This is a genomic window from Salipaludibacillus daqingensis (assembly GCF_029891575.1).
Classification (GTDB): Bacteria; Bacillota; Bacilli; order Bacillales; family Salisediminibacteriaceae; genus Salipaludibacillus; species Salipaludibacillus daqingensis.
Window position 1 is genome coordinate 1 of record NZ_JARZHF010000001.1, and the last position, 57,671, is coordinate 57,671.

At 37.3% G+C, this 57,671-nt stretch carries 64 protein-coding genes (1 of these 64 running past the window's edge); 17 read left to right on the forward strand and 47 right to left on the reverse strand.

The genetic code is table 11. The features are described 5' to 3' along the window. The 3 genes from QDN89_RS00005 to QDN89_RS00015 form a co-directional block, all read right to left on the reverse strand. Nucleotides 1–133, reverse strand: a 133-nt coding sequence (locus QDN89_RS00005) for a helix-turn-helix domain-containing protein (RefSeq protein WP_280768787.1), incomplete at its 3' end; no start/stop codon positions are given. A gap of 496 nt (nt 134–629) precedes the next feature. Beyond that, nucleotides 630–1,499: an alpha/beta fold hydrolase gene (locus QDN89_RS00010; protein WP_280768023.1), complete on the reverse strand. Its 870-nt coding sequence runs from the start codon at nt 1,497–1,499 to the stop codon at nt 630–632. 743 nt (nt 1,500–2,242) lie between these two features. Continuing rightward, nucleotides 2,243–3,421, reverse strand: coding sequence for a YheC/YheD family endospore coat-associated protein (locus QDN89_RS00015; RefSeq protein WP_280768024.1), 1,179 nt, complete (start codon nt 3,419–3,421; stop codon nt 2,243–2,245). Nucleotides 3,422–3,637: 216 nt separating this feature from the next. Between QDN89_RS00015 and panD the strand changes: the two genes are divergently transcribed. After that, nucleotides 3,638–3,997, forward strand: coding sequence for an aspartate 1-decarboxylase (gene panD, locus QDN89_RS00020; RefSeq protein ID WP_280768025.1), 360 nt, complete (start codon nt 3,638–3,640; stop codon nt 3,995–3,997). A 344-nt stretch (nt 3,998–4,341) separates the two neighbouring features. Here the strand turns inward: panD and QDN89_RS00025 are convergent, their stop codons facing one another. From QDN89_RS00025 to QDN89_RS00065, 9 genes are all read right to left on the reverse strand, one after another. Next, nucleotides 4,342–4,605: a hypothetical protein gene (locus QDN89_RS00025; protein ID WP_280768026.1), complete on the reverse strand. Its 264-nt coding sequence runs from the start codon at nt 4,603–4,605 to the stop codon at nt 4,342–4,344. Beyond that, nucleotides 4,535–5,551, reverse strand: coding sequence for an MFS transporter (locus tag QDN89_RS00030; RefSeq protein ID WP_280768027.1), 1,017 nt, complete (start codon nt 5,549–5,551; stop codon nt 4,535–4,537). The genes QDN89_RS00025 and QDN89_RS00030 overlap by 71 nt, the downstream gene beginning before the upstream one ends. A gap of 330 nt (nt 5,552–5,881) precedes the next feature. Then, nucleotides 5,882–6,841: a formimidoylglutamase gene (gene hutG / locus QDN89_RS00035; RefSeq protein ID WP_280768028.1), complete on the reverse strand. Its 960-nt coding sequence runs from the start codon at nt 6,839–6,841 to the stop codon at nt 5,882–5,884. Further along, nucleotides 6,813–8,099 (reverse strand): imidazolonepropionase, encoded by a 1,287-nt coding sequence (gene hutI / locus QDN89_RS00040; RefSeq protein WP_280768029.1) that lies wholly within the window; start codon nt 8,097–8,099, stop codon nt 6,813–6,815. The genes hutG and hutI overlap by 29 nt, the downstream gene beginning before the upstream one ends. Before the next feature lie 19 nt (nt 8,100–8,118). Next, nucleotides 8,119–9,783 carry a urocanate hydratase gene (gene hutU, locus QDN89_RS00045; protein WP_280768030.1) on the reverse strand — a complete coding sequence of 555 codons (1,665 nt, stop codon included), beginning with the start codon at nt 9,781–9,783 and terminating at the stop codon, nt 8,119–8,121. Beyond that, on the reverse strand, nt 9,784–11,319 hold the full coding sequence (gene hutH / locus QDN89_RS00050) for a histidine ammonia-lyase (protein WP_280768031.1): 1,536 nt from the start codon (nt 11,317–11,319) through the stop codon (nt 9,784–9,786). Between the two features lie 119 nt (nt 11,320–11,438). After that, nucleotides 11,439–11,882 (reverse strand): histidine utilization transcription antiterminator HutP, encoded by a 444-nt coding sequence (gene hutP, locus QDN89_RS00055; RefSeq protein WP_280768032.1) that lies wholly within the window; start codon nt 11,880–11,882, stop codon nt 11,439–11,441. Nucleotides 11,883–12,169: 287 nt separating this feature from the next. Further along, nucleotides 12,170–13,027 (reverse strand): DegV family protein, encoded by an 858-nt coding sequence (locus QDN89_RS00060; RefSeq protein WP_280768033.1) that lies wholly within the window; start codon nt 13,025–13,027, stop codon nt 12,170–12,172. Nucleotides 13,028–13,151: 124 nt separating this feature from the next. Further along, the gene (locus QDN89_RS00065; RefSeq protein WP_280768034.1) at nt 13,152–13,766 is read right to left on the reverse strand and encodes a hypothetical protein; all 615 of its coding nucleotides are present in this window, start codon (nt 13,764–13,766) and stop codon (nt 13,152–13,154) included. A 179-nt stretch (nt 13,767–13,945) separates the two neighbouring features. On the opposite strand from QDN89_RS00065, the gene QDN89_RS00070 reads away from it, so the two are divergent. Beyond that, nucleotides 13,946–14,212, forward strand: a complete 267-nt coding sequence (locus tag QDN89_RS00070; protein ID WP_280768035.1) for a hypothetical protein — start codon at nt 13,946–13,948, stop codon at nt 14,210–14,212. Nucleotides 14,213–14,434: 222 nt separating this feature from the next. Here QDN89_RS00070 and QDN89_RS00075 read toward each other — a convergent pair whose 3' ends face one another. From QDN89_RS00075 to QDN89_RS00085, 3 genes are all read right to left on the reverse strand, one after another. Continuing rightward, a complete protein-coding gene (locus QDN89_RS00075) occupies nt 14,435–15,703 on the reverse strand; it encodes an MFS transporter (RefSeq protein ID WP_280768036.1) in 1,269 nt (422 codons plus the stop codon). A gap of 174 nt (nt 15,704–15,877) precedes the next feature. After that, complete coding sequence (locus QDN89_RS00080; RefSeq protein ID WP_280768037.1) at nt 15,878–16,642, reverse strand: hypothetical protein; 765 nt, start codon at nt 16,640–16,642, stop codon at nt 15,878–15,880. Between the two features lie 323 nt (nt 16,643–16,965). Then, nucleotides 16,966–17,166, reverse strand: coding sequence for a hypothetical protein (locus QDN89_RS00085; protein WP_280768038.1), 201 nt, complete (start codon nt 17,164–17,166; stop codon nt 16,966–16,968). A gap of 681 nt (nt 17,167–17,847) precedes the next feature. Between QDN89_RS00085 and QDN89_RS00090 the strand changes: the two genes are divergently transcribed. Then, the gene (locus tag QDN89_RS00090; RefSeq protein ID WP_280768039.1) at nt 17,848–19,683 is read left to right on the forward strand and encodes a M4 family metallopeptidase; all 1,836 of its coding nucleotides are present in this window, start codon (nt 17,848–17,850) and stop codon (nt 19,681–19,683) included. A gap of 72 nt (nt 19,684–19,755) precedes the next feature. Here the strand turns inward: QDN89_RS00090 and QDN89_RS00095 are convergent, their stop codons facing one another. Beyond that, nucleotides 19,756–20,271 (reverse strand): tubby C-terminal domain-like protein, encoded by a 516-nt coding sequence (locus QDN89_RS00095; RefSeq protein ID WP_280768040.1) that lies wholly within the window; start codon nt 20,269–20,271, stop codon nt 19,756–19,758. A 690-nt stretch (nt 20,272–20,961) separates the two neighbouring features. Further along, nucleotides 20,962–21,552 carry a guanylate kinase gene (locus tag QDN89_RS00100; RefSeq protein WP_280768041.1) on the reverse strand — a complete coding sequence of 197 codons (591 nt, stop codon included), beginning with the start codon at nt 21,550–21,552 and terminating at the stop codon, nt 20,962–20,964. 221 nt (nt 21,553–21,773) lie between these two features. Here QDN89_RS00100 and QDN89_RS00105 point away from each other — a divergent pair, with 221 nt between their 5' ends. The 3 genes from QDN89_RS00105 (at nt 21,774) to QDN89_RS00115 (ending at nt 23,332) form a co-directional block, all read left to right on the forward strand. Next, a complete protein-coding gene (locus QDN89_RS00105) occupies nt 21,774–22,178 on the forward strand; it encodes a GNAT family N-acetyltransferase (RefSeq protein ID WP_280768042.1) in 405 nt (134 codons plus the stop codon). 37 nt (nt 22,179–22,215) lie between these two features. Continuing rightward, nucleotides 22,216–22,779 (forward strand): GNAT family N-acetyltransferase, encoded by a 564-nt coding sequence (locus QDN89_RS00110; protein WP_280768044.1) that lies wholly within the window; start codon nt 22,216–22,218, stop codon nt 22,777–22,779. A gap of 325 nt (nt 22,780–23,104) precedes the next feature. Continuing rightward, nucleotides 23,105–23,332: a hypothetical protein gene (locus tag QDN89_RS00115; protein WP_280768045.1), complete on the forward strand. Its 228-nt coding sequence runs from the start codon at nt 23,105–23,107 to the stop codon at nt 23,330–23,332. A 175-nt stretch (nt 23,333–23,507) separates the two neighbouring features. Here the strand turns inward: QDN89_RS00115 and QDN89_RS00120 are convergent, their stop codons facing one another. The 3 genes from QDN89_RS00120 to QDN89_RS00130 form a co-directional block, all read right to left on the reverse strand. Further along, nucleotides 23,508–23,945: a bactofilin family protein gene (locus tag QDN89_RS00120; protein ID WP_280768046.1), complete on the reverse strand. Its 438-nt coding sequence runs from the start codon at nt 23,943–23,945 to the stop codon at nt 23,508–23,510. Between the two features lie 73 nt (nt 23,946–24,018). After that, a complete protein-coding gene (locus QDN89_RS00125) occupies nt 24,019–24,957 on the reverse strand; it encodes a peptidoglycan DD-metalloendopeptidase family protein (RefSeq protein ID WP_280768047.1) in 939 nt (312 codons plus the stop codon). Nucleotides 24,958–25,366: 409 nt separating this feature from the next. Next, a complete protein-coding gene (locus QDN89_RS00130; RefSeq protein ID WP_280768048.1) occupies nt 25,367–26,497 on the reverse strand; it encodes an MGDG synthase family glycosyltransferase in 1,131 nt (376 codons plus the stop codon). Between the two features lie 345 nt (nt 26,498–26,842). Between QDN89_RS00130 and QDN89_RS00135 the strand changes: the two genes are divergently transcribed. Beyond that, a complete protein-coding gene (locus QDN89_RS00135; protein ID WP_280768049.1) occupies nt 26,843–28,342 on the forward strand; it encodes an alkaline phosphatase family protein in 1,500 nt (499 codons plus the stop codon). Nucleotides 28,343–28,410: 68 nt separating this feature from the next. Here the strand turns inward: QDN89_RS00135 and QDN89_RS00140 are convergent, their stop codons facing one another. After that, entirely contained in the window at nt 28,411–29,295 is an 885-nt protein-coding gene (locus QDN89_RS00140; RefSeq protein ID WP_280768050.1) for a diacylglycerol/lipid kinase family protein, read from the reverse strand. A gap of 137 nt (nt 29,296–29,432) precedes the next feature. Between QDN89_RS00140 and QDN89_RS00145 the strand changes: the two genes are divergently transcribed. The 3 genes from QDN89_RS00145 (at nt 29,433) to QDN89_RS00155 (ending at nt 33,562) form a co-directional block, all read left to right on the forward strand. Continuing rightward, the gene (locus QDN89_RS00145) at nt 29,433–30,524 is read left to right on the forward strand and encodes a class II aldolase/adducin family protein (protein ID WP_280768051.1); all 1,092 of its coding nucleotides are present in this window, start codon (nt 29,433–29,435) and stop codon (nt 30,522–30,524) included. Nucleotides 30,525–30,558: 34 nt separating this feature from the next. Then, the gene (locus QDN89_RS00150; protein WP_280768052.1) at nt 30,559–31,788 is read left to right on the forward strand and encodes a zinc-dependent alcohol dehydrogenase; all 1,230 of its coding nucleotides are present in this window, start codon (nt 30,559–30,561) and stop codon (nt 31,786–31,788) included. 304 nt (nt 31,789–32,092) lie between these two features. Then, complete coding sequence (locus tag QDN89_RS00155; RefSeq protein WP_280768053.1) at nt 32,093–33,562, forward strand: methyl-accepting chemotaxis protein; 1,470 nt, start codon at nt 32,093–32,095, stop codon at nt 33,560–33,562. 48 nt (nt 33,563–33,610) lie between these two features. Here QDN89_RS00155 and QDN89_RS00160 read toward each other — a convergent pair whose 3' ends face one another. Further along, nucleotides 33,611–34,471 (reverse strand): STAS domain-containing protein, encoded by an 861-nt coding sequence (locus QDN89_RS00160; RefSeq protein WP_280768054.1) that lies wholly within the window; start codon nt 34,469–34,471, stop codon nt 33,611–33,613. A gap of 885 nt (nt 34,472–35,356) precedes the next feature. On the opposite strand from QDN89_RS00160, the gene QDN89_RS00165 reads away from it, so the two are divergent. After that, nucleotides 35,357–36,289: an NAD(P)H-dependent flavin oxidoreductase gene (locus QDN89_RS00165; protein WP_280768788.1), complete on the forward strand. Its 933-nt coding sequence runs from the start codon at nt 35,357–35,359 to the stop codon at nt 36,287–36,289. A 231-nt stretch (nt 36,290–36,520) separates the two neighbouring features. After that, a complete protein-coding gene (locus QDN89_RS00170; protein ID WP_280768055.1) occupies nt 36,521–36,718 on the forward strand; it encodes a cold-shock protein in 198 nt (65 codons plus the stop codon). 111 nt (nt 36,719–36,829) lie between these two features. Here QDN89_RS00170 and QDN89_RS00175 read toward each other — a convergent pair whose 3' ends face one another. Further along, complete coding sequence (locus QDN89_RS00175; RefSeq protein WP_280768056.1) at nt 36,830–37,771, reverse strand: SDR family NAD(P)-dependent oxidoreductase; 942 nt, start codon at nt 37,769–37,771, stop codon at nt 36,830–36,832. 81 nt (nt 37,772–37,852) lie between these two features. Continuing rightward, on the reverse strand, nt 37,853–38,431 hold the full coding sequence (locus QDN89_RS00180; protein ID WP_280768057.1) for a TetR/AcrR family transcriptional regulator: 579 nt from the start codon (nt 38,429–38,431) through the stop codon (nt 37,853–37,855). 301 nt (nt 38,432–38,732) lie between these two features. Here QDN89_RS00180 and QDN89_RS00185 point away from each other — a divergent pair, with 301 nt between their 5' ends. From QDN89_RS00185 to QDN89_RS00205, 5 genes are all read left to right on the forward strand, one after another. Further along, a complete protein-coding gene (locus QDN89_RS00185) occupies nt 38,733–38,921 on the forward strand; it encodes a hypothetical protein (RefSeq protein WP_280768058.1) in 189 nt (62 codons plus the stop codon). Nucleotides 38,922–39,163: 242 nt separating this feature from the next. Then, a complete protein-coding gene (locus QDN89_RS00190) occupies nt 39,164–40,630 on the forward strand; it encodes an amidase family protein (RefSeq protein WP_280768059.1) in 1,467 nt (488 codons plus the stop codon). Between the two features lie 125 nt (nt 40,631–40,755). Continuing rightward, on the forward strand, nt 40,756–41,676 hold the full coding sequence (locus tag QDN89_RS00195) for a YncE family protein (RefSeq protein WP_280768060.1): 921 nt from the start codon (nt 40,756–40,758) through the stop codon (nt 41,674–41,676). A gap of 205 nt (nt 41,677–41,881) precedes the next feature. Then, entirely contained in the window at nt 41,882–43,072 is a 1,191-nt protein-coding gene (locus QDN89_RS00200) for a M14 family metallopeptidase (protein ID WP_280768061.1), read from the forward strand. Between the two features lie 322 nt (nt 43,073–43,394). Continuing rightward, the gene (locus QDN89_RS00205; protein ID WP_280768062.1) at nt 43,395–44,411 is read left to right on the forward strand and encodes an aldo/keto reductase; all 1,017 of its coding nucleotides are present in this window, start codon (nt 43,395–43,397) and stop codon (nt 44,409–44,411) included. Between the two features lie 109 nt (nt 44,412–44,520). On the opposite strand, the gene QDN89_RS00210 is transcribed toward QDN89_RS00205, so the two are convergent. The 23 genes from QDN89_RS00210 to gvpU all read right to left on the reverse strand — a co-directional run. Beyond that, nucleotides 44,521–44,673, reverse strand: coding sequence for a BH0509 family protein (locus QDN89_RS00210; RefSeq protein ID WP_280768063.1), 153 nt, complete (start codon nt 44,671–44,673; stop codon nt 44,521–44,523). 202 nt (nt 44,674–44,875) lie between these two features. Next, complete coding sequence (locus tag QDN89_RS00215; protein WP_280768064.1) at nt 44,876–45,178, reverse strand: hypothetical protein; 303 nt, start codon at nt 45,176–45,178, stop codon at nt 44,876–44,878. A gap of 74 nt (nt 45,179–45,252) precedes the next feature. Next, a complete protein-coding gene (locus QDN89_RS00220; RefSeq protein WP_280768065.1) occupies nt 45,253–45,693 on the reverse strand; it encodes a hypothetical protein in 441 nt (146 codons plus the stop codon). Between the two features lie 191 nt (nt 45,694–45,884). Beyond that, a complete protein-coding gene (locus tag QDN89_RS00225; protein WP_280768066.1) occupies nt 45,885–46,304 on the reverse strand; it encodes a DUF1801 domain-containing protein in 420 nt (139 codons plus the stop codon). Nucleotides 46,305–46,364: 60 nt separating this feature from the next. Beyond that, nucleotides 46,365–46,763, reverse strand: coding sequence for a VOC family protein (locus QDN89_RS00230; RefSeq protein ID WP_280768067.1), 399 nt, complete (start codon nt 46,761–46,763; stop codon nt 46,365–46,367). 76 nt (nt 46,764–46,839) lie between these two features. After that, nucleotides 46,840–47,448 (reverse strand): DUF3267 domain-containing protein, encoded by a 609-nt coding sequence (locus tag QDN89_RS00235; RefSeq protein ID WP_280768068.1) that lies wholly within the window; start codon nt 47,446–47,448, stop codon nt 46,840–46,842. A gap of 241 nt (nt 47,449–47,689) precedes the next feature. After that, nucleotides 47,690–48,052 carry a VOC family protein gene (locus QDN89_RS00240; RefSeq protein WP_280768069.1) on the reverse strand — a complete coding sequence of 121 codons (363 nt, stop codon included), beginning with the start codon at nt 48,050–48,052 and terminating at the stop codon, nt 47,690–47,692. Between the two features lie 104 nt (nt 48,053–48,156). After that, nucleotides 48,157–48,690 carry a GNAT family N-acetyltransferase gene (locus QDN89_RS00245; RefSeq protein ID WP_280768070.1) on the reverse strand — a complete coding sequence of 178 codons (534 nt, stop codon included), beginning with the start codon at nt 48,688–48,690 and terminating at the stop codon, nt 48,157–48,159. Nucleotides 48,691–48,918: 228 nt separating this feature from the next. Beyond that, nucleotides 48,919–49,701: an ABC transporter permease gene (locus tag QDN89_RS00250; RefSeq protein WP_280768071.1), complete on the reverse strand. Its 783-nt coding sequence runs from the start codon at nt 49,699–49,701 to the stop codon at nt 48,919–48,921. Continuing rightward, nucleotides 49,701–50,645, reverse strand: a complete 945-nt coding sequence (locus tag QDN89_RS00255; protein ID WP_280768072.1) for an ATP-binding cassette domain-containing protein — start codon at nt 50,643–50,645, stop codon at nt 49,701–49,703. Before QDN89_RS00255 ends, QDN89_RS00250 begins: the two co-directional genes overlap by 1 nt. Before the next feature lie 203 nt (nt 50,646–50,848). After that, nucleotides 50,849–51,361 (reverse strand): DoxX family protein, encoded by a 513-nt coding sequence (locus QDN89_RS00260; RefSeq protein WP_280768073.1) that lies wholly within the window; start codon nt 51,359–51,361, stop codon nt 50,849–50,851. 334 nt (nt 51,362–51,695) lie between these two features. Beyond that, nucleotides 51,696–51,872, reverse strand: coding sequence for a hypothetical protein (locus QDN89_RS00265; RefSeq protein ID WP_280768074.1), 177 nt, complete (start codon nt 51,870–51,872; stop codon nt 51,696–51,698). A gap of 45 nt (nt 51,873–51,917) precedes the next feature. Beyond that, nucleotides 51,918–52,244, reverse strand: coding sequence for a gas vesicle protein GvpJ (gvpJ, locus tag QDN89_RS00270; protein WP_280768075.1), 327 nt, complete (start codon nt 52,242–52,244; stop codon nt 51,918–51,920). 60 nt (nt 52,245–52,304) lie between these two features. Beyond that, a complete protein-coding gene (locus QDN89_RS00275) occupies nt 52,305–52,631 on the reverse strand; it encodes a gas vesicle protein K (protein ID WP_280768076.1) in 327 nt (108 codons plus the stop codon). A 4-nt stretch (nt 52,632–52,635) separates the two neighbouring features. Then, the gene (locus QDN89_RS00280; protein ID WP_280768077.1) at nt 52,636–52,872 is read right to left on the reverse strand and encodes a gas vesicle protein; all 237 of its coding nucleotides are present in this window, start codon (nt 52,870–52,872) and stop codon (nt 52,636–52,638) included. Nucleotides 52,873–52,895: 23 nt separating this feature from the next. Then, a complete protein-coding gene (locus QDN89_RS00285) occupies nt 52,896–53,759 on the reverse strand; it encodes a GvpL/GvpF family gas vesicle protein (RefSeq protein WP_280768078.1) in 864 nt (287 codons plus the stop codon). Between the two features lie 44 nt (nt 53,760–53,803). Beyond that, nucleotides 53,804–54,064 carry a gas vesicle protein GvpG gene (locus QDN89_RS00290; protein WP_280768079.1) on the reverse strand — a complete coding sequence of 87 codons (261 nt, stop codon included), beginning with the start codon at nt 54,062–54,064 and terminating at the stop codon, nt 53,804–53,806. Continuing rightward, entirely contained in the window at nt 54,061–54,822 is a 762-nt protein-coding gene (locus tag QDN89_RS00295) for a GvpL/GvpF family gas vesicle protein (RefSeq protein WP_280768080.1), read from the reverse strand. Before QDN89_RS00295 ends, QDN89_RS00290 begins: the two co-directional genes overlap by 4 nt. A gap of 45 nt (nt 54,823–54,867) precedes the next feature. After that, nucleotides 54,868–55,980, reverse strand: coding sequence for a gas vesicle protein GvpN (gene gvpN / locus QDN89_RS00300; RefSeq protein ID WP_280768081.1), 1,113 nt, complete (start codon nt 55,978–55,980; stop codon nt 54,868–54,870). 5 nt (nt 55,981–55,985) lie between these two features. Next, nucleotides 55,986–56,264 carry a gas vesicle protein GvpR gene (locus QDN89_RS00305; protein ID WP_425335354.1) on the reverse strand — a complete coding sequence of 93 codons (279 nt, stop codon included), beginning with the start codon at nt 56,262–56,264 and terminating at the stop codon, nt 55,986–55,988. Between the two features lie 74 nt (nt 56,265–56,338). Continuing rightward, the gene (gvpA, locus tag QDN89_RS00310) at nt 56,339–56,605 is read right to left on the reverse strand and encodes a gas vesicle structural protein GvpA (RefSeq protein WP_280768082.1); all 267 of its coding nucleotides are present in this window, start codon (nt 56,603–56,605) and stop codon (nt 56,339–56,341) included. Nucleotides 56,606–56,620: 15 nt separating this feature from the next. Continuing rightward, the gene (locus tag QDN89_RS00315) at nt 56,621–57,175 is read right to left on the reverse strand and encodes a YtxH domain-containing protein (protein ID WP_280768083.1); all 555 of its coding nucleotides are present in this window, start codon (nt 57,173–57,175) and stop codon (nt 56,621–56,623) included. A gap of 143 nt (nt 57,176–57,318) precedes the next feature. Continuing rightward, a protein-coding gene (gene gvpU, locus QDN89_RS00320) for a gas vesicle accessory protein GvpU (protein ID WP_280768084.1) crosses the window boundary here: on the reverse strand, nt 57,319–57,671 show its 3' portion. Its footprint extends 40 nt past the window's final position; 353 of the gene's 393 nt are visible here — the last part of the coding sequence; the start codon falls outside the window, past its right edge; it ends in the stop codon at nt 57,319–57,321.

The window sequence follows — 57,671 nt, forward strand, 5'->3', positions numbered from 1 at the left end:
ATGCGTCTTTTTGCTTCTGCTTACCGAGGAAGAAATTGAACACAAATCTAGAACAACCGAGCGTTTTATGAATGAGATCGACCTGTTTTTGGTTAGGAAAAAGACGAAATTTGAACGCTTTTTTTACGAACATGACATCACCTCATTTACAGGAACATTTGTTCTAATTATATCATGAGGTGAGTGTTTTGGCTATCGCCAATCGCCATTCATCTCCCCCTTATCACTGGGCTAAAAGCCCTTCTCGCGATGGAAGAGGGAGTCTTCTGTCGGAAAACGATAAATATGACAATAATTAAAATAACGATTAAAGGCATCATCCATAACGTTCTTATGAATTTCTTTCGATAATTTAATCCCCAATAAAATATTTCGTCGTTACTATTACCTTTCATAACATTTATCACTTCCTTTTATATCTCATTTATAACAATAAATTGAAACTTTCCCTTAAGTTCTCACGTATTAAGAACAGAATACTACTTAATGGAGGGGTTGAAAAATGAGTCAATCAAACAACAGGAAAAAAAGACATTCCATAAAAGCCAAAGTATCAGAGGCTGTAATAGAAGTTGTATTATTCTGTCCTCGGTTAATCGTAAAAATTATCAAAGATGTAGGTTAAGGTTTTACTTAAGGGAATGACTTTTTCTTAAAAACTCTAGCATCAGTCTATTCACAATTTTAGGTTGCTCATGGTTAACCCAATGAGTCGCTTCCCCGACAAAAACAAGTTCACCATTTTCACAATAATCGATGCTAGCTTTTGCCAGTTTTCTACTTAAAAACTGGTCTCCCAATCCCCAGATGATTCGTGTTGGCACTGTGATTTTTTCGTTTGGTAATTCGGCATGCCAAATCGCACGATACCAATTTAACATCGCAGTGACACTGCCTTTTTGTGACCATGCGTGATGGTATTTATTAAGATTTTCTTTTGAGAATGTTCCTTTTTTGCTGGAACTAGTAAGAGCTTTTTTCATTCGTTTATGTCCATCGGATTCCAATAATTTTTCAGGTAAATTAGGAATTTGAAAAAATAAGATGTAGGAGCTCTTCAGCCATTGAGGCGGGTATGTTAACATCGCTTTCTTCATGGCACGAGGATGAGGTATATTCACAGTAATTAGTTTTTCTACATATTCTGGTTTTGTTGCTGCTAAATACCAAGCAACTGCCCCACCCCAATCGTGACCAATAATGGTAGCTTTGCTATTTCCACAAGCTTCGATCACTCCGATCATGTCATCTCGAAGTTTATTAATCGTATAATTTTCTTTTCCTTGAGGTTTATCGCTTAAGTTGTAGCCTCTTTGATCAGGAACAACTACTCGATATCCTGATTTTACAAGAGGTTCGATCTGATTTTTCCAACCGTACCAAAACTCAGGAAAACCATGAAGCAATAGTAAAAGATGTCCGTCTGTCGGTCCAGAAACGGCAACGTGAAGGGTTATCCCGTTTGTCTTAATATAGTGAAACTCGATGTCTTGAGGCATTTTCATCGCTCCTTTGTTCTAAACGGTCTTGTCTAATTTTGGATAGATTTGTTTAGTAGAGACTCCCCTCAAGTTTAACATCTTCTTCCAATATTTTCTTCTCACGGCTAATAAAATTAGCTCACTATGTAAATATTGAATTGTTAAATTCTTTTTAGAACTAGACTTTTTTATCTCGCTTTCGGTTCCTTTTAAGTTGCGGATCACTGACGTAGGGCACTATGTCATGCTTTTGGTTCCTTTCATTCTGCCGATCCAGTCACGAGAGGCACTATCACGTGCCTTTAGTTCCCTTCATGCGGCGGATACATCACGAAAGAAACTATCACCTACCTTTGGTTCCCTTCAGCGGCGGATCCACTGAAGTGTCGTGGATAAGGAAAATATTAATATGGAGAATTTTCAAGTTGTTCCAGAAGATGATCTTTATTATCGTTGAGATAAGAATACTTTTATTCATTATCCAAAGGCCTGGTGTGTACTTTCAAATGTTGGAATTGGTATGTCCATTATTTATTATTTCAATTTAGACTACCCTGAAAATAAAAAGTTACGGAAGACCTCGACTCGCTTTCATGCGAACGATCCGTGAGCTTCCTCGGGCTCCCGCCCTCTGGGATCTCACCTGGCTCGTTCTTCCGCGAGAGTCTCTTGGAGTCTTCCCTAACCAATTTAAGAGCGTCTCTTCATAGACATTTTCATCCGTCATGGTGCGAAAAAGTCGCATGGTAACTACCCACCAATTAAGAGCGGGGCTTCTTTGGAAAATATGTCATATTTTTTACAATCCGCTCGAAAAAGGGAGACACAAGGGAAGTGAAACTCTTCTCTTTTTTTATTAGATAGGCTGCATAGTCAATCGGTGTAGTATATACTTTCTTCCAATCCTCGAAAACAAGTTCTTTATTTCGGAAGGTAAGAGTTTCAAAATCAGATAAATAATTTACTTCAATAAAATAAGGCGTGCCATCGGCTGTTATACCGATATCAATCCCTAAACACCCTATATGAGATAAATGATTACTTAAATGCTCAGCTATACTCAAACAAAAATGAGAGATGTTCTTTACTACTTCATCGTACGACAACTGCGGATGATCCTTTAATATCGTTTCCAAAGGATAGGCCTTACCACCCTGACTTACATTTGTTATATAAAATCTATTTTCTGCGACCTTTGTAATAAAAGCAGTCGTTTCCCATTCACCTATACTATTTCTTTGAACAGCCACTCTAATGTCAAAAGGATTGTTGTTGTAAGTTGCCAAATTAATACGTTCTTGTACAATATAGGTTATGCTTTTTAGTCTATCTTTTAGAACAGATGGTAATTTTGACCGAAAATATGTTTCTTTCCTTATTTTTTTCCTCCCTTGCTTCACTGTATATGAAAAACACCACTTTCCAGCCTTCCTTTCTATTTTCATTAATCCTCTCCCAACCGCCCCTATATCCGGTTTTATTATTAAACTATTATACTTTTTCATCATTTCTTTTATATTTGCTACTGTAGCGACTTGGGTAGAAGGTAATTGCGGGGATAGACTACTATTTTTAGAAAGTAATTTCCAAATGGGCAGTTTTCCATAATCATAGGTTCTGGCATTGAAAATTGTCACACCATCTGCGATCAATGTGCGCATTTTGGACCTGACACTCTTCCTATCTACTCTGCGATGGTAAATGACCTTTGGACGAGGAATTGTTTGGAGTTCATAGCCTTTCTCACCCAATACATACGCTTTAATAGTGAATATTCCGGGTTCAATGTCACTGAGACGAAAAAAACAGAGATTGACATTATTTTTTTTAGCTGCTTCTTCAAAGTATTGTAATTGTTTCTTGAACTTCCCGGTTGCGAAAGGGATGCGCTTGTACTTTTTCTCGTAAAACATGATACCGACAAAGCTTTTTTGTAACATTGGGATCCCTCCTTGATTTTCTGACTCTCTTATAACTATGTTTAAATGCGAGGGTTTGTATAGATGAGATAATCATATTTCTACATAATTGTTAGACCTATTTATCTTTTAGTGGTTGTATGATCCAAACTTTTTTCAACTAGCAACATATATTGTATCTTGAACCCTTAATAGAGAAAGACAAAAAGATAAAATTAAAGAAAAGGAGGTCGATCCATGTACCGAACTATGATGAATGCTAAGATACACCGGGCCCGTGTTACAGATGCTGACTTGAATTATATCGGGAGTATAACCATTGACGAAAACATTATAGACACAGTAGGCATCTCATCTAACGAAAAAGTTCAGGTTGTTAATAATAACAATGGTGCCCGCTTCGAAACTTATGTCCTGAAAGGAAAGCGAGGAAGTGGAATCATTTGTTTAAATGGAGCAGCAGCCCGTCTTGTGCAAAAGGATGATGTGATCATTATTATCTCGTATGCATTGATACTTGATGACGACGTTAAAGACCATAAACCAACGATAGCAATCATGGATGCACATAATCATATCACTCAGGTAATCAAATAGAGAGAACTAATAAACTCCGTATAAATACAAAACTAAGTTCATCATATGATAGTCATTCGATGATTAGTTACAAACTTGTGTATAAAAAAGGCCTTCCACTAAGTTTTCTACATCTTAATGGAAGGCCTTTTACTTTTTTATTCTTTTAATGCTGCCGATTCATCACGAAAGAAACTATCTTTCACTCTTCCTTCCCTAAATTCAACCAATCTACTGAAGAAAGCCTTTATATCCTTGTAATCGGTTGATTGAAGGTACATCATGCAAGAGAAACGCTCATCTCAAGAAAAAAGGGATGTCCCGATAATCATATGATAATGATTTCGAGAACATCCACTCTATTTTTAGTAACTAAACATTTCTTCTAATCTATTTTCTAATTTATTCAGCTTTGGATGGATAACCATATATAAACTTAATAATACATAGCCACTTCCAGCTAGCATAAGGACGGGTTGAGCACCGATCCACTCACCTAATAACCCCCCAAGTAAAAAAGCCAACGGAGTCAACGAAGCTAACAGGGAAACGAAAAAGCTAAACCCAACTCCAAGCCGTTCTTGAGGTATATTGATTTGAATCATCGTTGGTAAATATACGCCAAACATACCAATACCAACCCATGCAATTGCAAAAAAACAAAAGCGACAGTTGAATGGAGGAAACAAAGAAGGAAGTCATCCAGAAAATTCCTATTAGCAAACTAGTTGATGGGAAAAGCTTTCTTATTGGTAGGTGCTTTGCTTTCGGTGCAATCAACGCTCCTGTTAATGCACCTACAGACGTTGCCATCAACAAAAGTCCATATTCTTGAGGCGAAACAGCATATGCTGGAATCATCGCTAGCCCCATGGAACCGGAAACATTCATAAAAATAATCCCAACAAAAATAGCTAAAAGTGTGTTTTGTTTTCGTACAACTCGATAACCAGCCACAAAGTCTACTTTATAATCTTGCAAAAATGTTCCTGTCGATAGATTGCCATTGACGGAAGCTTTAGTTTTTCGCAGAAAAAGTAGAAATACGACACCTACGCTCAAAAGTACGACCGAATTCACTCCAAACAGCAAACCAATTCCTATTGCTACAACGACGAAACCCGCTGCTCCATCAGCAATCACATCTAATGCCTGATTCGTAAACGAGAAATAACAGTTCACTTTCGTTAGTTCTTCTTGTTTTGCCCAACGTTTGATCAGAGTTGTCCCCGTCGTGAAAGACATTTCAGAAGCCATTAACGCAAAAAATAACAATAGAAGCAGCAAAGGAACGGAAAGTGTATTTGTATTATAAGCTAGCATCATCAATCCTGTACTAACTGCTTGAATAAACATGCAGGTGACTAAAATCGTTCTTTTTTCATAACGATCAATGATTGGTCCTTGTGAAAAGGAAAGAACAGCCGGTAAAGTAGAGATCGCTCCTGTTACCCCAATTAAAAATGGTGATTGGGTCGTTTCAGATACGTACCAGACTGCAGCAATTAAGTACAAGCTGTCAGCTAGGTTTGTAATAATTCTACCGCTAAGAAGCAGTTTAAGTTGTGTATGCATGTGAGGTCCTCCCTATAATTATGTGATTTTTACTTCATCACATTCTAAGGTGGTCCTCGGGATCAAACGTGCTAATGCTCAAATGGGTTCACAAAACGTAGCATTTCAAATTCCTCCTTTTTCCATTTATATGACATATCATAGCATATTACTACCTTACTGAGGAACCGCCGATCCACACATGAAAGTTACTGCCTTTCATCGTCGACGCCCTCTCGTTTCGGGCACTATACGCATCCTTTACTTCCCGAATACGCCGCGGATAGCTGATGAAAGGAACTATCCCCCCGCTCCCTCCCATATTCCGCTTCTCTTTTATTTTGTCTTAATCTACATCAGTCCTGCCTTTTCTCTTCCTTTTAAGAAGTTCAGAACGACGTGCGCAGCGACCCTACTCGTCATATCGCGGAAATCAACCGTTGGATCGACTTCAACGATTTCAAGTCCTTGTACCATCGGTTCTTCTCCTAAATATGCCACCGCTTCAAAAAGGTCAGATGCGTCCATCCCGCCTGGCCCTATCGCTGGACAACCAGGTGCTTGAGACTGGTCCACTACATCCATATCAACGGAAAGATAGATTGCTTCTACTGATTTTTTCAACATGTTCACGGAATTCCCAATAATATCTCGTATATTCCTATCTCGAACATCTTTCATTGTATAAATCATCACGTCTTGATTTTTCGCAAACGTGTAGTAAGGTTTACTATTGGAAAAATCTCGAATCCCTACTTGTACGAGGTTCTTCCCTTCTATCGTTTCCGTTTCTAACAAACTTCGAAATGGTGTACCATTCGATGTGCCACCATCTTCTAAGTTCCTCACGTCATGATGGGCATCAAACTGAATCACACCAACCGTTCCTTTCGCTTCAGCAAAACCTCTCACACTTGGATACGTAATCGAATTATCTCCACCAAACACAATCGGAAACCACGATGGATGGTCCGCCAACAAATCACGAATCGTCTCATATACCCTGTTTTGTGAGTGAACAATGTCTGTTATATGCATCTCAATGTCACCTAAATCCTGAACAACCATTTGATCTAAATCAATGTTTTCTTCGATCGAATACGTCGTAAATCCAGACAACGCTTTGCGAATCGTTCCAGGAGCAAAACACGCGCCCGAATGGCTAATCGATGATTTGGAGAGAGGCGCTCCAATGATTCCAAACCCAGCTAGCTCATCCTCCCCATTCCATGAACGTATCCTTTCACCGACCTTCGTCACATCACGATCTTGAAACGTTCCGTTAGCTTTTTGAAGATACCGATGTTTCATGAAGGATTTCCCTCCTTTTCGAGACGACTCGACCGTTTTTCAACACGGTATTCACATGGTTCACGCCGTAATGATAAGGAAGATACATATAATTTGGCGCATCCCAAATGACCACGTCTGCTTGACGTCCCTCAACAATTTGTCCCGCTTCATTCCCACGACCAATCGCATGCGCTGCATTCACTGTCATCGCGTTCATAATTTCTTCCGGTGACATCTTTAATCGAATCGCCGCTAACGTCATAATCAACTGGATATTTTCCGTTGGACTACTTCCAGGGTTGAAATCTGTGGCTAAGGAAACGATCACTCCTTCATCGATCATTTTTCGAGCTCTCGCATACGTATCTTTCCCTAAATAGAATGTCGTGCCAGGTAAGAGAACGGCTACGGTTCCGGCTTTTGCTAACTTGTCGATGCCTTCATCGGAGGAACCAACGAGATGATCCGCTGACATAGCACCTAATTCCGCGGCCATTTCCGTTCCACCTAACGGATCAATTTCATCGGCGTGGATTTTAAGGCCAAAGCCGGCTTCCTTTGCTTTCTTCAAATATTCGCGTGATTGTTCCACCGTAAATACACCCGTTTCCGTAAAAATATCAACGAAGTCAGCTAACTTTGCTTCTTTAATAAAATCGAGCATACCAATCATTTCATCTAAAAAAGCTTGAGGATCGTGTTTATATTCATGAGGAATCGCATGCGCCCCTAAAAAGGTTGACACAAGATCGATCGGATGACTGTTATCCAGTCGTTTTGTTGTTTTCAACTGCTTCAGTTCTGTCTCCACATCGAGACCATAACCACTTTTCACTTCCGCAGTCGTCACACCGTAAGAAATCATTCGATCCAAATGAAACTTAGCTTTTGCATATAGCTCATCTTCTGTTGCTTCCCGAGTTTTTTCAACGGTGGATAAAATCCCACCACCGTTTTTTAATATATCCAAGTAAGGAACACCTTGCTGTTTCAACGCCATTTCGTGTTCACGAGATCCGCCAAACACAACGTGCGTATGTGGATCAACCAACCCTGGTGTGACCAACTTCCCTTCACAATCCAGCACCTCATTGGCATCAAAATCTTTTGCAGAAAATTCATTTCCAGCATAGAAAATCTTCCCCTCCGATATCGCAACGACGGCATCTTCCATTAATCCCACTTCTTTCATTGCCTTGCCAGCTCTCGGTCCGTCTGATTTCATCGTTAATAGCTGACCAATATTTGTGAGTATCGTATCGACTCTTTTTTTCATCCTTACCAACTCCATTCCGTTAGTTTGTTTCATTCATTGGAATTACAATGTTCTTGTCATTTGCTACATCTTTTGCCAACTCATATCCTGCATCAACATGGCGAATGACTCCCATACCTGGATCTGTCGTTAACACCCGTTCTAACCGTTCTTTCGCCAAATCCGTGCCATCTGCGACAACAACCATGCCTGCATGAAGCGAATATCCCATACCTACGCCGCCCCCGTGATGAACAGATACCCAACTCGCTCCTGCTGATGTGTTAAGTAAGGCATTTAAGATCGGCCAATCACCAACGGCGTCGCTTCCATCTTTCATCGCCTCTGTCTCTCGATTTGGTGACGCTACCGACCCTGAATCTAAATGGTCTCTTCCTATGACGATCGGTGCTTTTATTTCTCCTGTTCTCACTAGTTCATTGATAGCAAGGCCCATCTTCTGACGATCACCATACCCTAACCAACAAATGCGTGATGGTAAGCCTTGAAACGCTATTTTTTCCTGAGCCATATCAATCCATCGGCATAATGCTTCATTTTCTGGAAACAACTCTTTGATCAGTGCATCTGTTCGGTAAATGTCTTCTGGGTCTCCTGAAAGTGCAACCCACCTAAAGGGTCCTTTTCCTTCGCAAAACAATGGCCGAATATAGGCAGGAACAAATCCTGGAAAATCAAACGCTTCTTTCAGTCCTTCATCCCTTGCCACTTGGCGAATATTATTGCCGTAATCAAATACAATGGACCCTCGTTTTTTAAATGCAAGCATCGCCTCCACATGTTTTTTCATGCTTTCTTTTGCACGCATCACATATGTTTTAGAATCTTTTTCACGCATCTCATCCGCTTCTAACACACTTAACCCCTCTGGAACATAACCGTTTAATGGATCATGAGCAGACGTTTGATCTGTAACAATATCGATAGGAACGTTCCGCTTTAATATTTCATGATGAACGGCCGCTGCATTGCCAACTAGTCCGATGGATAGGGGCTCTTGTTTCATTTTTGCCTTTAACGCCCATTCGATCGCTTCTTCAACAGAGCTTGTCATCACGTCACAATACTTCGTGTCAATTCTCTTTTGGATGCGCCGTTTATCCACGTCGACATTAATGACAACGCCACCGTTCATTGTCACAGCGAGAGGTTGAGCTCCTCCCATCCCTCCAAGACCAGCTGTTAGTGTCAGTGTCCCTTTTAAACTATTGGAAAAATCTTGTCTAGCAATTTCCGCAAACGTTTCATATGTTCCTTGCAAAATCCCCTGTGTCCCAATGTATATCCAGCTTCCAGCTGTCATTTGCCCATACATCATCAACCCTTGTTTTTCCAGTTCGTTAAAATGCTCCCAAGTGGCCCATTTCGGCACTAATACAGAATTCGATAACAGAACTCTCGGCGCTGCCGCGTGTGTTTTAAACATTCCAACCGGTTTACCTGATTGAATCAACAACGTTTCATCGGCTTCGAGACTTTTTAACGATCGGACAATCGCGTCAAAGGATTCCCAGTTTCTAGCGGCTTTCCCAATACTTCCATAGACGACTAAATCCTCCGGCCGCTCCGCAACATCTGGATCTAAATTGTTAGAAAGCATCCGTAACGCTGCTTCTTGTTCCCACCCTTTACACTCTTTTTCAACACCTGTTTTCGCTCGTATCACTCGTTTCGTTGTTTCCATTTATCTCATTCCTTTCATTTCAGTCACTTTATCTTGTAAAGATTTATCAAAAGGATACCAATCCTTTTTCAAGGCTTGATTCAATGCTTCGATATCGTTTGAGAAGACGCGATCTTTTGTTAAGGAAGGGACAATCTCTCTCCCTTTTTCGAAAAAATCACGAGTCACTGTTGCCATCTTTTCCTTGCCTCTAATCTCTGCTGCTTGCATGGCACAAATGGCTTCAATTGCTAGAACTCTTCGTGTATTTGTGATGACTTCATACGCATGCCTAGAACCGATCGTTCCCATACTCACGTGATCTTCTTGATTGGCAGATGACGGAATCGAATCGACACTTGCCGGGTGCGCATAAATTTTGTTTTCCGAAACGAGAGACGCCGCAGCATATTGCATAATCATCGCACCGGACTGTAACCCTGGTTGTGGACTTAAAAATGCCGGTAAATCATTTAATTGTGGGTTGACTAATCGTTCAATGCGTCGTTCTGAAATGTTCGCTAACTCAGCAACGGCAATCGCCAAGAAATCCATTGCAAAGGCTATCGGTTGTCCGTGAAAGTTTCCACCTGACAACACTTTTCTTCCATTATCAAAGATAAGTGGATTATCTGTCGCAGCATTCATCTCAATCTCTAGTTTCTCTTTAACGTAATGTAACGTTTGCCAAGTGGCGCCGTGCACTTGTGGAATACAGCGGATCGAATAAGCATCTTGCACGCGGATTTCACCTTGTTTTGTCACTAATTGGCTATCAGCTAAATGGTCACGAATTCTTCTAGCCACGTCTACTTGTTCTTGATATCCCCTTGCTAAATGAATGTCTTCATCAAATGCGTCTATAATGGCCTCTAAACCTTCCATTGTCATCGATGCAATGACTTCTGATTGGTAAGCGATCGTTTCCGCTTCCAAATAGGCAACCACCCCCATCGCTGTCATCGCCTGCGTCCCATTAATAAGGGCTAACCCTTCTTTTGCTGTTAATGTAATTGGGAAAATCCCTTCTTTCGTTAGTGCCTCGGTTGCTGGTACTCGTACGTTTTTATAAAAAACTTCGCCTTCCCCAATCAATACAAGCGCTAAATGAGACAATGGTGCCAAATCGCCACTTGCACCAAGAGAACCTTGTTGTGGAATCACAGGGTGAATGTGGGCATTTAATAAATCAAGTAACCTCATAATCAATTCAGGTCGAACTCCCGAGTAACCTTTTAATAAGGCGTTGGCCCTGAGGAGAACCATCGCTCTCGATACCATTTCAGGGAACGGATCTCCTATACCACAAGCGTGTGACCGTATTAAGTTCAGCTGCAAAGCTTCTACATCTTGTTTCGAAATATAGACGTCGCTAAATTTTCCAAATCCCGTCGTGATCCCATATACGGTTCGTTCTTCACGAACGATATCTTCTACCGCAGCTCGGCTTTTTTCCACATGCCTCATACTTTCCTCTGCATAAACCACTTTCTCTCTTTCAAAAATCACGTTTTGTGCTTCTGCAAGCGTTAATGAATGACCGTTTAACGTAACCATGTTTTCCTCTCCCTTCCACTCGCTAGTGAAGTAAAGAACATAGAAAAGGGGGCTATATCAGTGAAATCAACGATTGATTTCAAGATATAGCCCCCTAATAGCTCATTCCTATGGGCAAATTATATATGATTAATTCCTAATCCGATCGCTTCATGCTCGGATCCTTTCACTGGTGCACCAATCGTGCCATACATGGAAACGGCGATCCAATCGCCTTCTTCCTCATTATCGTATGGATTGCCACGCAAAACTGCAAACGTTAATCCAACTGTTCTAAGAACCGAGCCTAATTGAACTTGGCCTCTTGTGACACCATGCAACGCTTCCATGATCGCATGATACAACGCATGTGGTTCTCGATAAACATCCGTCTGGATAATGCCGTTTTTCTTTGCCGCTGTTTCTATGGCAGCAACGACTTTGTGCGCATCCATCGACCCTACTCTCCCCGTGCAACCTTTCCAATTCAACTCTTCTAAATTGGCTAACTTCCCGTCAGAGTCGTCTGAAAGTAGCATGAGAATGGCATGGCGACCGATACGGTTATCTTCACTCAACGCCATCTGCAACAACTCTTTCATTTACTTTATTTTCTAATGTCTAGTAACTACTTGAAGTGTAAGCGCTTTTATGAAAATTGTCAATTGAATTTCAACTCTTGCCTAAACCCATTTTAAATCGTGAAAAAATCGTATCGGGATTAAATGACGAAAGGTTTTGGTTTTCATGAAATAGCTTTTTTTCGTCATATTTCTTTCTCACATAAGAAAAAAACACCTGAGATGTGGATTTTGAAATCCCCGATGTTTTCAATTATGAATCGTTTCATTGTAATCGAATCTAGCTAGGTCTATATTTTTTCCGTCTGCCAAAACATTGCTAACGTTCCTTCACCTGCGTGAACGGCTAAAGAAGAGCTAATTTCACCAATGACAATATCCATATTAGGAATGGTTTCCTCGACTAACCCCTTTAACTCTATTGCTCTATCTAACACATTACCATGCATAATCGCGACTTGTCTTACCTCATTGACGTCGCATGATTGTTTCAATAATGATACAATTCGATTCGTTGCTTTCTTTTCTGAACGAACCCTCTCGAATAAGCCTAGTTCTCCATCGTCATTAATGGATAATATTGGTTTTATTTTCAACACATTCCCTAATAAAAATTGTGCACCAGACATTCTTCCACCTTTGTACAACTGCTCTAAATTTCCTAATAAAATCAAATTATTTGATCGCTCTACTTCTTCTCTTAATTCTCTACCAATGTCTTTAATAGAGAATTCTTGCTCTGCTAGCGTTAGTCCTTTATTGATTAATGCAGTAATTCCATAAGAAAGGGATAAAGAATCGACTACTTCCACATCAAATCCAGTTTCTTCCTTGGCAGCAGTTGAACTAGAAACCGTTCCGCTTAATTTGTTTGACACATGAATGGCTACAGCATGATCATAGTCCTTTTTAAGCTGATTATATAATTCTTCAAATGTACCGACTGATGGTTGAGATGTTTTTGGAACATTTTTATTGTTACGAATCATATCGTATAATTGTTCGGAAAATAAATTAATACCATCTTCGTATTCTTTATCTTCAGAAATGACAACGATTGGTACCACATACACATCAGGATGTGCACGCAGTTCTTCTGATAAATACGCTGTACTATCTGTGACAAAAGCAATTTTCTTTTTATTCATTTAAGCACCTACCTCTTCGCAATATTCTGACTACAATCATTATACTAAGAAACGTAACTAATACCAAGTGTTATTATGAGGTGCTAATCATTTTTATATACCCTTTTAAAGATTATTTTTGATTTTAAACTCTGCTCTTACTTAATCCAAAAATCTCATCTAATTCTTTTAATCTACGTTTATATTGTTCTTCTTTTTCATTGACGTACGTATTCCCTTGCTCTTTCGCAATTTCCATCCCTTTCTTATAGTAATGATAACGATAATTCATTTTAGAAATATGTTTTGTAGGCGTCATTAAATTTTCTAAATGTTCATTTTGGGTCGGAAATTTTCCTGTTGCAACGTGGAGGTTCTCAAAAAAATCAATGGAAATAACGATAAATTCCATGGACTTTTTTATATTTACATCATTTGGTTTATCGATTGTTAACTCAAATATCCTATCCTGTAATTCGAAAGGTCGAATGATATTTTCTGGTTTTGAGAGATAGTAGTAGTCTTGATCGACCGTATCTATCTTTATTAATAAAAAAGTCTGTAAAGCAACACCATTCCCTGCATTTGTGACAGTGCAACTTGCCTCCATTTTTTGTTTATCTTGTTTCATAACATATCCTGTTGAACGAATGACTAGTCTCGGAGAGTCATAAATCAAATTTTGTCTTCTGCTATACATTAATGCACCAAATGTCACTAACACTAATACGAAATTTATATAATTTGATAGTTCCAACATCGCCACACCTCCCTCTTTAAAATTCAATAAGGAGATTCCATTCCCTTCAAATAAAAAAGCTGACAAATCGACTTTTTTCGCATTGGGAATCGTTTCTACGCATCTTACACGTTTTGCCTATATGAGAATATAATAACTGTAATCTGAGTATGATCTCTGTTTGTAAAGGAGGGACAAAAATGCCTAGATACAGAAGAAAGCCTGTCGTTGTAGAGGCTGTTAAACTTACGAGGCCGATTTCCATTGAAACAGATGGGGAAACAGTGAAAGGTCGTTCTGGAGATTACCTTATCACTGAGAAAGATGGTCAGCAATACCCTTGTAACCCTGAACTATTTGAACAAGAGTTTGAACGAGTGAAAGATGTGTTTAGTATCAAAGCAAGAGTGTATAAATCGTTAAGGACATTAAAAAGAAAATCAAAAAATCTTATTTATAACAAATAGTTTTATTCTTTATTAATCGTTCAACTTAGCACGTTACTGCACATATGGATTTTTGTGGAGCACCTCTCAAGTCAGGTGCTTTAAAATTATGGGGAAATTCGATGCAATTCAGCCAAACAGATCCCTCCGATGACTCTCAACTTCCGTAAAAGACTCTCCATCGCCATACGCAGGAGAGCCTTCGTTGATTCTACCATGTCGTTTTTTAAAATTTAGGATAATCTATTTCGCTCTGTCGACTATGACATCCTTTTCTATTTTCGTCTCAGGCCTCTCAGATCTTTTTTGCGCTTGTTTTTGTTTTTTCATATGAGGAATGATTTTGTAATAGACGATGAGTACATTCACGACCAATAAAATCGATGATACGATAAATAAACTTCGAATTCCTGCAACGGAAGCGAGCCATCCTCCAGCAATAGGTCCAATCATCGTCCCTAAATACATAAAGCTATTTGAAAAACCGTACGTTCGGCTTTCCATCCCTTCAGGAGCAAGATGACGAAGGAGGGAGTTAATCGAGGGCAATAACCCACCTAAACATAAACCTAATAAAAAGCGAAATACTAACAAAGTCCAATAACTTTCTACAAATGCTTGTGGAAAGCTGATGATGGCTGCAAACAATAGAGCAAATAACAACACGTACTGATGACCTTTTCGATCACTCAATTTCCCTAAAAATGGACTTGCCGACATATTTGCAAATCCCATGACTGACATAGCAAGCCCGGCATAAAAGGCAACATTTTGGGAGGTCGTCAGCTCTTGTACAAACAATGATAATAGTGGATTAATGCCTATAAGTGCTACTTGAATAATAAAAAATACGATAAATACAGATAATACTGGTGACGTAGATGCAATCTTCTTGAAATCTTGTACTGTATTTGTTTTCACCGTTTCTGTTTTTTTCTCGAATTTTTCATGGACAAAAATTAATACTACCATTGCTGCGACCAATAGAGCAGCACCAGTTACATAAAAAATCATTCGAAATCCCATCAAATCTGCCATCACGCCGCCAAATAATGGACCACATATCCCACCTGCTACAGCACCTGCTTGCAACATCCCTAAAGAGTAGCCCATTTGTTTTTTCGGTGTGCTCATAGACATGAGCGCAATCGCTGCCGGAATAAATCCTGATATCATACCATTTAACAATCGAAGAAAAAGTAATGACCATGGTCCGACGGCAAACCCTGTTAATGTAAGGACAATTGCCATCCCAAACCCTGAGCGAAGCAACATCGATTTTCTACCGTAGCGATCGGCAAGTTTTCCCCATAGTGGTGCAAATATAAATGCAGTTAAAAAATTCGCTCCAAAAATAACACCTGCCCAACGGCTAACTGCTTGAGGGTCTGTGACGCCTAATTCTTGTAAATAAAGAGGTAAAAAGGGGATAATCATCGTCATCGCACCCATGACGAAGAATTGACAGACCATTAGAATGTATAAATTTCGTTTCCAGTTTGTTTTTGACACTTCAGCCACGTCCTTTGAATTCTTCTATTATATATTTCGTAAGCCGAAGTTTTCAAGGTCTATTTGTTGGATATTTTCTCACTAAAAAAAAACGCTAAATTATTTTCATTGATCTTTTCTACAAATAAAATAAAAATACAAAGAGCCATCCTGTTTTTTTATTGGTTAAAATTATCAAAATACGAATCCTCCTGCGCCTTTTGCGATCACGACCGTTTCTGTTTTGAAGTCACCAGTCTTCTTATTAAATCTATCTCGATGGCGATAAATCGCTTGTTCACCTAACTCGCTATACGTATAAAATTGAACGAGAACTGTGTTTGATGATAGATGTTTCACAACCGGATCAAACGTATGCGATCGGCGGTTCTGCCAATTCATCGATCGCATCCATTCTGGTTCGATCAACGTGGTTTCATCGATATTTCTTGGCTTATTTCCAGTTTCTATATCATCTATAATATGATGCACTTCCCAGTCTACTCCGTGCCATAGTGCTCCGTATTCTTGACACTCTTTTTCTAGTAAAGTAGCCGTTAAATATGACCTTGCAGAACCGTCCAGTTCAAGTGCATGAACGACATATTTCTCTGTTCCTGATTCTTCTTTTAAAGGATAAGCATTTCCCGGATACCGGTTCCACTCTGGCATAGAAGGGGTGGCATCTTTATTCTCTGCACGAATGACACCATTCCCATTTGCTCCCGATCGATATAAATAGGCATTTAACGTATACGACGGTTTTAATTCCACACGAGGTAATTTATCAATTAGTTGATTCGGATCATAAGGACTCAGACTCCATTCTTGTGGAGAATCTTCTGGTACTTCCATTTGCCGAAGAATCTTGTTACGAATGTACGTCACTTGTTTAGCAGTGAAGTAAACATCCCGCTTTAGACTAGCTTTAGTTAAATCGCTTTTTCCATGCCTTATCATCGTCTTTCACTCCCCTTTTATTTCTATCCCTTCCATATCCTATATAATAAAGGTCAAGGTGACACTGTCTGTCAGTGAATAGACGTTCGGTAAGGATTTTTTAATTGCGATTATCTCTCATACTTATACTTCTCTAAAACGAATTAAGCAGAAAATATTTAATAAATTTTCTCATTTTCATATATTATTCGTGATGAACCTATAAAACTATTGATTAGTTTCCAAAACCATCATTCAAATAAACCCTCAGTTTTGTATGATAAGTTAAATTCTCGCTAGTTTGACAGATAAGGAGTAACCTACTCCTATTTATGCGATGTTTTTCATCCACCTTCCATACATGTTAGGTCAGAGCTTCCCACAGCTGCATTCAATTCCTGAAGAAGTCCATCAATCTTCTTATCATCAACTAATTCTTGTATCATTTCATGCGATAAAGGTATTTGATATTTCATAAAAATACTTTCCGTTACTTCCCACACCTCAACGATTCCTTTCGGCGACATATTTGCTTGTATGACCATTTTTTAACCTCCTATTAAAACAATCACTATTTATCAAAAACTATGTCTAAATGTGATTATATACTTATCAACTTGTTCTTTGATCTCTTCCATACTTGAACTTATTAATTATCATTTTAAGAAAGGTTACAATGCTGTAAAGAGAGTTACTCTCTATTACCTCCATTTTATCATTAGTTCTAAATAACCACGTAAAAATCTCTATTTTCGACTTATTATCAACCTTTTCGACGATTTATATTAATTTATGTGCATTTTATTGATATACAAATCAAGGAGATAAACCTTGCTTTAATAGTCTTCTTCTAAATTATGACCTGATATTCGACTCATTTACTCGACATAATCTTTTATTAGCTAGAATTCCTCCAATTATTTGACATAATTCTTATATCATAATTTTAAAAATATATAAGCATCATTACTACTTATTGATTCTATCTAACTATCCCTCGATCCCAAAAATGTAGGATAATATTCTTATACATGTAATTTAATCTCATACTATTCATTTGTGAAAAATTGTCTATTATTATTTGAAGTTCATATTACGCAAGATAAAACGACAGAATATTCTGTTGATTATAAATGTTATATTCATTACGATTAATTTAGTTCGGATGTCGAGAATTTCGATTTACGGCATATTGAGCAAATTTATCGATGAGAGGAAGGATGTTATTGAAGAGATTTGCCGCAGTAACTTTATCGAGTTTAATCCTTAGTTCTGGTTTTATCGGAGGTACTGCTTCATTCGCAGAAAATAATTTACTAAAAGACGATGGAAAAGTACATGTTGTTGATCTAGAGAAAAAACAAGGACCGCCATCTTTTGTTTCAGGAAAATTATCAAAACCATTTACAAGTGCAAATTCTCAAAGTGCAAAAAACTTCATTGAAGAAAATCAAGATTTTTTCCAAATCCGTAATACTAATAAACATTTAGCTGAAGTGAGAACAGAACAAGATGAATTAGGAATGACACACGTTCATATGCAACAATTAAAAAATGGAGTACCAGTTGATCGACATGAATTGAGCGTTCATTTTGATGAAAATAATGTAGTGACGACCGTTACTGGAAATTATGACAGCTCACTTGAAAATATTAATATTTCTACAACACCCTCTATTCAGAAGACATCAGCGGTTGCTTTAGCCAAACAAGAAGCGGATGCGCCTGATATAGTTGAATTTGAGGAGAATGAGTTGATTATTTATCCATTTGAGGATGACTACTACCTCGCTTACAGAGTAAATCTAGAGTTCCATAGTGGTACACCGGGAAATTGGTTTATCTATGTTGATGCTCATTCAGGCGACATCATTGATCGCTATGATGCAATGACAGGTTTAGGTTTTTACGATGATATTCTGGAGGAAACATCCATCGATACCACAACTACTATAGGTAAAGAAATAAATTCTAAAGCTGTTGAAAATACGTCGAACCTTCGTCCAGCAAGAGGAAAAGGTCTTGGAACGATTGGTGAACAAAAACTTATGAACATTTCGCATAATAACACCCCTGGAGATGGCCGAACATTTTATTTAGCTGATCAATCAACCAATCAAATGGATGGGATCCATACTTACAACATGAAAAACAGTTCTAATCAAATGTGGTTATATGAAAATGATAATGCTTCTTGGAAAGATATAGAGTATACAGGAGACAGCAGTTCATGGGAAACTGTTGGACAAGGTCCTGGCGTTGACGCTCATTCAAACTCAAAAATCGTTTATGATTATTTCTTAGAAAATCATGGGCGAAACTCTATCGATGATAATGGGATGGCGATTGAATCACGTGTTCATTTCTGGACGGAATATAACAACGCTTTTTGGAGTAATGGGATTGCTATGATGACATACGGTGATGGTGATGGTCAACAATTTATTCCTTTAGCTTCTCTCGACGTCACAGCTCATGAAATGCTTCATGGTGTGACTCATTATAACGGCGGGCTTCGCTATCGTTTTGAAAGTGGTGCACTTAACGAAGCATACTCTGATGTATTTGGGAGCATCATTGATGATCGCAGCTGGGATATTGGGGAAGATATTATGGGAGAAGCTTGGCTTGATGAAGGTCGCACTGCCCTTCGCAGTGGCGAAGAACCAGGAAAATTCCCAGTGAACGAAGCTTTTTGGGCTTACAGTATTGACGGAGAAGGTGGTTATCCGGCCCACATGGAAGAATATTATTACTTACCTGGAAATATGGATAATGGGGGCGTTCATATTAACTCCTCTATTTTATACCACCATGCTTATCTAGTCTCAGAAGAATACGATATGGGAAGAGAAGTCGTTGCTGGTACATGGTATCGAGCTTACGAATATTTACACTATGATACAACATATGCGGAGTTCCGAGAAGCACTCCTTCAATCTGCCATCGATTTATTCGGAGAAGGCAGCGATGAATATAATGCTACACTCGACGCATTTGAAGATATTGGACTTTATGAAGGTTGGTCTCCAGATGATAATCCACGTCCTCCTCTTTGGTAGTCTATATTACTAGTAACAAGAAACGATTCTAAAAGAAGCAGGGGTTAATCCCCTGCTTCGCTCTTGTGAAACTTATTTTCTCAGAGCAACACCAAATGTATGAATGACAGGAAGGAGCACTTGAATATCCAAGTCATCCCCATGAACAAAAATACGATTTGTTCTCGGTAACACTCTTCCATCGAACTCAATCAAAGCAACTTCTCTATCTCCTTTTCGTATAAACGTTTGTTTTTCTATAAGCTGTGACGTCAATTCATACATTCCTTCGTTAGTACTAAGTTCAATCCATTGCCCGGCCATGGTCCGAAATCTAGCTAATTCCTTTCCTTCCTCTTCAAACACTCGAAATTTCGGCCGACCTGTCCATCCAGTTTCTTCTTCAGATCTCACAACTCTTCCTGTTTTTAAATCTATGATTTTTAGATTAAAGCACCAATGAGGAAAAAACCACGTAATCATTCGCTGTAAGTGGCTTTTAGCGTATCGTTCCATTCTAAAACATTCTTGGTTAGAATCATCAAGGACTGATATTACTTTTTGCGACCTTACTAAAGCTGGTATTTTATAAGAAAAATCGTATGCCATCACTCTTCATCCTTTAAAACTATATTGTATACCTATTCCCCCAACGTTAAAGGGTAACTAGGTAGTCGTTTGCTCAAAAACGCACCATGCTGATGCTACTCGTTCCATTCGAGCTTGACGGACTAATAATTTCACTAATCTCTTCATCTTTTTCTTTTCAATCATGTACGATATTTTTGTTAAAATCTAAACTTAGCAATCAAATTGAACTACAGAAACGAAAAATGACAACTTTTAGCCAGGGTTTATTAGATTAGATTGCTGTTGCTTTTGTTTGCTTCCTTTCGCGTAGGACTCTGGGCTCTTCCGGCACTATGAACACCTTTTACTTCCCTTCACTCGGCTGATAGCCGCTGAAAGGCTCTATCTACCTCTTATAGTTCCTTTCACCGGTCCTCCTCTCGCTCATCAGGCACTATGTACGCCGTTTACTTCCTTTCGCGTACATATTCAGTCACGAAAGGCTCTATCTCCTCCTTTAGGAACCATTTTCATCCGGGCGTGTGTATTTCCCGCTTAAAAAAATAGATGCTATTTCACCGTTTGTGATTTTTACTGGTAAAGGTTAAAGCCTGTAAGCCTCCACCTTCACTACCGTAATAAACGTAAAAATAAGCCCTTTTCTATTGAGTGATAATATCAATAGATGGGCTTTATTCATTTCTTTAGTTGCAACCTATATGATGATATTTAATCATCTTCCGCCAATTTTAAATCCAAATACTCTTCCACTGTATTTGTGATTTCATAGGCAGTATGATCAAGCTTATAGTTTTCAAAAGCATGTTCACATTTTTCTTTATAAGCAATATCTTCGTCATAGTGGCTTAGATGGAGATCAATGATTTCATCGCTGTCTCCTCTTTCCTTTTGTCTTGCTAGCACCGTGTCACGATCAGCATAAACAAATAATCGGATCACTTTGTCACCATATAATTTCTTTACAATATCAGACCCTTCTGGATTCAAAACGAGATAAATACAGCCTTTTTCCTCAAAAGTTTCTCTTACATCTTTTTCTTTAATACCATAAGAATTGCCGTTTATGTGGACACTTTCAAGAAATTCCCCATTATTTTTAACTGTTTCAAATTCATCTTCCGAAATAAAGTGATAATCTTGATGATCTGTCTCATACGGGCGACGTTTTCTAGTTGTATAAGAAATAATCCCCTTCATGTGTAACGTCGTTTGTGCTACTAGTTTTGCAATTGTTTTCCTACCGGATCCATCCGGTCCAGTAAATACAAAAATCCTCTCTTTTTCTTTTAAATCATACATAGAAATAATCTCCCCCTCAAAATTGAATTACTATTCAGATCTCATATCTTTATCACTATTCGAGAAGAGGAGGCAATAATCCTGCTAAATTTTAAATATATTAGTTTCATAAGCTCTTAAACCTCTCATCATTTACCCTCCCAAACCCAAAGTTAAAGTACAAATATTCCCTTTTAGACCGATTATTTTTATTGTAAAATTTAAACAAGGAGGGATTAGAGATGAGATATGACCTAACGGTACAAGAATTAACACCAGAGATGTTAACTGGATTTTTTGTAGGATGGCCTAACCCTCCAAACGTTCAAACCCATTTAAAGATGTTAAAAAATAGCAGTTACATTGTCCTTGCCATTGATAATGAGGAAAATATGGTAGTCGGTTTTATTACTGCCATTAGCGACGATGTACTCTCCGCTTACATTCCATTTTTAGAAGTTTTGCCTGAATATCAACATAAAGGGATTGGGAGAGAATTGGTCGAAAGAATGTTAAAACAGCTCGAAGGACTATATATGATTGATTTAATCTGTGATGACAAGCTTGAATCATTTTATAGCTCATTTCAAATGACAAAATCTCTTGCCATGATAAAACGAAACTATAATAGACAATCTGGTCTTTAGAATACAAACAGCTTTTAAATACAAGGAGGACTTTGATGTGAATCCAATTATGCTAGATTTTCCAAATGAATTTGAAACGGAACGACTACTTATTAGGTTGCCTAAACCGGGAGATGGGAAAGAACTTTGTGAAGCTCTACATGCCTCGCATAATGAGTTGAAGCAATGGTTGCCTTTTGCACAAAAAGAACAGAGCGAAGAAGAAGCAGAATTAAACGTTCGTGAAGCTCACTTAAAATTTTTAAAGCGAGAAGATCTTAGGCTTCATATTTTCCATAAAAGTACTGGGCAACTATTAGGATGCACAGGGTTGCACCGAATCGTTTGGGAGATACCTAAATTTGAAATCGGATATTGGATCAACACGAGCTGCAGTGGGAATGGGTATATCACAGAAGCTGTGGAAGGACTTATTGCTTTTGCTTTCAATGAGTTACACGCGAAGAGATTGGAAATTAGATGTGACACAAATAATTTGAAAAGTAGAGCTATTCCTGAGAGGCTTGCCTTTAAGCTTGAGGGAATTTTAGAAAATGATGATATTTCTGCTGATAAACAAGAACTGCGAGATACATGTGTCTATGCAAAAATTAAACGGTAATTTTTTTAATGGGGGAGGTTTATAACCTCTCTTTTATTAATGTAAAAAATACTTCTATACCACATAAAAATTAATGGTCATTCACGATAATAACTACTTGCTATTTTAAAACAAACATATTATGATAATTTACAACACATTGTTCTTTATATAATCATAATTCGACTTTTTCGTTCTTAATAAAGTTTAATTGTTTAACAGTGGAAGTTGCCTAGCGCGCCGATCACTACCTTTTTACCTATCACTGATTATATCCATTCTCTGTCTTATTTTAGAAGGAGAAAGGTGTAATAAATATAAGGTACCTATAAAAGGAGGAAAAAGAATGAAGAAATTGTTACTCGGTTTGGTTATGGTCGCTGTTTTAGTCGGATTCGCCTCTCCTGCATTAGCTGATGGTCATTCTAAACATCCAGCAGTGCCGGAACAGAGTATTGGAAATGTGAATGCAAATGCTGCGAATGGAATGCACACTGCTTGGTTTAACGTCAGTGAAAAGTCAAATGGTGTTGCGGCACATGTATTCATGCAGAGACATTCTCCTCACAGATAAAGAGAACGATTCTAGAATTTGAACGATTATGGTTAAAGCCATTGTCGTTCTTTTTATTCAAAAACGGATTCTTCCATATAACAAAATGATTTAAAGCTTGCCTTTATAAAATAGTTACAAAAAAAACTCCTCAACGTTGAGAAGTCTTTTATTGATTATAATGGATATATAAGTTCTATTTATTTTCAGAAGTCGTTTGCTTTTTATCAATTTGGCTTACTTTTTCTTCTTTTTCTTTTGTTTTTACCGGTGTTGGTTGCGTTTGACCATTCATGACACTTTCCCCGTGGAACTGTCCGTTTTCTTCAATAATAATTGTGGACATTTCCGCTAGTCCTTTAAGAGAACCAGTATCATAAATATGAATTTTTTCTTGAACTTTCACATTTCCTTCTACCTTCCCCGCGATATATAAGTTTCGTGCTGTCAATTCGTTATCAACGTGACCACTTTGGCCAATTGTCACATCACCTTGACAGATGACGTCACCTTGAATTAGCCCGTCAATGCGAATGCTTGAATTGACTTCTAACGTTCCTTTGAAAGTCGTCTCTTCCCCTATAAGCGTAGAGATGTCATTCAACTTTTTCTCATTTTTTTTGTTCGCAAACATATCGTCACCTCTTGTTTTATCTTCTTGATCACAACCAACTATTCCATCGTGATTCTCAATAAGCAAATGCAAATCAATCTTCGTCTTTTTGGTGAAAAGTCATATAAGGATATGGATCGACTAATTCTCCGTTTCTTTTAATCTCGAAATGTAAATGAACTCCGGTACTTCTTCCAGTTGTACCCATTCCTGCAATATGATCCCCTTTTTCCACCAAGTCACCTACTGATACTTCCATCGAGTTCAGATGTGCATAAAGTGTTTCATACGTGTCTCCATGCTTAATGACAACCGTATTGCCGTAACCTCCATTTCTTCCAGCAAGGGTCACTTCCCCATCTGCGGCTGCATAAATCGGGGTTTCCAATGGAGCAGCAACATCCGTCCCAGAATGAAACCTCGTTTCTGACGTAAATGGGTCACTTCGATTACCAAACTCAGATGAAATTCTACCTTCTCCCGCTGGAAAAAATGTAGGAATCGTTTTTAATTTTTCTTCATATTCCATTAAAGCTGAGACGGTTTTTTCGAATTCAGAAACTAAGTCTGGTAACTGATCTTGCATCGTCATCAAATCAGCTTGTATATCACTATCTGTTCCTTGAAAATTTGCACTTGAGCGACTTACCAATTCTAGTCCACCACTACCGTCATCATCTGATTGTATATCAGATGGTAAGTCCAATTGTATTTCCCCTAGCTTTTCTTCCACTTCTTTAAATTCTTCTACAGTTTTTTGAACGGCTGTTGCTTCTTCGTATATCTCTAGGTTTTCATCATGTAATTTAGCAATCTCTTGTTCTCGTTCCGTTAATTCATCGTTTAACGACGTTTGTTCTGTTTGAAGTTGATCGAGCACATACATAAGTCCACCGATGAGTCCCATGAGTGATAATACAAAACCAATACTGCCAAATGCAATGATTTTTCGGAGTTTAAATTGTTTTACTGATTCTTTTGCTCCAGATGTAATCATTACTGTCCACGTTTTTTGTTTGATTTTCTTTCGCAATGTCCCGTCCCCCAATTAGGGGGATTCACCTCACTTTTTCATTAAAAATGTCATTTCTGGTGTTCTTCAGAAAAGAAAAACGAATGAAAATAGCTTTTTTTCAGCTTTTTGTTCAAATAAAAATCTTTCCTATACTAATCTAGTAAAGTTACACTAATCATAGCTTATCTAAATTACAGAGATGTTGCAGAAAATGTCGGTAATTGTTATCAAAATGTAATATTCTAGTCATACTTATTTTACAAGAAAGTATAGTATGTTCAGGAATATTGAGGGAGTTCATGAGAAATGACTCGAAAAATAGATAACAAATTCAAAAAAACCAACTTTCGAATAAAAGGAATTTCATCCTAATTATTGAAAGTAGGCTTCATATTATATTAGTAATCATTCCCTCTATTATAAACAGTTAGTTTACAACATTTGTGTTTATTGTATCTGTGTGATTCCCTAAGATTTTTTCTACTATTTGATAAGATGCATTCGGTTTTTTTAGTAATCGTGCATGAGATTTTAATGATTCGTAAAAAGATTGTTCATATAAGACTTGCTCTACCACTTCAAGAAGTTGATCATCATCATTTACCTCTACTGCTGCACCGTTTGAAGTTAAATAGATTGCATTGTGTTCTTCGTGTCCAGGAACGGATCGAAATAGTATAATGGGAATTTCACATGCCAACGCTTCAGCCATCGTCACCCCTCCCGCCTTCGATATAACTGCATCACTTGCTTTTAAATAGGAAAGGAATTTATCGGTAAAAGAAATAGCTCTTACTTCATGTTTTGTCTGATGACGAATAATTTTCTTTTCAGCATGATAATTGTGTCCAATCATGCAAATTATTTGGATTGGCTCTTTGATTTGTTCAATTGCTCTTAACACGTTCACATAGTTTGTTAATCCCATTCCCCCTCCTGCAATTAGCAACGTCTTTCTAGTTGGATCAAGACCTAACTGTTCGCTGATGACTTCTTTTGATTTTTTATAACTTGGATCATTTAAAATAGGAATACCAGTTGCATGAAACCTTTCAGGAGGAACGCAGTGCTCTTTTGCAAATGTAGCAATATCATGAGAGGCCGTAAAATAACCATCAATTTCATTGCGAACATAAGCTGGATGTAACACAAAATCTGTGATGATTGTATACAATGGAAAACCTAGCTGCTTCTCTTGTTTTAATTTGCATAAAAAGGCAGTCACAAAAGGATGTGTAGAGATCATAAAAGGACAACGATCTTTGTCTATAAACGTATTTAATTGATTAACAAATAATGCTCCAAAGCGATCGAGCAACATAAAAATCGGATAATTTTCTGAATAACGATACATTTTTCTCCAAATGAATGGTGTTATTTTAAGTAGACTTAAATACGTTTGTAGCATCATTGTATGAAGGTTAGGATGAATGGCATGAAATGTATCAATTTGTTTTGGTGAAAGACCTTGATGCTCAAACGCTTCTTGAAGAGCTTTAGCTGCTTGGTTATGCCCATTACCAATAGATGCAGAAAAAATCAATGGTTGATCTTTCATGCGATCCCCTCCTTTCATGATAAAAATGGTCATAAATGTTTCTAGGAATTATTACGGATGATACGCCACTTCTTTAAGTTCCCAAATTTAAGTGGTAAATATACTCGTTACTGCCATTGGAAATGACAGCCAACTTAAGACAACACGCTTGTTCAATTCATTTACTTTTCAAAAAGGAGACGCTTCCATTATATTTGTACATACTCTTTTCATTTTCTTCCATACTAACTTTGAGTGATACATTTCTACAAGCATTTAATGTAGGAACGCCTTATAGCCATTTTCATCCAACATGGTGCGAAAATAATCGCATGAAGGTCTACCTAAATAATAGGAGGTTTATTCGTGACAATTCAAAAGCCTGCGTCAAGTCGAGTTGTGATGCTTATGTTAGATACATTGATGGATAAACCGCTTCAACAAACACTCGAAGAAGAGGATGTTCCAGCCTTACGTTTTTTCATGAGTCATGCTCATTATTATCCAAATGTTGTTGCACCTTTTCCCACAATGTCCGTCAATGTGGAAAGTACTTTGTTGACAGGAAAATACTCTGATAAGCATGGCATTCCTGCTTTAGCGTGGTATGAAGCAGCTAATAAACGCATCATCAACTACGGCACACATATCGTTGAATTAATGAAATTAGGTTTATCTGAAAGCTTATATAATACACTTTATCGATTAAATAACGAACACTTGCGTAAAGATGTAAAAACGATACATGAAGAACTTCAAGACCGAGGTTTTCATACCGCATCCATTAACCCACTTGTTCATAGAGGAAATGAGCCGAACCAACTTGAAATTCCAGGGCTTGTTCGTTTTTTTGTGACGATTTCAAAATGGATTTACACCAATACTGCAAACAAATTTGTTTATGGCCGTCTCTCCCAACTAAGTCCCTTTCATAAATTCAGTCACATTTGGAACAAGTACGGATTTAACAATCATTTCTCCATTCAAGAATTTGCTTATTTAATTAATTCAGAAATATTGCCTGACTTTTCTCTCATCTATTTACCTGATCATGATAAGAATGTTCATAAACGAGGGCCAACGGATCAAAAAGGAATCATTGAAATGGATCGACAAATTCAATCTTTACTGAACATATTTCCCTCTTGGGAAGAGGCGATTCAGAAATTTCATTGGATTTTGATAGGAGATAACGGGCAGTCTTTCGTTAAACATGATCGAAAGGAAGCTCTTGTCGATTTAAGACTACTATTGCAACCATTAAAGATTACAAAACTAAGGAAAGGGGTTCAACAAGAAGATCAGATAGTATTAGCAAACAATTTACGTTCCAGTTTCATCTATTCTTTGGATTCTATTAACGCCCCGCTAACGGTCATTGTCGATAAACTTCAACAAGATGAACGAATTGATATGATTGCGTGGAAAAAAGACGAGTATGCTCACGTGACATCAGGTAAAAGTTTACGTACTTTTCAGTTTAAACAGGGTGGCGAATTAACAGATGAACACGGTCAAAAGTGGACTACGAGTGGTGACCCATCCATTTTAGACCTCGGCATAGATCATCAAAAAATTACTTTTCATGATTATCCTGATGCGTTAAAGCGACTTTATACAACCCTTCATTCCCACCAAGGTGAATTTGTTGTTGCAAGTGTAGGTCCTGGTCACGAGTTTATTGGGGAAAGTACTCCTTCACACCCAGGAGGCGCAAGTCATGGCGGTTTCCATAAAGATGATTCTCTTATTCCTATGTTCGTAACTGGAACCGACTTACAGCCAGCTTCACTAAGGATGGTTGATTTAAAAGATTGGATTATTAAACTTGTTGATCCTAACAATGATGAAATAAGTTCTCCTTAATATAGAAAGCTAAATTTTCACCCCTGTTGATTTTGAAAATCAACAATAAGTTTAACGAAAAAGGTGCGCTACACAACTCGTAGCGCATCTTTTTCTACTGTGATATGAGTAGGGCTTTCCATTATAAATTCACCGTCGCTTTGCACAAGCACAGGCGGATCTGACTGAATAAACACGTCTTCTCCTTTTAAAAATGTCACGTGGTTGTCTAGTTGATGTTTTCCTTTATATGCTTTTGGTAGAAGGCGAAGGACCTCCCATTTTTTCAAACCATGAACGATACATACATTTAACAGTCCATCATTTTGTAATGCTTCTGGGCATATTTGAATACCTCCCGCATAATTAGGCGCATTTGCAACAGCAACAAGCCATACTTCTGAAAAGTTGTGCACTACTCCATCCATCATGACTTTTACCTTTGTTGGTTCATAGGACTGTAATGTGGAGATAATGCTTGCAATATATGCCAATCCCCCTAAACGAAATTGATTGAAATAACGTTTGTATATGGACTCGTTTGCATGTTTCGCTATGGAACCGTCAAGTCCAATCCCTGTCACCGTTAGGCAATAATGATCTCCTAAATGGAGTAAGTCCACTTGCTTGACATCATCGGCAAAAATTCGTTCTAACGCTTTCACATCGTTCATTGGTACTCCTAAACTCCTTGCAAAATCGTTACCTGATCCTGTGGGAATGATACCTAGTGAAATATTTTTATAAACCAGTTCTTTTGCCACTTCATGAATGGTCCCATCTCCACCAACAACAATTACTTTAGTGACCCCTTTTTCTAACATATGTCGAACAAGTTCACTTCCATGATGTGGTCTTTCGGTGAACCTTAACAAGAAAGGAATGTTTTTATTTCGAAAGGCTATGGCAATATTTTTCCAAATACGTTCTCCTTTACCATTGCCTGCTTTTTCATTAATAATCAAGCCATACATACTAGGTTCTCCTTTCCCATCGTTATTTCATTTTCCATCTATGTATAACTTTTCTAATTTTGATGAATAATATTCCAAACACATGGAAATTTTTACTTCAATCATCACACATAGCCATAATAAGGAGGATTAGCACAATGAGTACTTTTACGTGCACCGGACAACCCGTTCATCCAGTATCTGAATGGATTGTGGAAGGAATTCGACAGTTTTTTTCAAAAAAAGGGTATACGTATCTTCCCATACCTAAATCGGATACGAAGATTGCCTTTCACATGATCGATCGAGAGTCACCGCGACCTTATCGACGAAAGTCACAAGGAACCTTTGTCGTATCTATTGTTGAGTCCGACAAATTACCTATAGAAGTCCACAAAGAAGCATATCCTTATTTAATAAGAAGTTTAGCAAATCACTTGATGTATATCTGTCACGGCAAAGAAAGAACTCACCTGTATTTCTTGACGCCTGAACAAGGGAATTACAGTATTTCCTTCGATACAAATTCTAAAGATGAGCATGTATTTGAACAAATTTATGAGCGACTAGAGCCGCTCGCCTCGTCACAACTTGTGATCAATAATGACTTTCATGAAGATTTACCTGAAATTCTATGGTCTGGAGATGCCGTAACAAAATCGTTAAGAACTTCAGGAAAAAAATTAGATCAAATGAATTTATTACCCGCCCCCTTTCCGCTTGAGGAATTGTTATCTAAACGAGATATTCGTCATCTTCACAAGTTATATGGGATTGGTGGTCTGAGCTACGGAAATCTAAGTGCTCGTAAAAATAAAGAACATTTCTGGATGAGTGCTAGTGGTATCGATAAATCTGATATGAAAGAAGTTGGCAGAGACTTTCTTTATATAACTGGATACAACAACGAAACGAAGGCAATGGATGTTAGTATTCCACCTAATATTAAACCGAAAAGGGCATCCGTCGACGCAATTGAACACTGGATGATTTATCAAGATCACCCTGATATTGGTGCAATTGTTCATGTACATGCTTGGATGGACGGTATCGAAGCAACAGAAGTGAATTATCCTTGCGGTACGGTAGAACTAGCTAAAGCCGTTGCATCCTTAGTAAACGATGCCCCTGATCCAACACGGGCCGTTGTCGGTTTGAAAAATCATGGGCTTACGATTACAGGAAGAAGCTTAGACGATATTTTTAGCCGCATCGAAGACCAAATTATTCCGCAAGTTCCGATGCAGTAAAGTGTATCAATGCCTTGCGAACTAGGAGAGTAAGATGAGAGCTGTTCAGTTTGATTTAACAATCCCAAAATATGTTTGGACAAAAGCGATGGGAAAAGTACACCCATCGCTTTACGTTCATGGTCCGAAAACATGTGTAGATATTAAAACTGTGCCAAAACCAACTCTACCAGCAGATGATTGGGTGGAGATAAGCGTCACGTATGGTGGCATTTGTGGTAGTGATTTACATCTAGTTTCACTGAGAGACAGTCCTGCCACATCCCCTTTTGTTTCGTTTCCATTTACGATTGGCCATGAAATGGTTGGTACTGTGACGAAAATCGGCCCAGGAGTTCGTCGAGATCTTTTTGTTGGAGATCGGGTTGTCATTGATCCAATTTTATCCTGTGAAACGAGGGCAATCACTTCCCCTTGTCATTCTTGTGCTGATGGTAACTTTAACCTTTGTCATCATATGACCTCTGGCTCTCTTTCCCCTGGATTATTAACTGGGGCTTGCAAAGACACTGGAGGAAGTTGGGGGGAATACCTTGTAGCACATGAAAGCCAGGTAATCGTTCTACCTGACACAGTTGATGATAAAAACGGCGTCCTTGTTGAACCATTTACTTGTGCACTGCACACTGTTTTGCAAAACAAACCAAAACGAACGGACACCGTATTTGTTATTGGTGCAGGAGTAATCGGTATTTGTTTAGTGGCAGCTATAAAGGCTCTCCATTTAAAATGTAAGATCGTTGTGTTAGTGAAGTATCCATTTCAAGCAGAGTTAGCCATAACATATGGAGCGGACGACGTGGTTTATTTAACTAAAAACGAGGATTACGTTTATGATGCAGTAAAACTTCTCAAGGCTAAAGCGCTGAAACCAATTATAGGTGAGGCAGTCGTTGACGGAGGTGCCGACATTGTTTTTGAATGTGTCGGCTCAAAGAAAAGCTTGCAAGATAGCCTTCGTTTTGCCCGTAAAGGTGGCACGGTTGCGTTATTAGGTTTAGCTAATGTAATCGATCAACTGGATTTAACAATGGTATGGTTGAACGAATTAATCATTAAAGGAAGTTTCGCCTATGGTTCAGATAACTATCTCGGTGAAACGAAGCGAACGATGCAAATAGCAGTCGATCTCCTTTCTGAAAGACAGATCGACCTCTCTCCACTTATCACACATACTTTTCCATTAGTCCGATACAGAGAAGCTATCGCCATAGCCTCAAACAAAACGAAAGATCATTCCATAAAAGTAGTTTTAACACCTTAGCACCAACAAACTACTCGGTTTACGGTTAGCTGCATAGGGAAGCATTCCTTTTGAGGAGTCTTCCCAGTCGCTCCGTCGCATAATCGATACATCCTCAAGATAGCAGCAATACATAAGAACTATTAATATTGAAATTAATGATAAAAAATTGAATATCATCGACCTTCATTCTAATAAACCATTACTTATATACTATTTTCCTATTTACTTCTAAAGATACTTTTACTATTATAATGTTAGAAAACTTGACAACCCATTCGATCTAATTGGTTTTCTAAATATATGAAACTTGGGGGCTATATGAATGAATGCAGTTGAAGAGCTAAAATTAAATGATTTACGGAAGAAAAATTTACTTATTTTAATCGTATTTCCTATTTCACTTTTAATGGGGCTTGCGTTAAGTTTTGCTCAAGGTGATATGGGTAAAGGATTATTTTATGGTGTAGAACTTACATTTATCTTGTTATTATTTTTCTTCCTGAAATTTATATTGAAAAAAGAATTTATTATTCCTTATGCTTTAGTTACGAGTATATATCTCTTTACCATCCTATCTATTTATCTATTCGGTGGTGGTTTACCAACCACTTTTATCCTTTTCTTTCTTCTATTTATTTCAACAGTGCATTTGAATCGAACTATATTTGGAATTGGGTTCATTTTAGGAGGGGGAGGGCTCTTCTTAAATACTTACTTCTCAACGATCGACGATACTATCCTACAAGCAAATTTTGCATCTACGGTAGTTGTCTATTTACTCTCAGGGCTCCTTGCTAATGTGATAATCTATCTTAATTCAAAACAATCAAACCATATTGAAAAAATGCTTCATGAAAGTGAAAGAGATACGCTACGAAAAGAAGGGGAACGACAAGACCTTGAAAATAGCGTCAGTAGTATTACTGAACAAATCTCTGATGTAACAAAACGTGTACAGGAAAATATTTATTCTCAGTCAGAGATTTCTAGCGCAATTTCTGAAGTTGCTACAGGAAGCACAGTACAAAGTGAAAAGATTGTAGGCATTTCAGAACGGTCTCATGATACCCTGCAACAAATGCTCCATATGCTAGACAATACAAAAGTGTTAAAATATGAATTCGAAAAAGCAACTTCTATCTCTGAATCTGGAAATGATTTATCTCAAAACCTAACGAATGATATGTATGAGTTCCAAAATCATATTCGTGATTTAAGTGATGCTTTCAAGTCTTTAACGGAAAAAATCAATGAAACAAACTCGTTCTCTCAAGACATCATTAACGTAAGTGAGCAAACGAATTTATTAGCATTAAATGCCTCCATCGAAGCAGCAAGAGCCGGTGAAGCAGGAAAAGGATTTGCCGTGGTCGCTGACGAAATTCGAAAACTAGCAGAAACAACGAATAACACAGCAGAAAAAATTACGAGCAATTTACAGGACGTTAATCAAACAAACAAATCTGCAGTGGAAAAAATGAATCAAAACAACATCATGGTAGAAGAGAATTTAGGTAAAACAGACGAAGTGAACCAATCATTTCAGAATTTGACAACTTCTCTCCAAAATATTTATGAGCGTTTTTCAAACTTCGAACGTCAAGCTGAATCAGTAAAAGAACATTCTACGGAAGTGGAATCATCAACAAGTGATTTAGCCGCTATTATTGAAGAGGCTTCCGCAAGCTTAGAAGAAGTAAGTGCTTCTATCGAGAACTTAAATAAACAAAATCAACAAATTGGGGATACGTTGAAAGAAACGGAAACGGTTGCAAAGAACTTGATATCTTAATAAGAAAAACCCTTATTGATTAGCATCAGTAAGGGTCTTCTTAAAACGTTAATTCTGAATACATACACCATAGTCCATTAGCGCTTGTCTTAAGTTACTCACAATTTTGAATGACGACAAGTCAATCCCTAACGAAACAATTGTCTGAGCCATTTCTGGACGTAGACCGCTAAGGACTGGCGTCACTCCTAATATTTTCAACGTCTTCATCAAATCGGAAAGTCTACTTGCTACATATGTATCGATAACCGATACTCCTGAAAGATCAATAAATATCAACGTCAGTTTATAAGCAATGACTTCATTGATCGTCGTATCCATTAACACCATAGACCGTTCTTCATCTAAATGACCGATAAGGGGCAATACTCCAATCCCACTAGAAATTGGCACAATTGGTGCTGACATCTCTTTAATAAAATCATTGGTCTCTTTGATCTTTTTCTCATGGTGTTGTATAAATGCAACGGAAAAAGAATAAGTTGCTTTATCAATGATTTCATTTAGCATGAGCGATGCTTTAAAAATGGTGTCATTGGTTATTTTTTTGTCTTTTGTCCAATTTTCTATGAAACTCCACAAAACCTCACGATAATACTTCGTCATCGGCATAATATTAGCTAAGGTTCCACCTTTAGATATGGCATGAACGCCTAATTTATTAGCCCACTCATCAATCGATTGTTTTGGCTCTAAATGTATAAACAAATTTGATGCCATGTCAACGAATTCAAGTCTAATTGCAAATAACTCCTCATCAGTCACAAGAGCATGTGAATTTTCAGCCATGTTCTCGCTTGAATGAGAAATCAATTGATTGACAATAGACTCTCTTTGTCTTGAGATTGCTTCCCCAATTTCAGCTAGTTCCTCCACAACTTTTATATCTTTTATATAATATTTAATCATGTCTGTTCCACCTCCTCGCATCTATACAAGCAACAACAATGTATCTCGTTTAAAATAGATTACTCCATTATAGTATATAATACATAACTACATATTCGTAAGCTTCTCCATAAAACATACTAGCTTAAACTATTTTACTTATGATGATTCTTTTTTTCAACATGTAAATAGTCATAATGCCACAATCTAGTACAAACTTAGGTAATTCCAAGTTTCCTTTCGTAATGTATTTTAAAATACTTATACACATGAATTTGATAATGATCGATAACGGCATCGCACTGACTATGATAGTTCTTATTAGACCTTGCGAGTGATAGAGAAATTGTTGAAGAGCCAACGCTAAAGCAACAAAGGCATAAATCGCACATGCGTTAAATCCCCCAAAAAGCCAAGTATACGTTACACCTCCACCCCCCTTCTATTCTCCGTCTCCTAATGGCGGTGTTGAAAATATGCAATGTGTTCCGATACACCATAAAAGAAAAGACCTACTCCACTCCAATGCCTGCTGCAAACTACATCGAAAACTATCTAGGATTTCATCCACATCAAAATGGAATGATTCCGTTAATAAATTAATTAATTCATATAAATAATATTTTTAAATAAGTTTGACAAGCCTTTTTAATAGTCATTCGGTATTGATTTACTGAACTAAAGTTAATCTGTCGTTTTCTCCCTATTTGCACGTTATAAACATTGTTAAAAAATTGTCACCAAATATTAGTACCTGGTGATTAAACGCTATTGAATCCCCATATTAATCTTGGTAAGATGAACATAATTCAATGAATTAATCGAAAGTTTAAACTTCTTTTGACACTCATTGAAAAAAGGAAAAGGGTGAGTTAATTGAAGCTACCAGAACTTAAGATTGCACACATGAAGCCGAAGTTGCCAATCATTCAGGGGGGAATGGGCGTCCGAATTTCGCTTAGTAATTTAGCTTCGGCCGTATCCAATGCAGGGGGAATCGGAATCATTTCCGGTACTGGCATTCCAATTGACGAAATGAAATCACATATTAGAAAAGCACGAGAGAAAACGAAAGGTGCAGGGTATATTGGCGTAAATGTCCTTTATGCCATGTCAGACTTCGCCGATACAATCAAAGCAGCCATGGAAGAGAAAGTTGATTTCATCATTTCTGGCGCTGGAATATCTAGGGACATGTATAATTGGGGAAAATCGTATGATGTTCCAGTTATTTCGATTGTATCATCCGCTAAATTAGCGAAAATGTCACAACGTTTAGGTGCTGCTGCTGTTGTTGTTGAAGGAACGGAAGCTGGTGGACATATCGGAACGGACCGACCATTGTTTGATATATTACCTGAGGTTGTGGAAGCAGTAGACATTCCTGTTATAGCTGCTGGAGGGATCGTTGACGGAAAAGATGTACGAAGAGCAATTGAAGCTGGTGCATCTGGTGTTCAAATGGGCACACGCTTTGTGGCAAGTGAAGAATGCGATGCTCCGTTATCATTTAAAGAGAAATATTTAAATGCAAGAGAAACAGTTCTTATTAAATCCGTTGTCGGTTTAGAAGGTCGTGCTGTCGCAAATAACTTTACAGATCGAATTAGCAATGATCAAAAAATTAAAATAGATAAATGCGTGTCTTGTTTAAAAAAATGTTCGCATCGTTTTTGTATTTTAGATTCATTACTCACTTCTGCTGGAGGAGACGCTGAAGAGGGGTTGGTGTTTAGTGGTTCAAGAGTTGGAGATATTCACGATATTCTACCCGTAAAACGAATTCTAGAAAATATAAAAAAAGAATTTTACGAAGTAGAAACCTTCGTGAAAGGTTGATATAACAGGATTATCAAGGTAATCTAAAAAGGTATATCAAAATTTATTAAAAAAAATTTAATAAAAAGGTATCTTTATTGACTGATAGAGGCTATACTAAAGAAAGCTTATTGACGTTCGGATATGAATGAAAGATGAAAGCTTTAACGAGTGATTTTCCTCTGGATTGATTAAATGAAGAGCTCAAGTAGTAATATAATGTGGGCAAACCCCGCACAGGAGGAATTTTTAATGACACAAGGTACAGTAAAATGGTTTAACGCAGAAAAAGGTTTCGGTTTCATCGAAGTTGAAGGACAAGACGACGTTTTTGTTCACTTCTCCGCTATTCAAGGTGAAGGTTTCAAATCACTTGAAGAAGGACAAACAGTAAACTTCGACATCGAGCAAGGTCAACGTGGACCACAAGCAGCTAACGTACAGAAGTAATAAATTTAAGGCCCTTATCCAAGGGCCTTTTTTATTTGTATTTTTACCCTTTACCTTTTCATGGCGCCAATACTTTCTTGTTAGCTAATTATCTTTGTTTCACTTAGTAACTCATTGTTCAGATTTTCTTTCTTCACTCCATCTTAACGTTGCAGAAATTCCTTCTTCTAAAGAAGTAGCTGGAACCTCCCCTACCTCTCTTTGATATTTCATTCCACTAAGCAGAACAGGTTCTTTAGTTAAATACATCATCTCCACCATTTCTTTCATCGAGGGGTTGAAAAGTCCAAGAAAACGAATCATTGATTTTCCAATTGATCGAACCGGTTTTTTGTAACCATTTACATTGCGAATAATAGTCACAATTTCTGCACCTGTCTTTCGTTCTCCGCTAGGAATATTCCAATTTTGATTATAATATTTTTCACTAGAAGCAAGTGTTACCATTGCTTTTGCCCCATCATTTGTAAATAAGAACTCTCGACGTTTATCCATAGGCCCGACAAATATTGTGCCCTTCTGATCAACTACATTTCTTAAAGTTGCAGCAAGAATTGTGTTATCCGCATTCGGACCATAAAAGTCAGGCAGGTGAACGATCAAGTAAGGTATTCCGCTCTCTTTTATCTTCGTTTCCATTTCCAACCTAATTTTCCCTTTCTTCGTATTAGGTTTTTTCTCCACGTCTTCTGTGACCACTCTTGCTTGTTTTCCGTAGGCATAAATATTATCAACAAGAGCAATTTTTGCTTGTTGCTGTTTTGCAACTGAAATGATCACCTTCATACATGCAACATGCTTTTCGCTCCATTCTTCATAAGGAAAACTGATCGCATGAAAAATAACGTCTACCCCCTTTGCTGCTAATGACACTTCTTCATGGTTCAGAGCATCTCCAGAAAAAATCGTGACCTTATCTTGGTCAGAAAATAAGGTCGCTAACTTATTTTTTCTACGAGCGAAAGCTACTACATTAACCTCTTTTGACACTAGCTCTAGAGCTAAAGCATAACCTATTCCTCCAGAAGCACCTATTACTAAAGCATTTTTCATTACCATTCCTCCTTTTGACCATTGGTCAAATACTGTTTAAAAAATCACTGGTATAAACCAGTAATGAAAATTTGTTTTCACTCATGAATCGATCAAGGCTTTCATTGTGAACAATACATGTGTTTTAGCTGCTCCTTCGGCTTCTTTAAAACTATTTACATAACCTCGATAATGAGATACAAAACCGAGCAAAGAAATGAAAGCCGACCAAATTATTTTAACTGCAATGGGTTGACTAACCATTTGTTGAATTGCATTTGCAAATTTATGATAACTTAGCGATGCCGACTGCTGAGATAAACTATCTACTTCTGCATGTCGAATCATAAACATAATTTCGAATTGATTTTGATGATTTAATCCAAATGAAATAAAACGAAGAAACAGATTATACAACTTTTCATTATCATCCATATCATCACAATTAACAATATCATCTATTTCTTGATTTAGTTCAGTAAAATCCTTCTCTACGATCGCATAAAACAATTCTGCTTTGTTTTTAAAATGGTAATAAATAGCTCCGTGGCTACATCCTAGTTTTTTTGCTATATTTCGCATGGAAACTTGACGATAATCATTCCTGACAAATTGCTCTCGCGCTTCTTGAATAATCCCGCCTCTCGTTAATTCTTGAGAGGTACCTTTTTTTGTTTTCATCGATTCCTCCAATCATTTGACCACTGGTCAATTTAATTATAGGTTCCCTTTTAAAATTTTGCAAGAAGTTTCACAAAAATTTTACATTATTTCGGACTCGATTTTCAAGAGGATTTAATCTCTCTCCACATTATAGCCAGATTATTTATCAGCTAATATTCATTTTATTATTTGCCAATCAGTACATATTCCTTTTCTTTTTTAACCATAATACGTAGTGAGGGGAATGTTGATTTGCTTATCTGAGTAAATCAGCTTTTTCTCAGCGACTTATTTAACAAACCATGTGGAGGTGAATAACATGAGCAACCAAGACAGAAGAAATAACCGTAACGCTCGCAATAACAACAATAACAACAACAATGATTTGGATGTTAACAACGTTAACACTGAATTTTCTGAGGAAAATGACGCGCAGAACTTTAATAACAGAAATAACCGCAATAACAGAAACAACAACAATAACAACAACAATAATAACAACAACTAAACATGGTTGGCTGTCTCAAAGGAAGGAAACAACTCCTTCATTGGGACAGCCCTCTTTATTTTAAGCTCTTTTATTAAAAGTTTAAATTGTAAAATATCCCATCATTCAAAACGAACTTTTTCATATCAATCCTATTCATAAGAAAATCGATCGAAAAGCCATTATAGTTAATATATTTGAGAATAGATGTAAAGTAAGCTACGATGAGATTATTCACGATCATCGTTAAAGGAGGTTTTCCGATGTTAAGCGGCCGTTTACAACAATTTTCTGATAAGTATTTAGATGAACTTACGCTTCATGACGTTCACGAGTTTTTTGAAAAAGGTACCATTACTGCAAAAGACCTTGTCCTATTATACCTTGAACGTATTTCCTTGTTTGATTCTGGATCAAATGGATTAAATGCGATAATAGAAATAAATCCTGATGCGTTACATATTGCCGAATCATTGGATTATGAAAGACAAGAAACGGGGTCTCGTGGAGCTCTTCATGGTATTCCTGTGCTAATCAAAGATAATCTTGCTACAGCTGATAAAATGCATACAAGTGCTGGCTCATTGGCGATGAAAGATTCTTATGCTCATGAAGACGCCTTTCTCGTAAAACAGTTACGGGAGGCAGGTGCGATTATACTAGGTAAAACAAATATGACGGAATGGGCAAATTTTATGACTGACGGTATGCCTGCAGGTTTCAGTTCAAGAGGTGGACAAGTTGTGAATCCTTACGGAAGAAGCTTTGATGTCGGTGGTTCAAGTACTGGATCTGCCACTGCTATTGCTGCAAATTTTGCTATGTTATCTATCGGTACAGAAACATCAGGATCCATCTTAAGTCCTGCTAGCCAACACTCTGTCGTAGGTGTGAAGCCAACCGTAGGTCTTCTAAGTAGAACGGGAATCATTCCTATTTCTATCACACAAGATACGGCGGGACCGATGGCTCGAACCGTGAAAGATGTCGCAACATTTCTTAACTATTTATCCACAGTCGACGAATTTGACCACCCTACAAATTCCAATGTTTTAACAGAATTAGATTTCACAAGCGTATTGGATAAGGAAGGATTGAAGGGGAAACGTATCGGTATTGTTAGAGAAGTGTTTGATCAAATGGCACCCGAACAAGTCCTTGTTATGGAAGAAGCCATCCTACAATTACAAAAATCGGGTGCTGTTGTGGTTGATCCCGTACAAATACCTTCTTCTCAATCACCATGGACAATAGATGTGATGATTCATGAGTTTAAAGTTTCCTTAAATACGTACTTACACGATTTTGCTGGGAGTCCTGCTCCTAACTCATTAAAAGAATTAATATCATTTAATCAAATGGATCCAGAAAACAAACTTAAGTTTGGTCAATTAATGTTAGAAAGATCGGAAAAAACAAGTGGTACATTAACGGAATCTGAATACCTCTCTGCGCTCACATTTGATCACGTATATTCAAAGGAAATGGGCATAGATGCATGCATAGAAGAAAATCAACTAGACGCATTTGTTTTTCCAAATAACCTCGGCGCCTTTATTCCCGCCAAAGCTGGTTATCCTTCCGTAACTGTCCCTGCTGGTTATACATCAAAAGGGGAACCTGTTGGAATCACTTTCTCAGGAACCGCTTATGCTGAACCGACATTATTGAAATTAGCCTATGCTTTCGAGCAAGCAACAAATCATCGAGTGAAACCAACACTCCCATAATAAATCTTCCGGAAGACAAAGGTTATGAAAGCCTTTGTCTTTTTTCGTTTTACTAACATTTATTTCAGTTCTCGAAATAACTATGGTAAAATGACCCTATCAATTTTAATAGGAGGAATATTTATATGACGACGGAAAAATTAATTGTTTTAAATAAAGATGAAGATACGGTTTCCATCGTTAATCTGGAAGCAAAAGCAGTCGAGAAAACAATTGCGACCGACCACAACCCTCACGAAATTGTCGTTACACCAGATGGTAAAAAATCTTATATTGCTTGTTCACTAGGTAATGTTGTTGACGTTATGGATAATGATACATTTCAAATTACGAATCGCATCAAACATCCAGACTTCAGTTTCCCTCATGGCGTTGGTTTAACGAAAGACGGAGATAAATTATATTTAGCTTCTACCTATAGTGAAAAAGTATTTATTATTAATACAAAAACGGATGAAATTGAAAAAGTGATCCCAACTTCCCAAAAATATTCTCACATGATATCATTTTCTCCTGACGGAAAAATCGTTTACATTCCAAATATCGGTAGTAATAATATTACTGTAATGGATGTAGAAACAGAAGAAATTGTTAACCACTTTCCTGTTGGTCCTGGTCCAGAAGGTGTCGCTGTTCATCCTAATGGAGAACATATTTATGTTGCAAATCAAGATGATGACACATTATTTGTTATCGACACGAAAACATTGGAAGTTTTACATAAACGTCGTGTAGGAGGTACTCCAGTTCGGCTTGTCTTTTCTCCTAATGGAAAGTACGCACTTATTGCAAACCGTCAATCTGGTGATGTTTCTGTTATTGAAACAGAGCAGAATATTAACGGTCAAGTTCGCCCTTGGGAAATCAAAAGATTACCTGTGGGAGTATGGGCTGGTGGTATCGTATTTAATGAAGCTGGTACTTATGCATACGTGGCTAATAATAAAACAAATGACGTTTCGCTCATTAATATGAACACTTTAAAAGAAGAGCAGCGAATCGATGTCGGTATTCACCCTGATGGGATCGCATACCTAAAACAATAGAAATGGATAAGCCTGGGGCACATTGCTTCAGGCTTTTTTCTATGACTTTCATATACTTTCATCCATTCTCATTCTAGAAAAAGAATTGTAATACTAATCTTCATTTTTCTTCATATAATGTAACACAATGCTTTAAATGTACCATTATTTCGTTTGGTGCTTTTCTGTAACAGGAATGAATTAACGTATAAAGGGGTTTATATCTATGCAAATCAGAGTGAGGCAAGGTGATACCTTTTGGTATTATAGTCAACTGTTCAATATGCCATTACGATTGATTACTGATTCAAATCCTACTGTTAATCCAATGGCTCTGCAAATTGGGCAACGGATCAATATTCCTGGATATTATATTAATTTCTATACGATAAAACCTGGCGACTCATTATGGAATATTGCTACCCAATTAGGCATTCACCTTGATAAACTTTTTTTATTAAATCCAGATATTCAACCACTCGGGCTACAAGTTGACCAGAGGATAAATATTCCATTTAAAGTAATGAGTCCCGTTGTTCGCGGGAAAAGAAATTATACGTATACGACGATGGTGAATGAACTTCAACAACTGTTTGAAATTTATCCTTTTGTACGATCTCGCTTAATTGGTCAATCTGTGATGGGAAAAGATTTGATCGAACTTCAAATTGGTCATGGTGATAAAAGAGTCCATTTGAACGGATCTTTTCATGCCCACGAATGGATTACAACACCAATTTTAATGCAAACATTGAATGACTATTTATTGGCATTAACAAATATGAGTGACATTCGTGGACTTGAGATGTTCCCTTTTTATGAGACAGTTCATTTATCTATTGTACCAATGGTTAATCCTGATGGCGTTGACCTTGTCATTGAGGGGGCTCCTGATGAGGAACCATATCGAAGCAATGTTCTCACGTTAAATGAAGGAAATCTCGATTTTTCTGGTTGGAAAGCAAATATTCGTGGCGTTGATTTAAACAATCAATTTCCTGCATTGTGGGAAGAAGAAACGGAAGTAAAACCTGATCAACCAGGTCCTCGTGACTTTCCGGGAGAAGCTCCTTTAACGGAACCTGAAGCGATTGCCATGGCGAATCTAACGAGAGAGTCAGCCTTTGATCGCGTTCTTGCTTACCATACCCAAGGAAAAGTCATCTATTGGGGCTTTCAAGGTTTAGAACCCCCAGCGGCAAGGATTATTGTCGAGGAATTTGCTCGTTTGAGCGGTTATATTCCTATACAATATGTTGAAAGTTATGCGGGATACAAAGATTGGTTTATACAAGAATATCAAAGACCAGGTTATACGATTGAATTAGGTATAGGAGTCAATCCTCTACCAATTGAACAATTCGATGAGATTTACGAGGAAAACCTCGGGATTTTTCTAGCGAGTTTGTACATGTAGATAGCCCTATTTTCACCAACGTTTATTTATAGAGAGTACCAAGTGGACTTTTGAAATTTCGTTTATATATTTATGTTCAACATCGCTATCTCCTCTCCCCTTCTTAGTTTTTCGAACAGCTGATGATATCTAAATGGTATAGAAAAATGAGTCAGAATCAATACATCTGACTCGTTTTTAATTTCATTTTGGATAAAATCCAATCTCTTTACTATTAAAAAGTAAGTTAGTAAACTTTAAGTGCCTTCTTTCACAATATCGAATAGTATCTTATACTTAAATTGGAAGCGTTCTCATCTTTACAATACGAGGAGGAGTTATCATGGAATATCGTCAACTCGGAAAAAGTGGATTATTGGTCAGCGATTTATGTTTAGGTACAATGACTTTCGGACGAGAAACATCAGAAGCTGATAGTCATCACATTTTAGATCATTATAAAGAAAATGGGGGCAACTTCATTGATACGGCAGATGTGTATACTCGCGGAAAATCGGAGGAAGTTGTTCACGCATGGCTTAAACATCAACGAAGAGAAGACTTTATCTTAGCGACAAAAGTCCGCTTCCCAATGGGAGAAGGAGCTAACGATGTTGGTTTGAGTCGAAAACATATTCTAGATGGTATCGATGCAAGCTTGAAACGTTTAGGTACAGATTACATTGATCTTTATCAAGTTCATGCTTGGGATCCACTTACGCCGCTTGAGGAAACATTAAGTACATTAAATGATCTTGTCCGTTCTGGAAAAGTTCGCTACATAGGGGCAAGTAACTTCACTGGATGGCAACTTCAAAAAGCGATCGATTTAAGCGCTCAACACGGGTGGGAAAAGTTCATTTGTTTACAACCTCAATATAATTTACTCAACCGTGCAACGGAATGGGAATTGCTCGATGTCTGTATCAATGAAGGGGTTGGCGTCATTCCTTGGAGTCCTCTCCGTGGAGGATGGTTAAGTGGAAAATTCAGACGTGGGATGACAGAACCACCAACAGAATCACGTATTTCCAAGGCTGAAAAGGAAGGTTGGGGTGAGTCATGGAGCAATTACAACCATGAATACACGTGGCGTGTGTTAGACGAACTCCACGCTGTTTCTAACGAAACCGATAAAACACCAGCTCAAGTTGCGATTAACTGGCTTCTTCAGCGCCCAGGTGTCACAGCTCCAATTGTTGGTGCAAGGACATTAGAACAGTTACAGTCCAATCTCGAAGCCAGCGGTTGGGCTCTGACAGAAGATCACATGGAAAGGCTCAATAAAGCTAGCGACCTTTACACAACATATCCTTATGATCAGATGGCGATTGACCAGCGAAATGCTGCAAGAAAATAAGTTAATTCACATAGAAAAACGCCCTCGAGGGCGTTTTTCTTTTCATGAAGGCGAAATAATTCCGATCAAGTGTTCGTATTGTTAGAAAGGAAATAGATCAAAGCCATGTTTAGATGACTTCTTCGTATGCTTCGTGAGTGTTATAAGCACGTGTGTACAAGTAATCAAGGTCTGCATCCGTCAAAACCATTAATTTCTCAAAAGACATTTCCCTTACGTTAGATAGAAACTTAATCATGTTTTCTCGTTCTTGACGATTCATACGATCCATCTCCTTTTTAAACTGTTTTAAAACAGATTTTATTTTATAAATGTATTATATAACAGATAAGTTTTGTTCGTCAACATATTTTCTAAAAAAAAATAAACTTAGGCTTGTTTTCAATTAGTAGATCGAGAAAAAAGACTGTACTCGTCACTATTGAGCACAGTCTGAAAGGAAAAGTATGTTATAAAATAACTAGTTATCTCTTATTTATTATCGTTTGAGTCGGTTTTGTAAACAAACCTACAAATAGAATAATCGATCCATTTAATACGACTAACGTTGTGAAAAACAATGTTATTATTCCAGTTCCAAATCCACCATCATCAAATTGTGCTCCTATGAAAAGGCTACTATAAAAGATGACCGGTGATATAAGAAGAACAATGATTCCAGCAATTACTCGACCTTTTCGATATTCTCCAGCTATCTTAATAACAATAAGATTTAATACAATAAAAAAAATAATAATTCCTGTTCCTATAACAAATAAATTCAACATATTAACTCCTCTTCCTTGTTACTTTACTAAGTGTGATTGAATTATACTTATGTATTTTCATTCCAATTGTGAATTTAAAACAAATAAAGAATAAGACAAAAAATGATAAACAACTTGTGTTTCCATTTTGGCTTCGCATTCTCTAACAGAACCTGTTCATCTCCTTGTAATATCGCATTTTCAATTGGTTTAATAACATCAACAGCTTCATTTATTTTTGTTTGATCAACAAATATATCCGTTCCAAAACTAGTATCTCCCATAAACACCGTTAAATAACCACCTGCTTCTCTATATTTTCTCATCGTGTTTATATCAAAAGATTCTAGTAAACTTGTAAGCATATTTGCGTTCATCTCACTTGACGCTGTTGTTAAATATGTCATTTCCACATACTCTAGATACGGTTTATCTTCATCTACATCATGAAGGATGTCAACCAATTCACCATGACAATCAGCACATGTATTTTTCTTATCCACGTATTCCGAATGGCATTGTGGACAATAACGCATACAAACAACACTCCTCAATCATTCAGTATTTAACGGCAACGCTTCATAAAATATAAGGGTAAGTTTAGTTGAGGTTTCTTTAAAGGTTAAGGCTTATTACTGTCATAATCATCATATTGTTAGGTTACAGAAAATAAACATAAGTGAATTGTATTCGATATTTTTTAGATAGGAATCACCTTTAAAGCAAGTTATTCTGGATAAGTCTCTCTCAAAAATTCCACAGATTGCTTTATTAATGCTTTCAACACCTCTTCATTGATGTCAGCAACTTTATTAATATACACACACGCTTTTCCAGTTGTATGTTTTCCAAATTCTTTTAATAGTGCTCCTCTTTTTTCATCTCCAGTTGCAAAGTACAAACTAATTTTCGCTTTTCTTGGAGAAAAGCCTACAAGGGGAGCATCACCTTCATGTCCAGTAGCATATTTGTAATGATATGATCCAAAACCGATAATACTTTCTCCCCACATCTTCGCCTTATACCCTGTCGTTTCAGTGAAAATATCTAAAAGTTTATATGCATCTTCTCTTTTTTTATCACTGGCCACTTTTTCTATAAAAGCTATAACACTGTCTTCTGTTTCTTTTGTTTTTAACTGATACATAGTGAATTCCTCTTCTCTGACTTTTTTTACGAAGAATAGCCTTTTAATAGTATCAAACACTTAAAAAGGGGAGACTAACTCAACTTTTATTCGATCAGGATCTTCGAAGTAAACAGCATAATAATTTTCTCCTCCAGCGTAGGGATGCTTGTCCTTATAGAGTATGGTAACGTGACGTTTTCTTAATTGGTCAGTGACATCGTCCACATGTTTTCTTGATAGAGCATGAAAAGCTAAATGATTGAGGCCTATCCGGCATCTATGATAAGGGGGATATAGATGTTTGTCTTCTGTTTGCACAAAAACAATATATGTATCTTCTAACTTCCAACTTTGTCCCTCCCCCCAAACTTGATGCTGTTCATAACCGAGTTCTTCGAGAAACCATCCCCAAAAAGATACTGATTTTTCTAAATTCGAGACATACAGCTCAACATGATGCAAAAGTCCTTTTGACATCCTTTCCCCTCCTGTTCTCTTCCTTACGCTTATCTTACCTGTTAAAAAAACAAACAACAATATCTTCTAAACAAACCTAGGCAACTTTTTTCCAATACGTTTTATTCCCATTACTCGTTAAAACGGCATTTGTCGGAACTTGTTTTATTAAAAACACATTCAATACATCTACGGAGGAAGCGGCAGCATTTACAAGAATTAATACCTTCATAAATGTTGTCAGAAGGCCAAATATATGAAGAATAAAAGGTAACACAATAGAGAGGATGATAAAAGGTGCGAGTGAAATAATAAGGAATTTCGTTTTCCCAATCAGTTCTTCGGTGTAAACAAACCCTCCAAATAAAGTTAATCCAATTAAAGTACTTGAGGATTTACTGAAATTAGGAATAAAAACGAGGTGAATGAATTCGTGTATAATAATAAATAAAATAAGTCCAATTATTAAACCAAAATGAATTGAAAAGACTACTCCGTTTGCATTTACTCCTAATTCTACTAAAGTTAAAGAAGTGTATGTCATCATGAGACCAATGGCAAGAAAAACATTAATAACCATTAATGGAAGCGATAAACAGATAGCAATGAAAAGACTTTCCGGTTCTTTTAAAGGCTTCCAATCGTTATTTAGTAAATCTGTATGCTTTTGTTCATTCCAGTCCGGGATACGACTAACTATTTTCAATTTTTCACCTTCTTCTTTATATTGATTTAAAAGTGAGAAAGCCTGAGAAATAGCTCCTCAAGCTTTCATATTGCTAAATAATTTCACACCTTTTCTTCCGTAGGCCTTATCACATCGTATGAGCCATTTTGTTTTTTAGACATCGTTGCAATTATTTTTCCCCATGAATTACGTGCACATCTAATTTTTCGGATCATGAAAATTGATCATGTTTATCTCTCTATTCGTTTGAAATATTCTTCTATTTATTCCATTCGAGCATCTCGAGACGGTTTCCGAATGGATCATTGACGTATATTCTATTTGCTCCAGGTAGATTGTTGTCTTCCGTAAAGCTCGTTCCAAATCGTTTAAATCGTTGTTTTAATTTTTCAATATTCTCAACTTCAAAAGCCGGGTGGGCTTTTTGAGCTGGTGAAAATGGCTCTTCTATTCCTATATGGATGTCAACATTTCCATAATTAAACCACACTCCACCTCGTTTTTTTAATACATCAGGTTTGACTAATTCTTGAAACTGTAATATCCCTCCAAAAAACTCTCTCGCTTGGTCTTCTGATCCCTTAGGTGCTGCAAGTTGAACATGGTCAATCGCTTTAAACATAATAATGCCTCCTCTTTGTCAAACCTTTCTTCTTACTATTATCAATCACTGACGTGGCAAGCACTGAAGAAAATGATAAATGAGCGTTGTGATGTCTTCTTTCATCACTCATACTCGTCTTTTATCAAACCATACATCATTAAATCATAGAACTGATCGAAACGATACACGTGTTGTTTTAATGTGCCTTCATATATTAGACCGATTTTCTCCATCACTCTCCAAGAACCAGGATTATTCTTAAAGGCGTTCGCTAAAACTTTGTTCAAATCAAGCTCTTTGAAACAGTATCGAAGGAGTTCACGTGCCGCTTCTGTGCAATATCCCTGTCCCCAATAAGATGCGCCAATCCAGTAGCCTAATTCACCTCGTTTGTGAGTAGCGTTTATTTTTATATTGATCAGGCCTATTAAGTGCTGACTACTTTTTTCAATGATTGCAAAAATCACAAGTTCACCATTCTCCTGTGAGATATTAACTCGCTGGATGAAATTTTTTGCTGATCCTGGAGGATAAGGATGAGGAATATTTAGAGTTGTTTTCGCAACATCATATTTGCTCGCCAGTTCTTCTATCCTATTTGCATCACTTCCATGTAAAGGCCTTAAAAGTAATCTATCCGTTTCTAACGAAATCATTATTATCATCTCCATTAATTTATCTTTGGTTAATATCAAAGCAGCGAAACTATGTACAATATTAACACATATTCCCATTTATTCTGCTTAAATAATCGAAACTTAAAATCTGTCATTCAATTAAAAACACCCAACATTCCTATTAGGAACGTCAGGTGATTAAGTTTAATTGATAACTCTTTATCCACTTTTTTTGAATAACATTCTGCCACGTTCCAACACCTAACACTACTCTCGCTGAAATGCTCGTTTTGCACTGCGAACGGATAAAGAAACCGTCACAATACATACGGCAGTAATCACTGCAATTCCTGACAAGATCGGTCCCATCACCCAGCCATCAATCAATACAGCTCGCATGCTTTCAAATAAATATGTCGTTGGATTTATCGTTGCTGCAATCCGTAGCCAAGACGCTTCAATGAGTTCAAGTGGAACAAATGTTGTACTAAGAAAGATTAGTGGAAAGAAGATTAGTGTACCCGCTTGCGCTGCTTGTGCGTTTTTTGTTTTCAACGCAAGTGCAACAGAATAGCCCGCAAAAGCAAGCCCCCAACCGATCGCTAAAAGGATGACAACGAGAACGCCACCAAAACCTGCCGCTACATTTAAACCTAAAAAAAATGCTACTGTCAATATAATAATCGTTTGCATCAACAACTGTAGCATTCCGGCAATCGTTGGACCTAAAACGATTGCTAATCTCGTTACTGGCGTTTGCAATAGTCGAGCGAAATAGCCTGATTCCAAGTCTCGAACAAGGGATTGTCCCGCTCCGCCTGCCCCTCCAACAGCTGCAGATACAATAGAAACTGGCAAAATAAATGCTAAATAATCAGCTCCATCAAACTCAGGTAACTGTGAAATACCACTTAGTCCACCTGTATAGACTAATAAGAAAAATAAACTTATAAACAAGTTTGGAATGAACGTAAATGGGTTTCGAATAAGCACAATCAAACTTCGTTTCGTTAAAATCCACGTATGAATTACCAATGACTGCATCCCCATTACGCTCCCTCCTCTTTTTCACCCGTTACACGAATAAACACATCATCAAGCGTTGGTGAGGAGATGTCTAATTCATTAATTTGGATACCCGCTCTTGTTAATTTTTCCATCAGCATCGGTAATCGTTTCGTCGCTTCTTGAATCGTTAATGTGACTCGAGAACCTTGATGCTCAATCCCTCCTGAATTTTTCAACATTCGTGCTGCTGATCCTGCAATCTGATCGTCAGCAAATTCGAACGTAATCAAGTCTGCCCCGATCGAGTCCTTGAGCTCATCTGCTGTTCCTGATGCAACGAGTTTGCCACGATTAATAATACTAATATAGTCAGCTAATTCATCGGCTTCTTCTAAATACTGTGTTGTCAAAAATACCGTAACTCCTTCTTCACGGTTTAATCGACGAATTTCATTCCATATCGCTTTACGATTCAATGGATCAAGTCCTGTCGTTGGTTCATCCAAAAATAAAATTGTCGGTTCGTGAACAAGGGTAGCAGCCAAATCCAAACGACGACGCATTCCCCCAGAAAATTTCTTAATTTGTCGATTCGCATCTTTCGTCAGTCCAACCATTTCTAAAAGTTTTGACGTTCTTTCTTTCGCTTGTTTTCGAGTCATATGAAATAACCTAGCTTGAAGTTCAAGAATTTCTCTTCCAGTCAGATCTTGATCTAAGCCAGTGTCTTGCAACACAACGCCGATTTCCCATCGAACTTTCTCTGGTTCTTTTTTTACATCAAATCCACTGACCTTTACTAATCCTGACGTTGGTTCACTTAACGTCGTTAAAATCTTGATCGCCGTTGTTTTTCCTGCTCCATTCGGCCCGAGAAACGCATAACATTGTCCACGATTTACGTGAAGAGATATCCCATCAACTGCTATGAAATCATCCTTGAATTTTTTCACGAGATTGCTGATTTCGATAGTTCCTTTTGTCATAGCGCATCCTCCTTTATTATCCTCTTACGTAGAAGATTTCTATCCCATTCCCTTTTTCCATATAGCGAACACCTTTCAAAATATTATTCACACTGGTGTGAAAATCTTCACCACCTTCAAATCCTCACTCTTCATCGCTATTTAATGTTTAAATGCAAAAAAAACCTCCCGCATAACGAGAGGTTTAGCTTGATTATTTCATTTTATGCTACGCGCTTATCTGTGTTCGGTGTAAACTTATCTTTAAAGATGACAGTACGAATATATGGAATCACCCATCGGTCACCACCGAATTTTCCAGCATTGTAACCTGCTGCAAGAATAAAGATCGTTAACAATACCATCCAAGGGTTTGAAGAAACCGTTCCTGCAAACATAAATGCAAAGTTCATTGTAATACCGAAGAAGGCAGCTGCTGTTGTTAATACACCTAAGATTAACCCTAGTCCAACAAGCACTTCTCCCCAGGCAACCATAAAGCTAAAGAGATTTGCATTTGGTAAAGCGAAATTTTCTAGAAACGCATGATAGGTTGGATATTGTTCTATCACTGCTTCGTTGTTGATCGCTCCATTTAAATAACCGCTTGCATCAAATGGCTCTGCTCCAAACGCTTTATCCCAACCTGCTGTTAACCATTGATATCCAAGATATACCCGTAAAAACGTTAATACTCCCGCTGCAATTTTGTTGTTTCGTAAGAAATCCATAAACATGATTCATTCCTCCTAATTTTTCTTGTTTTTGAAGGTAGTTGGTAATCACCATTTTATAAATGAATGATAAGTTCTTTTCTGTCTCAGTGATTGTGGGTGATCACTAACTATCTTTCTATAGTCTTAGTATATAATGGATAATCCCAACGCGACCGTCCTACTTGTGAACAGTTCGTTGCAAAACGATGACCTATTTGTGAACTATTTGAAAAGTTCTATTATCTAACTTCATTTTTACGTTTTTGCACCTGTTATCAAAAGATTGATAATGGAACCTTTTCTTAAAACGACAAAAACACAATTCTCTTATAGAATTGTGTTTTTCTTTAAAGAATCATTTATTCTTTTTTTGATCCGTTATTCCTACTTTCCCTCGAATAATCGTGTCTTTCTTAACAGAAAGACCAGATTTCGTTTTGTCTTCTTCGCTTCGAACTACCGTCGAGTGATCTTGATTTTCTAAATCTTTTAATAGTCTTTTAAAATCTGAAAATAAATCTTTCTTTTTCATCCAAATCACCTATCTTTCTCGCAGGTTTATCGGTGCGATGGATCATCATTTTTTCGATTCAACCGGTTCTTCTAGACGCTTTTCCAGTTGTTTGATTCGATCTTGTAGTTGTTCATTCTCTTCTTGTATTTCATTAACTTTCAATCCCTTTGAAGAATAGTGTGGATCCGTTTCCCACCAATCCATACCAATTTCTTTTGCTTTATCAACAGAAGCAACCATTAACCGTATTTTAATTGTTAATAATTCTACATCAGCAATATTTACTTGAATATCACCGGCAATGACGACTCCCTTATCAAGAACCGTTTCCAACACATCAACAAGACTGTTTGATGCTGTTGACTGTTTGATCGAGTTGTTATTATCCATGGTATTCCTCCTTATTCTACTTGCCACTTAATTATCGTTTATAAATGTATAACCTCTGTTTTATAGCAAATTCCCTAATGGTCCAAGGTCAATATTTAAATCATCATCATCAAGTCCAAATACTTCTTTAAGTTCTTCCATTTTTTCTTCAAGATTCATAAGTGCAACACCTAATTCTTCTTCTTGCTCTTCGGAGAGCGTTCCTCCTTCTACTCTTCTCATTGCCTGCCGTTCAACAAGTTGTCGAAGAAGTTCCATAACTGTCATGACAAGCTGAGCTAATCCTTCTTGAGCTTTATCAGGGTCAAGGGCAATTTTTCCAGTAGGACCATCCGGCTTTTGTAGCTGATTATCACTGTCAACGATTATTTCCTGTTTCGACTCCATTTCGTTAAAATCCCCTTTCTTGTTGATGTATTTTCTGTTCCATTTCAGATACGCTCGGTTTTTGTCTTGTCTCTATCAAAGTCTCCACTGACGTTAACAAAATGCGCAAATCAAGATAAACAAGATCGATATCAGCAATAGAAATGGTTATATCTCCTCTCAATGCAACTCCTTTATCAAGAACTGCATCGAGAATATCGAGAAGAGAGACATCTTTATTATCCAACGTTTCTGTTTGCATGTTAGTCACTCCTGGCTACTTTTTTAGTTAGATTCTCCTTCTAGAACAGTCGATGAATGACTTTTAAAATTAGCAAAGTGATAAGCTGGCCATGGTCCTGTCGTTTCAAAGAATAAACCTTCTTTTTCAGAATCTGAATGTTGTTGATAGTCTTCTATCACTTTTTTAAATTTATCTACTTCATCGCCTGTTTCGACCAAATACACACAGTTCCAAGACATTTCATCTTGACGCCCTGTGACTTTTTGCTCCCAGTTCTTCTTGACTTCCGCATTCTGACTCAACTTAACAAGTTTGTCATGAATTCCTTTGCACTTTTTCTCAACTTCCATTTGTATCTGGTCCTCAATAAACTTATCGAGTTTCTTACGAGCAAAAAACTGCTTCCCTTTTGATAATTGAGAAATCTCTTGTTTCTTTTCAGCTATTTCATTATTATCTTCCAATACTTTCTCAGAAAATATTTCACGATCTGCAAAGATTTTAAGGTTCCATTCTTCTTTACCATCTACGTCAGTTAATATCTGTTTCATTTGATCATTGTACTCATTCATCATGTTAGTTAATCGTTCATCGTTCTCAAAAATCGTTCCAAACTTTAAAGGTAAAATAGTAAATTTATCATGAAGGCTATTCATTAATTCGTGATGATGATAGGCCCGCTGTTGTAACCATTTCATATCTTCTACATTTTTCTTGAAATTTTCTTCAGCAAAATCTTCAGATTGTACCTTGCATATCACAGCAGTCAGGCCCTCTGAAGTGAAAAATTCTACATTATTTTTTGGATCAATTCCTGTTATCTTCTCGAGATTGTCAGTTGATGCTTGTTTTTCTGTAATAAAAGCATAAACATAAATTAGTTGGTCGTTATCTAGTTCGATCAATTCACCTTCACTCCTCACGCTACAAAATATGTTTTAATAGATAGTCACTCATGATTATCTTCCAAGGCTTCTCTAAGCTCATTTTGCTCTATTTGTTTCGCAACTCGGTATCTAATCATCAATTCTTGTTGTTGTTGATCATAGACCTTCTCAGATATCTCATCCATCTCTAACATCATCTCCAAATGAACGAGCTTTTGTTGAATATGGTCCACATCATACATCTCTTTATCTACTTCTTCTTTTACTTTTTCACCGACAAAAATGATTGTATCGATTGGCCATGTAAACAATTTCTGTATCATGAAGCGTCCTCAGCTTTTATTTTTATATCAATAAAATTATAAGCTGGCCATGGACCTGTATATTTGAAATTCGTTTTATCTTTCCATTTTTCGTGAAATTCATTTACTTTCTCATCAAACATTTCTTCTTGTGAAACATCCACAAGGAACGAAGCATTGAGAAGCATTCTTTCCCCGATAACCTCATTACTTTTAGCCGCATCAGCAATTTTAGATAACGGTTGAAAAACTTCTTTTTCAAACTCATAGTGAATGGATTGAACAAATTTTTGAGCTGCTTCTCCTACTCGGATTTTATCGTAATGTGTCACTTTGTTTTTATTTCCTTTAAAAGATTGTTTCATTTCTGCCAAATCTTTTTGATTACTAGCTTGTTCCGTCATCCAATCCTTGTCACCGACTATTTTTAAACCAACTTCAATTTTGTTTTCTATTCTTGGAAAAATCTCTTCAAATTTTTTATATAATCGTTTTAAAAATACTTCTACATCTTTTTTTGACTCTAAAACATTTCCAAAACTCATCGGGATTACTGTCGTTTTTTTCATCAGATCTGCCACTGTGTCTTGATGTGCTTTAAGGTTCTCACGGTTCGGCTCATAAATGTCAATTGGCGCTTCCGCAACTACCATCGCCTGATCTTGATAGGAAACGAGAGTAACATTTCTTTTCTCGCCTGCTAACATAACAGTATCTAGCTTGCATTCAGCGTTAGCTTTTATGACACCAAATAAATACATTCCTAAATGATTACTCATCCTTCTACTCTCCTTTTTACAACTTCGAAAATAAAATCATTATCTTTAAGCCAATTCTTTTTCTAACCAGTTTTCTGTTTCCTCCATTGATTTTACATCCAAACATTTCATAACATGAGAAGACAAAACATCTTTACATACCCTTATAAACTGAGGATCTTTTTGTGATATGTCTATTTCAGAGTTTTTACAAATCTTTGCAATCATTAATGAGGCTCGTAAACTAGGACCATGTTTATCTTCGTTTTCACATGCTTTTCTAATTTTACTTACATTTTTTAATATGAGATCGGCTTCTTTCGCTAGAATATTTCCTCGTTCTCGCAAGATGGATCTCTCTGTTTCACGATCTTGTTGCATCTCAATCGTAATCATTCGGTCCAAAAGTGCATCTTGCGTTTCGAAAACTCCAGCATATTCTTCAGGATTAGAGGTAAAGATAACTCTGAAGTCTTTATGGACCGGAATATAAGATTGTTTTTGTTTTGTTCCATATAAGGGGAGTACACCTTCTTCTAATACTGATAAAAACAAGTTATTAGTTTCTGGAGAAGATCGTGAGAACTCATCATAAATTAAGGTGTATCCCTTTTCCACCGCTTCCACAAGGCGACCTGGACTCCATTTTTCTTTTACTTCTTCTTGCTTTTTATATACTTGACGGACAAAATTATCAATCAGCTTATCGCTCGTATAGCCTGAGATTCCTCCCAGTAAATCCACATTATCTAATTCATGATTCCCATGCAATAACATTACTGGGCGGTCAAATTGAGCAGCAAGATGTCGTGCCATTGATGTTTTTCCTACTCCAGTAGGACCTGTCAAATGCAATGGGTAACCTGCTTTTAGATAAGGTGTCATTCTCGTAACTAATTGTTTTACTTTATCTGTTTCAACAAAATTTGGACTACTCAGCTCCGTTTTCTCCTTTTTTCCTTTTACAGGGGAGGAGTCTTTCTGGCCCTTTGTCTTATTTGCTGAAACATCTTCGTTCGATCTATTTTTTAATCTTTCCGCACGAGAACTAAGTGTTTTTTTTGGGCGGCTACTCGGTGCTTTCTTCCGAGAGGTTCGAGCTGGTTTGTTCGCTGATACCGAAGAAGTTTGACTTCGAGAGTTTGTTCTCTTTGAAGTTTTTCTTTCTGTGTTTGCCAACTCCTTTACCTCCCTTCTTCATCTTCCCGTTTCACAGATGTACGTTGTCTTAAGGCCATTCTTTCAAAAGAAGTAACGTCCAGATCATCATCTAACTTGGCAATATATTCACCAATCAACTGATCTCGACCGTATCTTTTCATGTATTCTTTTTCTTCAATTACTTCTAGTCCAACTTCCCAATATTCATCTTTCTCTGAAACAGACGTGATCCGATGTACCGGTCTCACATGTTTTTCAAAAAAAGAACTGACTGAATCCATAATTTTTTCTAATTTCATCATTAATTCCCGCCTTTTTATAGAAATACAAGCAGGCATATGTGTGTGACATATGCCGCTTGACACCTGTTTATTTACTAGGCAAAGTTAAGCTGTTCTTGACCTCTTTCGTCTGATGTTTCTAAATCAACTTCACCTTGGACTTCATCTCTTAATAATCCAACCGCTTCAGCATAACGTAACCATGTATCGACACTTGCGATAACTACACGGGCTTCTATGGTAATTAATTCTATACCGACTAATGACACTCGTGCATATAAATCGATTACGACACCTTTATCTAATATTCGATCTACTACCTCTGCCAAACTTGATGAATCTGTACTTTTTTGAATAGCCATTCTTACATCGCTCCTTTACGGTTTTTTAATTTTATTAACGCCTTTGATATTACTAGCACCTTTGATGTCAGAATAACCTTTAAGGTCGCTGGCCTTCTTGATGCCATCATCAGAAGAACTTTTGTCTGAATTCGTTAGCTCATTATCTTTTACTTCTTCTTTCGCGTTTTCCGCTTGATCTTTCAGTGTTCCTTTTATTTCATGAGCACGGTCTTTTGCTTCTTCCGCTTTTTCCTTCAACTGGTCTCCAGCGCCTTCTAAGTTTTCCTTAATATCTTCTTTTGCCTCGCGAACTTTCTCAAACGTGTTATAAAATTTCTTACCAATGGCACTTGCTGCTACTGCATTTTTTGTTTTAGGCATGTCGTCTACGACATCTTCTGCTTCATCTTTTGCTTCGTCTTTCACTTCTTCTTTGACTGCTTTAAAAGATTTTTTAACCTTTTGGCGAATGTCTTTATTCACCATTAGTGCAGCACTTCCCGCAAGTCCAGCACCACCAGCTATGAGTGCTTTTCTCGCAGTATCACCATCTACTAATTGATTATCATCTTTTTTATCATCTGACATTTTTCATGACACCACCTCTCTTTATATAAATTTCATCAATATTAAACGATAGATGGTATCTTTGGTTGGCGTCTTCCCAATAGATAAGAGAGGTTAAACTGTTTTTTTGAAAATGATTATATTGAACTAGATGTCTAGTTATCTTATTCTGAAGTGACTTTTCCCAAAAAGAAACCATCCACATCACTTAATTTGCCACGCCACAACACAGAACCTTTTGATGGTAAAGATTTTCCTGATTCACTAAACATTTTTGCGTCTTTCATATGAACATAATTGACTTCCGGTTCTTGTTCTTCTTCCAAACTTGCTACTGCTTCTGTCAACTTTTGATAAATATTTTTTTCTACCTCATTCTCTTCAGAAAATTCATCGGCTAGACTAGTGAGGTATTCAATGGTAGAAATCACTGTTCCTGTAACAAGTGTTCCTTTCACATTCAGTGTCATATCTACACTATAATTCTCAGTATTTGTTGTTTCCGTGAGCAGCTGCA

Coding starts and splice junctions, on each gene's coding strand:
- QDN89_RS00160 (WP_280768054.1), bottom strand. CDS start 34,471: ATGATTAAATATTATATAAAAGATATAAAAGTTGTGGAGGAACTAGCT.
- QDN89_RS00145 (WP_280768051.1), top strand. CDS start 29,433: ATGAGTACTTTTACGTGCACCGGACAACCCGTTCATCCAGTATCTGAA.
- QDN89_RS00295 (WP_280768080.1), bottom strand. CDS start 54,822: ATGAGTAATCATTTAGGAATGTATTTATTTGGTGTCATAAAAGCTAAC.
- panD (WP_280768025.1), top strand. CDS start 3,638: ATGTACCGAACTATGATGAATGCTAAGATACACCGGGCCCGTGTTACA.
- hutI (WP_280768029.1), bottom strand. CDS start 8,099: ATGAAAAAAAGAGTCGATACGATACTCACAAATATTGGTCAGCTATTA.
- hutG (WP_280768028.1), bottom strand. CDS start 6,841: ATGAAACATCGGTATCTTCAAAAAGCTAACGGAACGTTTCAAGATCGT.
- QDN89_RS00155 (WP_280768053.1), top strand. CDS start 32,093: ATGAATGCAGTTGAAGAGCTAAAATTAAATGATTTACGGAAGAAAAAT.
- hutU (WP_280768030.1), bottom strand. CDS start 9,783: ATGGAAACAACGAAACGAGTGATACGAGCGAAAACAGGTGTTGAAAAA.
- QDN89_RS00165 (WP_280768788.1), top strand. CDS start 35,357: ATGAAGCCGAAGTTGCCAATCATTCAGGGGGGAATGGGCGTCCGAATT.
- QDN89_RS00250 (WP_280768071.1), bottom strand. CDS start 49,701: ATGGGGATGCAGTCATTGGTAATTCATACGTGGATTTTAACGAAACGA.
- QDN89_RS00290 (WP_280768079.1), bottom strand. CDS start 54,064: ATGATACAGAAATTGTTTACATGGCCAATCGATACAATCATTTTTGTC.
- QDN89_RS00095 (WP_280768040.1), bottom strand. CDS start 20,271: ATGGCATACGATTTTTCTTATAAAATACCAGCTTTAGTAAGGTCGCAA.
- QDN89_RS00275 (WP_280768076.1), bottom strand. CDS start 52,631: ATGGAGTCGAAACAGGAAATAATCGTTGACAGTGATAATCAGCTACAA.
- QDN89_RS00065 (WP_280768034.1), bottom strand. CDS start 13,766: ATGTTGGAACTATCAAATTATATAAATTTCGTATTAGTGTTAGTGACA.
- QDN89_RS00220 (WP_280768065.1), bottom strand. CDS start 45,693: ATGCGTTATTGTCCACAATGCCATTCGGAATACGTGGATAAGAAAAAT.
- QDN89_RS00120 (WP_280768046.1), bottom strand. CDS start 23,945: ATGTTTGCGAACAAAAAAAATGAGAAAAAGTTGAATGACATCTCTACG.
- QDN89_RS00315 (WP_280768083.1), bottom strand. CDS start 57,175: ATGTCAGATGATAAAAAAGATGATAATCAATTAGTAGATGGTGATACT.
- QDN89_RS00010 (WP_280768023.1), bottom strand. CDS start 1,499: ATGCCTCAAGACATCGAGTTTCACTATATTAAGACAAACGGGATAACC.
- QDN89_RS00105 (WP_280768042.1), top strand. CDS start 21,774: ATGAGATATGACCTAACGGTACAAGAATTAACACCAGAGATGTTAACT.
- QDN89_RS00085 (WP_280768038.1), bottom strand. CDS start 17,166: ATGGTCATACAAGCAAATATGTCGCCGAAAGGAATCGTTGAGGTGTGG.
- QDN89_RS00210 (WP_280768063.1), bottom strand. CDS start 44,673: ATGAATCGTCAAGAACGAGAAAACATGATTAAGTTTCTATCTAACGTA.
- QDN89_RS00225 (WP_280768066.1), bottom strand. CDS start 46,304: ATGTATCAGTTAAAAACAAAAGAAACAGAAGACAGTGTTATAGCTTTT.
- QDN89_RS00150 (WP_280768052.1), top strand. CDS start 30,559: ATGAGAGCTGTTCAGTTTGATTTAACAATCCCAAAATATGTTTGGACA.
- hutH (WP_280768031.1), bottom strand. CDS start 11,319: ATGGTTACGTTAAACGGTCATTCATTAACGCTTGCAGAAGCACAAAAC.
- QDN89_RS00030 (WP_280768027.1), bottom strand. CDS start 5,551: ATGCATACACAACTTAAACTGCTTCTTAGCGGTAGAATTATTACAAAC.
- QDN89_RS00245 (WP_280768070.1), bottom strand. CDS start 48,690: ATGATTTCGTTAGAAACGGATAGATTACTTTTAAGGCCTTTACATGGA.
- QDN89_RS00205 (WP_280768062.1), top strand. CDS start 43,395: ATGGAATATCGTCAACTCGGAAAAAGTGGATTATTGGTCAGCGATTTA.
- QDN89_RS00100 (WP_280768041.1), bottom strand. CDS start 21,552: ATGTATGATTTAAAAGAAAAAGAGAGGATTTTTGTATTTACTGGACCG.
- QDN89_RS00185 (WP_280768058.1), top strand. CDS start 38,733: ATGAGCAACCAAGACAGAAGAAATAACCGTAACGCTCGCAATAACAAC.
- QDN89_RS00190 (WP_280768059.1), top strand. CDS start 39,164: ATGTTAAGCGGCCGTTTACAACAATTTTCTGATAAGTATTTAGATGAA.
- QDN89_RS00305 (WP_425335354.1), bottom strand. CDS start 56,264: ATGATGAAATTAGAAAAAATTATGGATTCAGTCAGTTCTTTTTTTGAA.
- QDN89_RS00015 (WP_280768024.1), bottom strand. CDS start 3,421: ATGTTACAAAAAAGCTTTGTCGGTATCATGTTTTACGAGAAAAAGTAC.
- QDN89_RS00240 (WP_280768069.1), bottom strand. CDS start 48,052: ATGTTTAAAGCGATTGACCATGTTCAACTTGCAGCACCTAAGGGATCA.
- QDN89_RS00280 (WP_280768077.1), bottom strand. CDS start 52,872: ATGCAAACAGAAACGTTGGATAATAAAGATGTCTCTCTTCTCGATATT.
- QDN89_RS00060 (WP_280768033.1), bottom strand. CDS start 13,027: ATGAATAAAAAGAAAATTGCTTTTGTCACAGATAGTACAGCGTATTTA.
- QDN89_RS00170 (WP_280768055.1), top strand. CDS start 36,521: ATGACACAAGGTACAGTAAAATGGTTTAACGCAGAAAAAGGTTTCGGT.
- QDN89_RS00230 (WP_280768067.1), bottom strand. CDS start 46,763: ATGTCAAAAGGACTTTTGCATCATGTTGAGCTGTATGTCTCGAATTTA.
- QDN89_RS00070 (WP_280768035.1), top strand. CDS start 13,946: ATGCCTAGATACAGAAGAAAGCCTGTCGTTGTAGAGGCTGTTAAACTT.
- gvpJ (WP_280768075.1), bottom strand. CDS start 52,244: ATGGATAATAACAACTCGATCAAACAGTCAACAGCATCAAACAGTCTT.
- QDN89_RS00260 (WP_280768073.1), bottom strand. CDS start 51,361: ATGTTTATGGATTTCTTACGAAACAACAAAATTGCAGCGGGAGTATTA.
- gvpA (WP_280768082.1), bottom strand. CDS start 56,605: ATGGCTATTCAAAAAAGTACAGATTCATCAAGTTTGGCAGAGGTAGTA.
- QDN89_RS00025 (WP_280768026.1), bottom strand. CDS start 4,605: ATGTTTGGCGTATATTTACCAACGATGATTCAAATCAATATACCTCAA.
- QDN89_RS00175 (WP_280768056.1), bottom strand. CDS start 37,771: ATGAAAAATGCTTTAGTAATAGGTGCTTCTGGAGGAATAGGTTATGCT.
- QDN89_RS00265 (WP_280768074.1), bottom strand. CDS start 51,872: ATGAAAAAGAAAGATTTATTTTCAGATTTTAAAAGACTATTAAAAGAT.
- QDN89_RS00200 (WP_280768061.1), top strand. CDS start 41,882: ATGCAAATCAGAGTGAGGCAAGGTGATACCTTTTGGTATTATAGTCAA.
- hutP (WP_280768032.1), bottom strand. CDS start 11,882: ATGGCGTTGAGTGAAGATAACCGTATCGGTCGCCATGCCATTCTCATG.
- QDN89_RS00215 (WP_280768064.1), bottom strand. CDS start 45,178: ATGTTGAATTTATTTGTTATAGGAACAGGAATTATTATTTTTTTTATT.
- QDN89_RS00195 (WP_280768060.1), top strand. CDS start 40,756: ATGACGACGGAAAAATTAATTGTTTTAAATAAAGATGAAGATACGGTT.
- QDN89_RS00130 (WP_280768048.1), bottom strand. CDS start 26,497: ATGAAAGATCAACCATTGATTTTTTCTGCATCTATTGGTAATGGGCAT.
- QDN89_RS00115 (WP_280768045.1), top strand. CDS start 23,105: ATGAAGAAATTGTTACTCGGTTTGGTTATGGTCGCTGTTTTAGTCGGA.
- QDN89_RS00255 (WP_280768072.1), bottom strand. CDS start 50,645: ATGACAAAAGGAACTATCGAAATCAGCAATCTCGTGAAAAAATTCAAG.
- QDN89_RS00080 (WP_280768037.1), bottom strand. CDS start 16,642: ATGATAAGGCATGGAAAAAGCGATTTAACTAAAGCTAGTCTAAAGCGG.
- QDN89_RS00140 (WP_280768050.1), bottom strand. CDS start 29,295: ATGTATGGCTTGATTATTAATGAAAAAGCAGGCAATGGTAAAGGAGAA.
- QDN89_RS00180 (WP_280768057.1), bottom strand. CDS start 38,431: ATGAAAACAAAAAAAGGTACCTCTCAAGAATTAACGAGAGGCGGGATT.